General features: G+C 62.7%; 55 protein-coding genes and 2 pseudogenes. 39 read left to right on the top strand and 18 right to left on the bottom strand.

The annotated features are described in order from the left end of the window. Positions 1-199 precede the first annotated feature (199 nt). Together HGO38_RS24140 and HGO38_RS24135 are read right to left on the bottom strand one after the other, a co-directional pair. Entirely contained in the window at positions 200-418 is a 219-nt protein-coding gene (locus tag HGO38_RS24140; protein ID WP_284739539.1) for a CopG family ribbon-helix-helix protein, read from the bottom strand. 105 nt (positions 419-523) lie between these two features. After that, positions 524-1897: a TIGR03808 family TAT-translocated repetitive protein gene (locus HGO38_RS24135; RefSeq protein WP_250958366.1), complete on the bottom strand. Its 1374-nt coding sequence runs from the start codon at positions 1895-1897 to the stop codon at positions 524-526. A gap of 177 nt (positions 1898-2074) precedes the next feature. Here HGO38_RS24135 and HGO38_RS24130 point away from each other — a divergent pair, with 177 nt between their 5' ends. Both HGO38_RS24130 and HGO38_RS24125 read left to right on the top strand, forming a co-directional pair. Continuing rightward, positions 2075-2284 carry a hypothetical protein gene (locus HGO38_RS24130; protein ID WP_250958365.1) on the top strand — a complete coding sequence of 70 codons (210 nt, stop codon included), beginning with the start codon at positions 2075-2077 and terminating at the stop codon, positions 2282-2284. Between the two features lie 410 nt (positions 2285-2694). Next, positions 2695-4308, top strand: coding sequence for an AAA family ATPase (locus tag HGO38_RS24125; protein ID WP_250958364.1), 1614 nt, complete (start codon positions 2695-2697; stop codon positions 4306-4308). A gap of 163 nt (positions 4309-4471) precedes the next feature. Here HGO38_RS24125 and HGO38_RS24120 read toward each other — a convergent pair whose 3' ends face one another. After that, the gene (locus HGO38_RS24120) at positions 4472-5008 is read right to left on the bottom strand and encodes a MarR family winged helix-turn-helix transcriptional regulator (RefSeq protein WP_250958363.1); all 537 of its coding nucleotides are present in this window, start codon (positions 5006-5008) and stop codon (positions 4472-4474) included. Positions 5009-5265: 257 nt separating this feature from the next. On the opposite strand from HGO38_RS24120, the gene HGO38_RS24115 reads away from it, so the two are divergent. From HGO38_RS24115 to HGO38_RS24105, 3 genes are all read left to right on the top strand, one after another. After that, a complete protein-coding gene (locus HGO38_RS24115; RefSeq protein WP_250958453.1) occupies positions 5266-6735 on the top strand; it encodes an MDR family MFS transporter in 1470 nt (489 codons plus the stop codon). A gap of 78 nt (positions 6736-6813) precedes the next feature. Beyond that, on the top strand, positions 6814-7614 hold the full coding sequence (locus HGO38_RS24110; protein ID WP_250958362.1) for a L,D-transpeptidase: 801 nt from the start codon (positions 6814-6816) through the stop codon (positions 7612-7614). Between the two features lie 195 nt (positions 7615-7809). Further along, a complete protein-coding gene (locus tag HGO38_RS24105) occupies positions 7810-8523 on the top strand; it encodes a L,D-transpeptidase (protein WP_250958361.1) in 714 nt (237 codons plus the stop codon). Between the two features lie 10 nt (positions 8524-8533). Here the strand turns inward: HGO38_RS24105 and HGO38_RS24100 are convergent, their stop codons facing one another. Continuing rightward, positions 8534-8986: a MarR family winged helix-turn-helix transcriptional regulator gene (locus HGO38_RS24100; RefSeq protein ID WP_250958452.1), complete on the bottom strand. Its 453-nt coding sequence runs from the start codon at positions 8984-8986 to the stop codon at positions 8534-8536. 189 nt (positions 8987-9175) lie between these two features. Here HGO38_RS24100 and HGO38_RS24095 point away from each other — a divergent pair, with 189 nt between their 5' ends. From HGO38_RS24095 to HGO38_RS24085, 3 genes are all read left to right on the top strand, one after another. Further along, positions 9176-9598 carry an organic hydroperoxide resistance protein gene (locus HGO38_RS24095; RefSeq protein ID WP_250958360.1) on the top strand — a complete coding sequence of 141 codons (423 nt, stop codon included), beginning with the start codon at positions 9176-9178 and terminating at the stop codon, positions 9596-9598. A 313-nt stretch (positions 9599-9911) separates the two neighbouring features. Next, positions 9912-10298, top strand: a complete 387-nt coding sequence (locus HGO38_RS24090) for an MbcA/ParS/Xre antitoxin family protein (RefSeq protein WP_250958359.1) — start codon at positions 9912-9914, stop codon at positions 10296-10298. Continuing rightward, entirely contained in the window at positions 10258-11031 is a 774-nt protein-coding gene (locus HGO38_RS24085; RefSeq protein ID WP_250958358.1) for an RES family NAD+ phosphorylase, read from the top strand. The genes HGO38_RS24090 and HGO38_RS24085 overlap by 41 nt, the downstream gene beginning before the upstream one ends. Positions 11032-11045: 14 nt before the next feature. Here HGO38_RS24085 and HGO38_RS24080 read toward each other — a convergent pair whose 3' ends face one another. Further along, positions 11046-11495 carry a MarR family winged helix-turn-helix transcriptional regulator gene (locus HGO38_RS24080; RefSeq protein WP_250958357.1) on the bottom strand — a complete coding sequence of 150 codons (450 nt, stop codon included), beginning with the start codon at positions 11493-11495 and terminating at the stop codon, positions 11046-11048. Between the two features lie 64 nt (positions 11496-11559). Here HGO38_RS24080 and HGO38_RS24075 point away from each other — a divergent pair, with 64 nt between their 5' ends. From HGO38_RS24075 to HGO38_RS24065, 3 genes are read left to right on the top strand one after another with little or no spacing between them, the layout of a single operon-like run. Further along, a complete protein-coding gene (locus tag HGO38_RS24075; RefSeq protein ID WP_250958356.1) occupies positions 11560-12288 on the top strand; it encodes a DUF899 domain-containing protein in 729 nt (242 codons plus the stop codon). Between the two features lie 21 nt (positions 12289-12309). Then, positions 12310-12795, top strand: a complete 486-nt coding sequence (locus tag HGO38_RS24070) for a DUF1579 domain-containing protein (RefSeq protein ID WP_250958355.1) — start codon at positions 12310-12312, stop codon at positions 12793-12795. Positions 12796-12836: 41 nt separating this feature from the next. Continuing rightward, positions 12837-13613 (top strand): VOC family protein, encoded by a 777-nt coding sequence (locus tag HGO38_RS24065; RefSeq protein WP_250958354.1) that lies wholly within the window; start codon positions 12837-12839, stop codon positions 13611-13613. Here HGO38_RS24065 and HGO38_RS24060 read toward each other — a convergent pair. Further along, positions 13583-14218 carry a hypothetical protein gene (locus tag HGO38_RS24060; protein ID WP_250958353.1) on the bottom strand — a complete coding sequence of 212 codons (636 nt, stop codon included), beginning with the start codon at positions 14216-14218 and terminating at the stop codon, positions 13583-13585. The genes HGO38_RS24065 and HGO38_RS24060 overlap by 31 nt on opposite strands. A 148-nt stretch (positions 14219-14366) precedes the next feature. Next, positions 14367-14774: a peptide-methionine (R)-S-oxide reductase MsrB gene (msrB, locus tag HGO38_RS24055; protein WP_250958352.1), complete on the bottom strand. Its 408-nt coding sequence runs from the start codon at positions 14772-14774 to the stop codon at positions 14367-14369. Positions 14775-15237: 463 nt separating this feature from the next. Here msrB and HGO38_RS24050 point away from each other — a divergent pair, with 463 nt between their 5' ends. From HGO38_RS24050 to HGO38_RS24005, 10 genes are all read left to right on the top strand, one after another. Then, positions 15238-17568 carry a putative monovalent cation/H+ antiporter subunit A gene (locus tag HGO38_RS24050; RefSeq protein WP_250958351.1) on the top strand — a complete coding sequence of 777 codons (2331 nt, stop codon included), beginning with the start codon at positions 15238-15240 and terminating at the stop codon, positions 17566-17568. A gap of 286 nt (positions 17569-17854) precedes the next feature. Further along, entirely contained in the window at positions 17855-18274 is a 420-nt protein-coding gene (locus tag HGO38_RS24045) for a Na+/H+ antiporter subunit B (protein ID WP_250958350.1), read from the top strand. Then, a complete protein-coding gene (locus HGO38_RS24040) occupies positions 18274-18651 on the top strand; it encodes a Na+/H+ antiporter subunit C (RefSeq protein ID WP_250958349.1) in 378 nt (125 codons plus the stop codon). Before HGO38_RS24045 ends, HGO38_RS24040 begins: the two co-directional genes overlap by 1 nt. A 22-nt stretch (positions 18652-18673) precedes the next feature. Next, positions 18674-20269, top strand: a complete 1596-nt coding sequence (locus HGO38_RS24035) for a Na+/H+ antiporter subunit D (RefSeq protein ID WP_502941630.1) — start codon at positions 18674-18676, stop codon at positions 20267-20269. Continuing rightward, positions 20266-20739, top strand: a complete 474-nt coding sequence (locus HGO38_RS24030; RefSeq protein ID WP_250958348.1) for a Na+/H+ antiporter subunit E — start codon at positions 20266-20268, stop codon at positions 20737-20739. The genes HGO38_RS24035 and HGO38_RS24030 overlap by 4 nt, the downstream gene beginning before the upstream one ends. Then, complete coding sequence (locus tag HGO38_RS24025) at positions 20736-21152, top strand: cation:proton antiporter (protein ID WP_250958347.1); 417 nt, start codon at positions 20736-20738, stop codon at positions 21150-21152. Before HGO38_RS24030 ends, HGO38_RS24025 begins: the two co-directional genes overlap by 4 nt. After that, a complete protein-coding gene (gene mnhG / locus HGO38_RS24020; protein ID WP_250958346.1) occupies positions 21152-21508 on the top strand; it encodes a monovalent cation/H(+) antiporter subunit G in 357 nt (118 codons plus the stop codon). The genes HGO38_RS24025 and mnhG overlap by 1 nt, the downstream gene beginning before the upstream one ends. Positions 21509-21944: 436 nt before the next feature. After that, positions 21945-22373, top strand: a complete 429-nt coding sequence (locus tag HGO38_RS24015; RefSeq protein WP_250958345.1) for a Ros/MucR family transcriptional regulator — start codon at positions 21945-21947, stop codon at positions 22371-22373. Positions 22374-22577: 204 nt separating this feature from the next. After that, a complete protein-coding gene (locus tag HGO38_RS24010; protein WP_502941629.1) occupies positions 22578-22982 on the top strand; it encodes a helix-turn-helix domain-containing protein in 405 nt (134 codons plus the stop codon). Next, on the top strand, positions 22979-23866 hold the full coding sequence (locus tag HGO38_RS24005; RefSeq protein ID WP_250958344.1) for a DUF6456 domain-containing protein: 888 nt from the start codon (positions 22979-22981) through the stop codon (positions 23864-23866). The genes HGO38_RS24010 and HGO38_RS24005 overlap by 4 nt, the downstream gene beginning before the upstream one ends. A 65-nt stretch (positions 23867-23931) precedes the next feature. On the opposite strand, the gene HGO38_RS24000 is transcribed toward HGO38_RS24005, so the two are convergent. After that, positions 23932-24348 carry a SufE family protein gene (locus HGO38_RS24000; RefSeq protein WP_250958343.1) on the bottom strand — a complete coding sequence of 139 codons (417 nt, stop codon included), beginning with the start codon at positions 24346-24348 and terminating at the stop codon, positions 23932-23934. Positions 24349-24543: 195 nt separating this feature from the next. Here HGO38_RS24000 and HGO38_RS23995 point away from each other — a divergent pair, with 195 nt between their 5' ends. After that, entirely contained in the window at positions 24544-24882 is a 339-nt protein-coding gene (locus tag HGO38_RS23995) for a YnfA family protein (protein ID WP_250958342.1), read from the top strand. A gap of 468 nt (positions 24883-25350) precedes the next feature. On the opposite strand, the gene HGO38_RS23990 is transcribed toward HGO38_RS23995, so the two are convergent. Then, a complete protein-coding gene (locus HGO38_RS23990) occupies positions 25351-25755 on the bottom strand; it encodes a DUF5330 domain-containing protein (RefSeq protein WP_250958341.1) in 405 nt (134 codons plus the stop codon). A 457-nt stretch (positions 25756-26212) separates the two neighbouring features. On the opposite strand from HGO38_RS23990, the gene HGO38_RS23985 reads away from it, so the two are divergent. The 3 genes from HGO38_RS23985 (at position 26213) to HGO38_RS23975 (ending at position 30290) form a co-directional block, all read left to right on the top strand. Next, complete coding sequence (locus HGO38_RS23985; protein ID WP_250958340.1) at positions 26213-27763, top strand: sensor histidine kinase; 1551 nt, start codon at positions 26213-26215, stop codon at positions 27761-27763. Further along, positions 27735-28742: a peptidoglycan-binding domain-containing protein gene (locus HGO38_RS23980; protein ID WP_250958339.1), complete on the top strand. Its 1008-nt coding sequence runs from the start codon at positions 27735-27737 to the stop codon at positions 28740-28742. Before HGO38_RS23985 ends, HGO38_RS23980 begins: the two co-directional genes overlap by 29 nt. Before the next feature lie 135 nt (positions 28743-28877). Next, positions 28878-30290, top strand: a complete 1413-nt coding sequence (locus HGO38_RS23975; RefSeq protein ID WP_250958449.1) for a methyl-accepting chemotaxis protein — start codon at positions 28878-28880, stop codon at positions 30288-30290. 353 nt (positions 30291-30643) lie between these two features. On the opposite strand, the gene HGO38_RS23970 is transcribed toward HGO38_RS23975, so the two are convergent. The 4 genes and pseudogenes from HGO38_RS23970 to HGO38_RS23955 all read right to left on the bottom strand — a co-directional run bounded on the left by HGO38_RS23970 (position 30644) and on the right by HGO38_RS23955 (position 33438). Next, on the bottom strand, positions 30644-30988 hold the full coding sequence (locus tag HGO38_RS23970) for a DUF1491 family protein (RefSeq protein ID WP_250958338.1): 345 nt from the start codon (positions 30986-30988) through the stop codon (positions 30644-30646). 120 nt (positions 30989-31108) lie between these two features. Next, positions 31109-31364, bottom strand: a pseudogene (locus HGO38_RS23965) (DUF2336 domain-containing protein); the annotation flags it as partial. Positions 31365-31483: 119 nt separating this feature from the next. Continuing rightward, entirely contained in the window at positions 31484-32101 is a 618-nt protein-coding gene (locus tag HGO38_RS23960) for a hypothetical protein (protein WP_250958337.1), read from the bottom strand. 233 nt (positions 32102-32334) lie between these two features. Further along, positions 32335-33438 (bottom strand): DUF2336 domain-containing protein, encoded by a 1104-nt coding sequence (locus HGO38_RS23955; RefSeq protein WP_250958336.1) that lies wholly within the window; start codon positions 33436-33438, stop codon positions 32335-32337. Between the two features lie 342 nt (positions 33439-33780). On the opposite strand from HGO38_RS23955, the gene HGO38_RS23950 reads away from it, so the two are divergent. Continuing rightward, complete coding sequence (locus HGO38_RS23950) at positions 33781-34710, top strand: abortive infection family protein (protein ID WP_250958335.1); 930 nt, start codon at positions 33781-33783, stop codon at positions 34708-34710. 514 nt (positions 34711-35224) lie between these two features. Continuing rightward, positions 35225-35422: a hypothetical protein gene (locus HGO38_RS23945; RefSeq protein WP_250958334.1), complete on the top strand. Its 198-nt coding sequence runs from the start codon at positions 35225-35227 to the stop codon at positions 35420-35422. A gap of 58 nt (positions 35423-35480) precedes the next feature. Here the strand turns inward: HGO38_RS23945 and HGO38_RS23940 are convergent, their stop codons facing one another. The 3 genes from HGO38_RS23940 to HGO38_RS23930 all read right to left on the bottom strand — a co-directional run bounded on the left by HGO38_RS23940 (position 35481) and on the right by HGO38_RS23930 (position 38909). After that, a complete protein-coding gene (locus HGO38_RS23940) occupies positions 35481-36050 on the bottom strand; it encodes a DUF1254 domain-containing protein (RefSeq protein ID WP_250958333.1) in 570 nt (189 codons plus the stop codon). After that, a complete protein-coding gene (locus HGO38_RS23935; protein WP_250958448.1) occupies positions 36043-36630 on the bottom strand; it encodes a DUF1214 domain-containing protein in 588 nt (195 codons plus the stop codon). Before HGO38_RS23935 ends, HGO38_RS23940 begins: the two co-directional genes overlap by 8 nt. Positions 36631-36695: 65 nt before the next feature. Further along, on the bottom strand, positions 36696-38909 hold the full coding sequence (locus HGO38_RS23930; RefSeq protein ID WP_250958447.1) for a transglycosylase domain-containing protein: 2214 nt from the start codon (positions 38907-38909) through the stop codon (positions 36696-36698). A 152-nt stretch (positions 38910-39061) separates the two neighbouring features. On the opposite strand from HGO38_RS23930, the gene HGO38_RS23925 reads away from it, so the two are divergent. After that, entirely contained in the window at positions 39062-39535 is a 474-nt protein-coding gene (locus tag HGO38_RS23925) for a YcgN family cysteine cluster protein (protein WP_250958332.1), read from the top strand. 16 nt (positions 39536-39551) lie between these two features. Here HGO38_RS23925 and HGO38_RS23920 read toward each other — a convergent pair whose 3' ends face one another. Then, a complete protein-coding gene (locus HGO38_RS23920) occupies positions 39552-41276 on the bottom strand; it encodes a tetratricopeptide repeat-containing sulfotransferase family protein (protein ID WP_250958331.1) in 1725 nt (574 codons plus the stop codon). A gap of 227 nt (positions 41277-41503) precedes the next feature. Between HGO38_RS23920 and HGO38_RS23915 the strand changes: the two genes are divergently transcribed. The 10 genes and pseudogenes from HGO38_RS23915 to HGO38_RS23870 all read left to right on the top strand — a co-directional run bounded on the left by HGO38_RS23915 (position 41504) and on the right by HGO38_RS23870 (position 53202). After that, complete coding sequence (locus HGO38_RS23915; RefSeq protein ID WP_250958330.1) at positions 41504-42592, top strand: hypothetical protein; 1089 nt, start codon at positions 41504-41506, stop codon at positions 42590-42592. An 82-nt stretch (positions 42593-42674) separates the two neighbouring features. Next, entirely contained in the window at positions 42675-43721 is a 1047-nt protein-coding gene (locus tag HGO38_RS23910; RefSeq protein ID WP_250958329.1) for a hypothetical protein, read from the top strand. 186 nt (positions 43722-43907) lie between these two features. Further along, the gene (locus tag HGO38_RS23905; RefSeq protein WP_250958328.1) at positions 43908-45785 is read left to right on the top strand and encodes an O-linked N-acetylglucosamine transferase, SPINDLY family protein; all 1878 of its coding nucleotides are present in this window, start codon (positions 43908-43910) and stop codon (positions 45783-45785) included. A 102-nt stretch (positions 45786-45887) separates the two neighbouring features. Continuing rightward, positions 45888-48389, top strand: coding sequence for a heavy metal translocating P-type ATPase (locus HGO38_RS23900; protein ID WP_284739534.1), 2502 nt, complete (start codon positions 45888-45890; stop codon positions 48387-48389). Positions 48390-48419: 30 nt separating this feature from the next. Then, positions 48420-48875 (top strand): Cu(I)-responsive transcriptional regulator, encoded by a 456-nt coding sequence (cueR, locus tag HGO38_RS23895; protein WP_250958327.1) that lies wholly within the window; start codon positions 48420-48422, stop codon positions 48873-48875. Positions 48876-48935: 60 nt separating this feature from the next. Further along, positions 48936-49142 (top strand): heavy-metal-associated domain-containing protein, encoded by a 207-nt coding sequence (locus tag HGO38_RS23890; protein WP_250958326.1) that lies wholly within the window; start codon positions 48936-48938, stop codon positions 49140-49142. Positions 49143-49277: 135 nt separating this feature from the next. After that, a pseudogene (locus HGO38_RS23885) lies at positions 49278-49547 on the top strand (carboxymuconolactone decarboxylase family protein); the annotation flags it as partial. Between the two features lie 260 nt (positions 49548-49807). Continuing rightward, a complete protein-coding gene (locus HGO38_RS23880) occupies positions 49808-50320 on the top strand; it encodes a GrpB family protein (protein WP_250958325.1) in 513 nt (170 codons plus the stop codon). 226 nt (positions 50321-50546) lie between these two features. Then, positions 50547-51149, top strand: coding sequence for a hypothetical protein (locus tag HGO38_RS23875; protein WP_250958324.1), 603 nt, complete (start codon positions 50547-50549; stop codon positions 51147-51149). Between the two features lie 829 nt (positions 51150-51978). After that, complete coding sequence (locus tag HGO38_RS23870) at positions 51979-53202, top strand: DNA-packaging protein (RefSeq protein ID WP_250958445.1); 1224 nt, start codon at positions 51979-51981, stop codon at positions 53200-53202. A 12-nt stretch (positions 53203-53214) separates the two neighbouring features. On the opposite strand, the gene HGO38_RS31070 is transcribed toward HGO38_RS23870, so the two are convergent. Next, positions 53215-53346: a hypothetical protein gene (locus HGO38_RS31070; RefSeq protein WP_284739533.1), complete on the bottom strand. Its 132-nt coding sequence runs from the start codon at positions 53344-53346 to the stop codon at positions 53215-53217. 256 nt (positions 53347-53602) lie between these two features. On the opposite strand from HGO38_RS31070, the gene HGO38_RS23865 reads away from it, so the two are divergent. Then, a complete protein-coding gene (locus HGO38_RS23865; RefSeq protein ID WP_250958323.1) occupies positions 53603-54220 on the top strand; it encodes a glycoside hydrolase family 19 protein in 618 nt (205 codons plus the stop codon). The last annotated feature ends 589 nt before the right edge of the window (positions 54221-54809 follow it).

The following is a 54809-nucleotide window of genomic DNA, read 5'->3' as shown; positions in this document are numbered from 1 at the left end:
TCCCCCCTTGTGGGGGAGATGGCCGGCAGGCCAGAGAGGGCCTTTTTTATATGCGATAACTCTGCCCTAATGCGCGGCCGGGCAGGGCGGGTGTTGTGGCTGCCAGCAGCCGACTGCCTCACACCATCCTGTTACCGCTTATCGTCAGATGGCTGTGGCAGCCGGCGGCGTCCAGCAACTTTTCGGTCGCTTTGTCCCTTTAGCGAAAACCGATCGTCTCGACCTCCTGGATGACGTCGTCCAGATCGAAGGCGCGGCCGGCCTCAACGTCGTCACGGGCCCTGGCGAGGTCAAGGATCTCTCGGCCTTCGCCGGCCAGATAGGATTTGAGCGCGCGCACCATTACCCAGCTGCGCGAGCGCTCGCAGATAGTGGCGATCTGCTCGATCTCGGTCAGCACATCCGATGGCAAACGCAGGGTAATCGGATCGGATAACGCATGTTGTTTCGACACGGTATTTTCCTCCATTTGTAATACAGGATACGCCGCTGTCGCACAGCCGTCAAACGGTGCGCCGAGATTCTACACCCTCCTGTTGCCGCTGATCGTCAAATGGCTGTGGCCGCCGGCACCGTCCAGCAGCTCGCCGGTCGCCTTGTCGTTCCAGCGGTAGCCGATGATCGCCCCGTTCGGCGTGTCGTCGAACAGATTGCCGGTGATCAGCGCCGCGCCGGACTCCTCGACCACCGTCACATAAAGCCCGATCGGCGCTCCGCGGATCACGTTGCCGCTGGCGATCACGTTGCGCAGATAGGGGCCCCAGCCCAGCATCATGCCCCATTTTGGGGCATTCTCGATAACATTGTCGGAGACCACGGTGTCGGCCTCCACGGCGATGCCGAAGCCGAAGCCGGCACCGTCATGCACGTAAGGCCCCGTCAGCGACAGGTTGCGCACGATATTGCCGGTCACCACAGCCAGCCGTCCGCCCTCGTTGAAATTGCACACCACGATGCCGTTGGCGGCGCCGTCGATGACATTGCCCGAGACGATGGCGCCCTCGAAGGAGAATTCCGCATAGATCGCCGTTTCGCCGGAGGACAGGCACTGGTTGCCGGAAATCTGCGCGTTGGAGGAGCTATTGGCGCGGATCGCCGAGAAGGCGCAATCGGAGACATGGTTGTTGATCACCATGGCATTGTCGGCGCGAAACAGGTTGATGCCATTGCCGTGTTCGCCGGTGCCGCCGTCGCGGGCGCCAATGCGGGCGATGCGGTTGCCGGTGATCATCGAATTGTCCGGCCCCTTCGTCCAGCGATGCACAAGGATGCCGCCATTGCCGCAATCCTCGATGCGGTTGCCGGAGATGGAAAGTCTATCGCTTTCAATGGCATAGATCGCCGTATCGGCAGCGCCTGCAATATGGCAGCGCTCGATCCGCCCGCCGCAGCGCTCCAGTTTCACGGCATTCTTGCGGCTGCCGAGGATCTCGCAATTGTCGAGAAACAGATCACCGACGCTGCGCAGCGACAGAAGCGCCTCGGTATAATCGGCCAGCCAGCGGTTGGCGCCGTCGATGGCGATGTCGGAGATGTCGATGCGCGCGGCATTTTCGGCCCGCAGAAGATGGCCGTCGCCGCTATAGATCAGCCGCGATGCGCCGGCCGCCCCCACCAGCCGCGTGCCGTCCGGCAGGTCGATATTCGAGACGCTATAGCTGCCGGGCGGCAGATAGACCGGCATGCCGCGCCGTGCCGCCTTGTCGAGGATTTGTTGGAACCGCTTGCTCTGGTTGTCGCTGGCGCCGGGGATCATGCCCTGCTCGCCGGCGTCGATCGCACCGCGCAGGTCGACCGGCGTGATCAGCGGCGGTGCGGCAAAGGCCGGCCGTCCGGCAGCCGAAAGCCCCAAGGCCGAGCCGGCCAGGAGGTGAAGCGCGGTGCGTCGTGTCAGCATGAACAGATCCTTAATTCACCCTGTCGCAGCAAGAAGCGTGCCACCGAAATCTGTGTCGTTTTGACACACCGGCAAGGGCAGCACGACGGGCCGGATGTGCAGACGGTTTGCGCCAGATCAAGGCCGCTAAACATTTGCAGGTTCATATGTATGGAACAATCCTGATGGGAGGTTTCGATGGTTCGTCTTGCGGCTGTTCTCTACATTCTCGTCGCCACCGTGTGCGCCGGTGCGGCGGTCACGGCACTGCTGTCCTTGAAGATGATGGAAGGCTGGCAGATTGCCGCCGGTTTCGCCGCGGGCTGTCTGCTGGCGGTGCCGATTTCAGCCGTGCTGGGATCGAAGATCTACAAGGCCATCAATCCGACCAAACCGACCCATGCCTGATCGGCCTTGAGAGGGGATCAAAGGAGCGCGCAGGCCCCATCCACTGGCATCCGGCAGGCGGCGGACCCGGACGTCAGGGCAGAATGGATGGGGAGGCGCTTCTTGCAACGGCCGGCCGTGGGGGAACCCGACGGCCGGCCGCTTGGTGGGTGGTGGTCAATGGCTGAAAAAGCGCAGAAAAATGTCGTAGGGTCGTCCCGAAATAACTAGCTGCCGAGTTCCCGACCTCTGATGACGTCACATCAGGTGACCAAGTAACGCTGCTTACAGGCGCGTAACGTAAGTAATATCACCAATCGTATCCGAGCAAATCGACAGCGGCTACTTCCGCTAACGTTACCTCACGTTTACAGATACCTTTGTGCGGAAATTGAGATTCGTTATCAACAGTGTTTAGATCGAAGGCTCGAATGAAGATCAAAAGGGTTAGGTTCGCAAACGGTTACAAGCGTTTCCATGATTTAACGATTGATTTGGGTGACGACCCGAAGCGAATTGTAGCTTTGGTTGGCCCTAACGGGTGCGGAAAAAGCAGCGTATTGGACGGCATGCTTTTTCATGCATCCGCTCATTCGAGCCTCGGTTCATTTCCCGGTGATCGGGACTACCGATATCATTCGATGAAGTCAGAGCGACACTTTACCTACCAAAATGTGACCATCGAGTTAGTTGAGGGTCAGTACGAAACTGTCCATGGTAAAAAGGACAGAGATGGCAAGGGAAACACTATGTTTTCCTTCCGAAGCCCGTATCGGTACAACACTAGCCTCAATGTACAGCAGACAAAAGCAGTTCAACCACTTCGGCTCAACAATTACGGGGCGAGCACCGCGGCAGATATCGACGCGAAAATGGAAGAAAATTATCGGCGTCTCAACGTTAAGTTCAGTCGCTATCGAGACGAGAATAATCTACGCCCAAGTGACGCCAAGGACAAAATCCTTGGGGATCTCAATGCATCCATTAGCAAATGTCTCGATTTGAGCATCGACAATCTCGGGAATATTGAGGCGGGTCAGGGGTCGATATTTTTTAGTAAGCCTGGCCATCCTGCCCTGTTTGATTTTAATGTACTTTCTTCAGGGGAGAAGGAAGTCGTCGACATACTACTCGATCTGTATCTCCGACAGGACGATTACGACGAAACCATATTTCTAATCGACGAGCCAGAACTGCACATAAGTACTTCGATACAGGGTCGTCTGCTACAAGAGATTGATCGATTGGTCGGGCCGAAATGTCAGATTTGGATCGCGACACATAGCATCGGCTTTCTTCGGGTTTTACAGCGCGAGTTGCAGGATCGCTGTCAGATAGTTGCGTTCGACGAGACCATGGAGCTGGCATCCAAAGCGCACACATTAACGCCCATGGTTTCCTCGCGATCTAATTGGAGAAAGATATTTGCGGTTCCCCTCGATGATCTAGCGAGCTTGGTCAGCCCTACTCGCATTGTGTACTGCGAAGGCCGAGCTGAGCCAGGGGCTGGTGGTCGGGAAAGGGGAATGGATGCCCAAGTGTTCAACGCTATTTTCGGCGACGCCTACCCTGATACACTATTCATTTCAAGTGGAGGAAACACGGAGCTCGATCAACGCAGCGATGTTGCAATTGCTATTCTGAGCAAGGTCTATAGCAATGTAGAGATACTGGTCTTGAAAGACCGTGATATGGCCTCAGGAAAGTTCGCAAATGAGAAGGATCGCCAAATATATCTTGCGAATAACGAGCCACATCATCGGGTTTTAAAGAGATGGGAAATTGAGAATTATCTGTATGATATCGAAGTAATCCGCTCTTTTTGTAATAAAAATAGTTATTTATTTAATGATGAAAAATATAAAGCAGTAGTAAGCGATATAGTTAATCAACACGTTAAGGATATAACTTCGACTGTTAAGGGAATTTGTGGGATATTGACTAGCATTAGTCCTGAGGTCTTCAAAATCCGATTGGCTGAATGTTTCGATAAGAATATGGCGGTATACGCGGAACTCGAAGATTGCATTTTTAAGCGCGATTAAGGATCTCGCGCTTTCGCGGGCTGCACAAAAGTGATCAAAACAATTATTTGGGCGGGAAGCTCACGAAAGACCGTGGTCTTTCGGCCGGCAGGCTAAAAGAAAATTCGCCACATCATGATAGTCGCTTCGAGGGCAAAACTTGAAGGGCCGATCGCCCGCCGCTTCACCCGCCCTTGCCCGCACACTCCTTCTCCGGCAGCCGCGCCACCGTCTGGAAACCGCTGACGAAGCGGTCGAACAGCCGGCCGAATTCGGCGATGTCACCGGCCGGCCAGTCGGAGACGATGGTTTCGACGACGGTGCGCTTCACCGCATGGATTTCTTCCAGGATGGAAATGCCAAGCGGCGTCAGCACGACGACGGCGCGCCGCGCGTCGGCCTGCGACACGGCGCGGGCCAGAACGCCGCGGTCCACCATGTCGGCCACCACCCGGCTGCCGCGCGACGGATCGATGCGCATCGCCTCGGCAATGGCGCCGACGGTCGCCTCGCCGTTGAGGCTGACGTGGCGCACCGCGTCGACCACGTCGAGATGCGACAGGTCGAGATCGGGCGCGACATTGCGGATCGCCAGCCGGCCGATGATGCGCCGGCCGATCATCACGCGCATGCGCGTCAGGGTGTCGCCAATCAGTTCGATATCGGCCCGGCTGTCCGGGGAGGGGGAGGCACCAGGCGTCGCGGTTTTGGGATCATTCATCGTTTCTGTCTTTATAAGTTGGCCCGTCTTAACAAAGCCGGCCCGTGCTGCAAAGCCCGCATGTTATGTTACATATATATGACATTGACAGATATATGCCAATAGCACATATATGGGCAAATAGTCGAACATCCGAGATCCCCATGGACAATCGCATTTCCCCTGCCGTGCCGCTCCCCGCCGGCGCCGCTTCCGCTTCCGTCGCTGCTGCCCCGCCCTTGGCCGATGCGCCGCTGGTCACCGACAGCCGCCTGCGCATGGTCATCTTCATTCTTTTGATGACGGCGATGTTCATGGCGACGCTCGACAACCAGATCGTCTCCACGGCGCTACCGACCATCGTTGCCGAATTCGGCCAGCTGGAACGCTTCGGCTGGGTCGGATCGGCCTATCTGCTGGCCTCCAGCGCCGTCATGCCGGTCTATGGCAAGCTCGGCGATCTGTTCGGCCGCAAATATGTCATCATGGCCGCGGTCTTCATCTTCACGGCCGGGTCGCTGGTCTGCGGGCTGACCACCTCGATGAACGGGCTGATCGCGGCGCGCGTGCTGCAGGCGCTCGGCGGCGGCGGCATCATGGTGTCGATCTTCTCGATCAATGCCGATCTGTTCGAGCCGCGTCAGCGGGCCCGCTATCAGAGCTTTTCCAGCCTGGTGCTGATGGCGTCTGGCGCGCTCGGCCCGGTTCTCGGCGGGTTCTTGAGCGACTGGTTCGGCTGGCGTTCCATTTTTCTCGTCAATCTGCCGATCGGCATTCTGGTTCTGGCCGGCCTTGCCTGGCTTCTGCCCTATCGCCGCCCCAGCCGTCGCCCGAAGATCGACTATGCCGGCGCCCTGCTGCTGGCCGGCACGATCGCAAGCATCGTCATATGGGCCGATAGCGCCGAACTGTTCGGCTCACTGATCGCACGGTCAAGCCTCGGGGTTGTGGCCTTCGGCCTCGTCTGCCTGGTTGGCTTCGTGCTGGTCGAGCGCCGGGCGCCGGAGCCCGTCGTGCCGCTCGGCCTGTTCCGCAATCCGACGGTCGGCCTGCTGTTGATCGTCTCGATGACCAGCGGCGCGGTCGGCATCGGCTCGGTCAATTACGTCGCCCTGTTCCTGCAGACCACGACAGGCCTGTCGCCGACCATGGCCGGCCTGCTGTTCATCGCCATGACGGGCGGCATTGCCGCCGGCTCGCTGACGTCGGGCCGGCTGATCGCGCGCGCCGGCCGCTACAAGTGGCTGGCCGCGCTCAGTTCCTTCGGCACCATGACCGCCTTGCTGCTGTTCAGCTTTGCCCATGCCGGCACGCCGATCGTGCTGATCGCCCTGGTCATGCTGATGCAGGGCATCAGTATCGGCATCGGCCAGCAGATCCCGGTCATCGGCGTGCAGAACGCCGCCTCCCATGCCGATGTCGGGGCGGCCACCAGCACCGTGACCCTGACCCGCATGGGCGGCGCCTCGATCGCCATTTCCATCTACGGCGCGGTGATCGCCCATGGCATGACATCCAGGCAGATCACCATTCCGGGTGTCACCAACATCAAGGAACTGTCGCCGAAAATGCTCGCCGCCCTGCCGCCGGAAGCGCAGAGCATGGTCGCCGATGCCTATGCCGCAGCCTTCCACCCCCTGTTCCTGACGGCGGCCGGCATTATCGGCCTGGGCTTCCTCGCCGCGCTGATGCTGAAGAATGTGCAACTGCCCCAGGCAGTCCTGGCAGGAGAGAAGAAAGCCGCCTGATCGACCATAGCGACAGCTTCGCGCCAGCCGCGCCTGAAAGAGTGGCCGATATAGTCCATCGGCACGAAGCGGTAGTCCATGTTTGTGAAAAGCGAGAACGTTCGGCGGATCAGCGCCCTGCTGGCGGCAGCCACCGCCCTGTCGGGCCTGTCCGGCTGTATCCTGGTGACCGACACCAGCCGCATGAACATCGAAGTCTTCCAGGACGAGGTGGCGCCGGTCTATTACGATCCGGCCCGCGTCCAGCCGGCGACGCCCCAGACGGTGCCGCAGAAGCGCGATCTCTACCAGACCCAGTTCCACCAGACCTATGGCCTGCCGGTCAGCAATCCGGTGCACCGCATCATGTATGACGTGATCCGCGACGATGGCCACACCCTTCCGGCCATTCCCTATGGCCGCGTCGACCAGCGTTTCCTGCGCCAGGAGGTCAGCTACCAGACCCCGGAAGCCCCCGGCACCATCGTCGTCGATACAAAAGCCAATTTCCTCTATCTGGTCCAGGCCGAAGGCAAAGCGATCCGCTATGGTGTCGGCCTTGGCAAGCAGGGTTTTGCCTGGTCCGGCCGCGGCACCATCCAGTGGAAGCAGAAATGGCCGCGCTGGACGCCGAGCGACGACATGGTCGCCCGCCAGCCGCAGATCAAATCCTTCTCGGCCGCCAATGGCGGTCTGGAATCCGGCCTCAACAACCCGCTCGGCGCCCGTGCGCTCTACATCTTCCAGGACGGCAAGGACACGCTGTTCCGCGTCCACGGCACGCCGGACTGGCAATCGGTCGGCCGGGCCACGTCGTCCGGCTGCGTGCGCATGTTCAACCAGGATGTCATCGATCTCTATGACCGGGTCGGCAAGAACGCCTCGATCGTGGTGATCTGAATTCCATTTGACCGGGCAACTGTTGCCGAATGGCAGCAGGCGGTCCGCACAATGCCGGAAATTTGACCGCCTGTGGCTTATCGGCAATTGGTTTCTTAACCCATCGGCTTTAAGGTTAACCCGGAGGAACAATCGGGCTGGGGCGGCGTTTGTCAGCGCTGTCAGCCGCATTTTCCACAGGAAGCCGAATTTTTCATGATCCCTAAGACGTCTCTGTCGCGCCGCGCCCTGCTGTCCCTGTCCGGACTTGGCGCTGCGGCCCTTCTGTCCGGCTGCGCGTCCTCCGGCGGGTGGTCCGCTCCCACCATCACCTATCGCAACCCGCCGCAGCCGCTCGGCCCCGCCAGCGGCGGGTCCGCCGAACTCGACGCCATGTATGGCGAGATGATGGACAACGGCTATGTGATCCCGGCCGTTCCGTATGAGAGAATTCCGCCGCGCTTCTATCGCCAGCGGGTCGTCGATCCGACCGGCCAGCCGCCGGGCACCATCGTCGTCGATACGCCGTCGCGCTTCCTCTATCTGGTGGAGCCGGGCGGCACGGCCATGCGCTACGGCGTCGGCATCGGCCGCCAGGGCTTTTCCTGGCAGGGCGAGGGCGTCATCCAGTGGCGTCAGAAATGGCCGAAATGGACGCCGCCGGACGAGATGATCGCCCGCCAGCCGGAGCTTGCGCAATATTCGTCGGCCAATGGCGGCAAGCCGCCGGGTCTCGACAACCCGCTCGGCGCCCGCGCCCTCTATATCTTCCAGGGCGGCAATGACACGCTCTACCGCCTGCACGGCTCGCCGGAATGGAATTCGATCGGCAAGGCCGTGTCGTCGGGCTGCGTGCGCCTGATGAACCAGGATATCGTCGATCTCTACGAGCGCGTGCCGACCAAGGCCCGCATCATCGTCTGGCAGTAAGCTCTTAAACCTATTCTTTCGCGGCCGTCAGATGGCCGCGAAGGGATTTCAGCCGGTCGCGCAGGGTTTCCAGTTCCTGCATCGTGCAGCCGGTCGCCCGGCCGATCGACATCATCACGTCAAGCGCCTGTTCTTTCAGGGCCGCACCAGCCGGCGTCAGCGTCACCGTCACCTGCCGCTCGTCGACGCTGTCGCGTTTGCGCTGGACATAGCCGGCCTGTTCCAGCCGCTTCAGCAGCGGCGACAGCGTGCCGGAATCAAGCCCCAGCATCTCGCCGATTTCCTTGACCTGCTGGCCGTCCTTTTCCCAGAGCGCCATCATCACGAGATATTGCGGGTATGTCAGCCCCAGCGGCTCCAGCAAGGGCTTGTAGGCGCGGTTCAGCGCCAGCGAGGCGCCGTAGACGGCAAAACAGAGCTGCCGATCGAGCGTCAGCTCCTTCTCAAGCACCGGATCCTTCATGGCCTTGCTAATCTCCTTGCGTCCGTGACGTCCGATCGCCGCCGCGACATCGTCAGGTGCGTCCTGCGACGCAGTCGATGCCATTAGTGGCAAGTCTCGGTTCCGTATGCAATGTGCAAAAATGAATTGCGCGCAATTCAATTGTGCGCTATATAGCGTCTCTGACAATCAACCACAAGGAGCAATGAAATGGCTATTCTCTATACCGCCCAAGCCTCTGCCACCGGCGGCCGCGCCGGCCGTGCCGTATCCGACAACGGCGTTCTCGATGTGACGCTGACCGTGCCGAAGGAAATGGGCGGCGATGGCGCCACCGGCACCAATCCCGAGCAGCTGTTTGCCGCCGGCTATTCGGCCTGCTTCCTCGGCGCGCTGAAATTCGTCGCCGGCAAGGAAAAGGTCAAGCTGTCGGAAGACACCACCATCACCACCCGCGTCGGCATCGGCCCGCGCGAAGACGGCACCGGCTTCGGCATCGACGTTGCCATCAGCGCCAACCTGCCGGGCATCGACAAGGATGTCGCCGAAAAGCTGGTCGCCGCCGCCCACATCGTCTGCCCCTACAGCCACGCCATGCGCACCTCCACCGAAGTGCCGGTCACGGTCGCCTGATCAGGCGGGGGGCGTCGGGCAGACGATCCGGCCGGACGATCCACCGCAAGCAAGCCGGCAGCGATCCGGGCTCCACCTCCCCCTTGAGGGGGAGGTCGCGCGGCACGCGCGGGTGGGCGTGACCTTTTGACGTCGGTCGTCGTGGCGATCACCCCACCCCGGAGCTCCGCTCCGACCCTCCCCCTCAAGGGGAGGGTGGAGAGCTGCAACCTTCGGCGTGTCCGGGGCCGCGTTCCTTTTGGGGCGCCGCCACAAAAAATCCTTGTCTACAGAAAAATATCGCCTATATTCTCTCTGCAGAGAGGATCGCGCCATGTTGCACCAACTCGAGCCCAAAACCGCCCCCGTCAGCGCCGAAGCGCTGACCGTGACCAAGGCGACCGTCAATGCGGCCGAGCGGCTGGGGCTATCGGCCCGTCAGCTGTCCGCCGTGCTCGGCCTGTCGGAGGCCAGCGTGTCGCGCATGAAGAAGCTCGAGTTCAAGCTCGAGCGCGGCAGCAAGCCGTTCGAGCTGGCGCTGCTGTTCATCCGGCTGTTCCGCTCGCTCGATGCGATTACCGGCGGCGACGAGACGGTGGCGCGCCACTGGCTGCGCAATGCCAATTCCGTTCTGGCCGGCGTGCCGGTCGACAAGATCGTCACCATTTCCGGATTGACCGATGTCCTTGCCTATCTGGACGCCCGCCGCGCTCTCGTCTGAGGCGCGGAATCTCACCGGCGCCTGGTGGCGGCTGGTCGAGGCGCAGCACCAGGTCTCCACCATGAAGCTGGTCGATACCGTCGACGAGCAGGTTCTGCTCGAAAGCCTGCTGGAAGAGACCAAGCCGGCCTTTCCGCCGGATTGCGCCGGGCTCGATTATCTGCTCGCCACCCCCTTCCGCTATGGCGGCGTCTATCCGAACGGCTCGCGCTTTCGCCGTGCCGGGCGCACGCTCGGCGTCTATTACGCGGCCGAGCGGGTCGAAACGGCGCTGGCCGAAATGGCCTTCTACCGGCTGCTGTTCTACAGCGAATCGCCCGCCACACCGCTGCCGGCCAATGCCGCCGAATACACCGCCTTTTCCGCCTTGATCCAAACATCGGCCGCCCTCGACCTGACGCAGCCGCCGCTGCTCCGTGACGCGGCCGCCTGGACCGATCCGGTAAATTACGAGGCCTGCCAGGCGCTCGCCGACAGCGCCCGGACCGCCGGCCTGGCGGCAATCGTCTACCGCTCGGTGCGCGACCCGGCCGGCGGGCGCAACGTCGCACTCTTGAGCGCCGGCGCATTCGCCGCCCGTGAACCCGTCGAACGCCAGACCTGGCGCATCCGCCTGGCGCCGACAGGCGTGCAGGCCCTGTGCGAGTTCCCCCGCCAGCGCTTAGGCTTTGCCATTGCCGATTTTTCCAGCGACCCGCGCCTCAAAGACTGGGGCAGGGCGGTCAAGCCTTGAGGGCCAGCAACCCCTTAGCGCGAAATCTCCAGCAGATCCTGCCGCAAGCCCTGCGCATTACCGGAGGAGAGCTCGGCTTCGACGGCGGCGTGGGTGGATGCCCAGATCGGCAGGGCGGCCGACAGGATGGCGGTGCCTTCCGCGGTCAGCCGCAGCCGCTTGCCGCGTTTGTCCTTCGGATCCGGCTCGATCGCCACCCAGCCGCGCCGCGTCAGCGGCTTCAGCGCGGCCGTCAGCGTGGTGCGGTCCATGGCGAGCAGATTTGCGACCGGCCCCATCGGCGGCGGCTCCGGCCGGTTCAGCGCCATCATCAGCGAAAACTGGCCATTGGTCAGCCCCAGCGATTTCAGCGCCGTGTCGAAGCGGCGGGCCAGCGCCCGTGCCGCCCGCTGCGCATGCAGGCACAGGCAGGTATCGCGGACATGGAGGGTGGTCGAAAAAGGAATCACAGGCTGGTTTGACATTAGCCATTTATGTTGATATCAACGTAAAAAGTCAAGGAAAACCATCAGGCTTGAGGAGGCGAACATGGATCATCCTGTAGTGACGCGTGAGGAATGGCTTGAGGCCCGCAAGGTGTTGCTGTTGCGGGAAAAGGAGGAGACCCGCCTGCGCGACAAGGTCCGCGCCGAGCGCATGGCGCTTCCCTGGGTCAAATTAGAGACGGATTATGTCTTCGATACCCCGTCGGGCCCAAAGTCGCTGGCCGAGCTGTTCGACGGCCGCAGCCAGCTGATGGTCTATCATTTCATGCTCGGGCCGGATTGGGAGGCGGGTTGCCCCGGCTGTTCCTTCCAGGCAGACCATTTCGACGGCACCCTGCCGCATCTCAATCATCACGACGTGACGCTGGTCTGCGTGTCGCGCGCGCCGCTCGCCAAGATCGACGCCTACAAGCGCCGCATGGGCTGGAAATTCCCCTGGGTCTCGTCCCATGGCAGCAGTTTCAACAGCGACTACCATGTCTCCTTTTCGAAAGAAGAGCTGGCGTCCGGCTCGGTCTTCTACAATTACCGCCAGACGCCGACCGACAAGGCCCATGACGAACTGCCGGGCCTCTCGGCCTTCTACAAGGATGAGACGGGCCAGGTCTTCCACACCTATTCGAGCTATGCCCGCGGCGGCGAGGAACTGATCGCCACGCTGATGATCCTCGACCGGGCGCCCAAGGGCCGCAACGAGGACGAGACGATGAATTTCGTGCGCCGTCACGACGAATACGAGGAGCAGCCCAAGGCCGCCGCCGCCTGCCACTGAGCCGAGATGGGAGGAAACACCGTGGAGTTTCCCAAGCCGCAGGACGAACACCGCGTCCTGGAAAAACTTCTGGGCACTTGGGTGGTGACCGAATCGACCAGCCACGAAGGTTACGACCCGAACGACCCGGCCATGCGCTGGACGGAGGAGGTCCGCTCGATCGGCGGCCTCTGGTATCTCTGCGAGGGCAGGGGTGCCATGTCGGATGGTACGCCGGCCTCGATGGTGATGACGATCGGCTACGATCCGGCCGCCGGCCACTATGTCGGCAGCTGGATCGGCTCGATGATGATGAATATGTGGGTCTACAAGGGCTGGGTCGCGCCGGATGGTCTGACCCTGACGCTGGAGGCCGAAGGTCCGGATTTTGAGGACCCGTCGAAAGCAAACCTTTATCGCGATGTCATCACCTTCATCGATGCTGACCATCGCCGCCTGACCGGCAGCGTGCGGCAGCCGGACGGCACGTTCAAGACATTCATGCGCAGCGAATTCAAGCGCGCCTGAGACAGGCGCCCCAGCCATAATCAAGAGGGAAGATTTTCATCATGCAGGGAAGTTTCGTCTGGTACGAACTGATGACCACCGACATGGCGGCGGCGGCAAAATTCTATGGCGACGTCGCCGGCTGGCAATGCAAGGACAGCGGCATGCAGGGCATGTCCTACAGCCTGTTCAACATTCCGGGCTATGACATGGGCACCGCCGGCCTGATGGAGCTGACGGCGGAGATGCGAGCCCGCCAGATCCCGCCCAACTGGACCGGCTATGTCGCCGTCGACGATGTCGATGCCAAGGCCGGCGCGTTTGCAGAAGAAGGCGGCACCGTGCACATGGCGCCGCACGATATCCCCGGCATCGGCAGGTTTGCCGTGGTTGGCGATCCGCAAGGCGCCGTCATCTGCCTGTTCAAGCCCAATATGCCCGATGGCCCGCTGCCGCCGGAGCCGGACGCAAGCACTCCGGGCACCTTCGGCTGGAGCGAACTGATGGCCGAAAACGGCGAGGAGGCCTTTGCCTTCTACGCCAAGATGTTCGGCTGGCAGAAGGACACCGCCGTCGATATGGGGCCGTTGGGCATCTACCAGCTGTTCGGCCTGGGCGGCCCGGCCATCGGCGGCATGATGACCAAGCCGGCGGATGTGCCCATGCCGTTTTGGGGCTATTATATCAATGTCGAAGCGATCGATGCCGCCGTCGAGCGGGTCAAGGCGGGCGGCGGCCAGGTGATCAACGGGCCGATGGAAGTGCCGGGCTCCGCCTGGATCGTCCAGTGCCTCGATCCGCAGGGCGCCTATTTCGCTTTGGTGTCGATGGAGCGCTGAGGTTTCGCCCGTTTGCCTGCCGGCGCGTATCGGGTTGCCGTCAGCCGGTCCGATACGGCGCTGGTCTTGCTGTCGATATAGCCGCTGGCCCGCAGAAAGCTGCGGATCAGACTGTCGCTTACCGTCTTGAACGGACCCTTGCCATAGACGCACCAGATTGGCAGGCCGCCATGGGTCTGCGACACCAGCAGGGCCTCGCCAAGATCCGCCTCCTCACGCAGGACGGCTATCAGCATGGCCGCCTCGCCGGCCGATGGCACGACCGCCCCGGCAAGCGCCTCGCAAAGCGCCGCATCGTCGAGAGGTCCCAGCACATGGGCCGGGGTGTCAGGGCCGACGCCGAGCTTGTGGGAAAGGGTCGGCAGCGGCTTCTGCAGGACGCTGGCCCATTTGACGGCTTCGGCATGGCCGAGATCCAGTTCCAGCGGCTCGCCACCGGCCATCATCGACAGGGTATCGCCATGGGCGCGGATATCCGACAGGGTCGATCGGGGAAATCTGGCGCGCACCGCGCCGTGCAGGATGAGGCAATCGCTTTCGAGCAGGGCCTTCACCGTGCCCGATTGCCCCTTCCAACGGCCGTTCCCCAGCGCTTCCCGTCCCATCGCCCTTGCTCTTCCAGCATGTCGCCACCCCGGCAGCCTCGGCGATCTGCGCAAAAATTGCAAGGCTCCGCGCCGGCACAGGCCGGGACGGACAGACGCGGCAAACGTCAGAGCATCCGCTGGCGCTGTCTACTGCGCCAGACCGGCGTCACACCGGCTCGAACACCATCGAGTGGCCGTTGATGCAGTAGCGCAGGCCGGTCGGCTTCGGGCCGTCGGGAAAGACGTGGCCGAGATGCCCGCCGCAGCTGGCGCAGCGGATTTCGGTGCGCACCATGCCAAAGGCCGTGTCCTTGTGCTCGGTCACCGCCCCCGGCGTCACCGGCTCGAAATAGCTCGGCCAGCCGCAGCCGGCATCGAACTTGGTGTCGGAATAGAAGAGTGCCGTATCGCAGGCCGCACAGCGATAGAGCCCCTTGTCGAACTGGTCCCAATAGGGTCCGCTGAAGGCCCGCTCCGTGCCGTGCTCGCGCAGGATGCGATACTGGTCCGCCGTCAACTGCTCGCGCCATTCGGCATCGGATTTTTCGATTTTTGGTGTTGTGGTGTCGTTCATGGCAATGCCTCCGTCTGTTGGCAGATAGATAGGTCGTGAGACGGGCGGCGGCAATGTTTGTCTTTTGAAACAGGATCATTCTGTGTGGACCTGATTGGCATCCATTTTCAGGTCCTTGCCCCTCACCCCTGGAGCAACAAGTTGCTCCGACCTCTCCCCGCAAGCGGGGAGAGGGGACGTGCCTTGAATTAGGCACCGCATCTATCGGCGTCTGGTGGCAACGCCGTCTGCGAAGGCTCGGCCTTCTCCCCGCCTGCGGGGAGAAGGTGGCGGCAGCTCAGGCGCAACGCGTTGCGCCGGGGATGAGGGGCAGGCCCCACCTGACTTCCTCGTGATCACTGCCGTAAAAACCGGCAAAACGCCGCAAAGGCCTTGAGGCAGTGGCACCTTTGGCCTAACAGGGACACTCGCGGTTCTGCCGGGCTTTTGCCTGGCGCGGGATGTACGCCAACAGGGAGACACCATGTTTGCTGACAACGCTGGTCTGACATTGCTGGCTCTGCTGCTGCCATTTGCGGCAGCCCTTGCCGCTCCCCTGCTCACCAGACGTCTCGGCCACAATGCCGCCTGGGTACTGGCTCTGGTGCCGGCCTTCGCCTTCCTGCATTTCCTGAAATTCCTGCCAGAAATCGCCGCCGGCGAGGTGGTGACCGGCGGTTATGCCTGGGTGCCGAGCTATAATTTGAGCTTTTCCTGGTATCTCGACGGCCTGTCGCTGACCTTCGCTTTGCTGATCACCGGCATCGGCGCGCTGATCGTGCTTTATTCCGGCGGCTACATGAAGGGCCATGCCCATCAGGGGCGGTTCTTCTCGTTTCTGCTGCTGTTCATGGGCGCCATGCTCGGCGTCGTGGTCTCCGACAGTTTCCTGATGCTGTTCATCTATTGGGAGCTGACCTCGATCACCTCCTTCCTGCTGATCGGCTTCGATCATCATCGCGAGCGCTCGCGCCGCGCCGCGCTGCAGGCGCTGGTGGTGACCGGCGGCGGTGGATTGGCGCTGTTGGCCGGGCTGATCCTGCTGTGGAACATCTCCGGCGTCACGCAGCTGTCGCTGCTGCTGCACACCGGCGATATCGTCCGCGCCAGCCCGTTCTACCTCGCTGCGCTTTTCCTGGTGCTGGGCGGCGCCTTTACCAAATCGGCGCAGTTTCCGTTCCATTTCTGGCTGCCCAATGCCATGGAAGCGCCGACCCCGGTCTCGGCTTATCTGCATTCCGCCACCATGGTCAAGGCCGGCGTCTATCTGCTGATGCGGCTGAACCCTGTGATGGGCGAAACGCCGGCCTGGGAAATCCTGCTGCCCTTCTTCGGCAGCATCACGCTGATCGTCGGCGCGGTCATGGCCATCCGCCAGACCGATCTGAAGCTCATGCTGGCCTATACCACCGTCGCCTCGCTCGGGCTCTTGGTCATGCTGACCGGCTTCGGCTCCGAACATGCGATTGCCGCAGCCGTGCTCTATCTGGTTGCCCATTCGCTGTTCAAGGGCGCCCTGTTCATGGTCGCCGGCCTGATCGACCATGAGACGGGCACCCGCGACGTGACGAAACTCGGCGGCCTGCGAAAAGCCATGCCGATCACCTTTATAGCGGCTCTCTTTGCCGCGATCTCGATGGGCGGCCTGCCGCCCTTCTTCGGTTTCCTGGCAAAAGAGGAGATCTATGCGGCCCTTGCCCATGGCGATCCGCGCTCGGTGGTCTTCACCGTGGTCGCCATATCAGGCAATGCGCTGATGCTGGCGATCGGTTTCGCCGTGGCGCTGAAACCGTTCTTGGGCGCGAAGGTCGAGACGCCGAAACACGCCCATGAAGGCCCGGTTCTGCTCTGGCTCGGGCCCCTGGTGCTGGCGCTCACAGGTCTTGCCGCCGCCCTGTTCTCCGGTCTTGCCCATACCTATATCTCGTCGCCGATGGCCAGTGCCGTCTCGGGCGTGGCAACCGTCATCGACATCAGCCTGGCGCCGCATATCGGCCTGCCGCTGGCCTTGTCGGTGCTGACAGTGGTGATCGGCGCCGTGCTGTTCCTGCTGATCGACCGGGTGCGCGCCGCCGTCGCCCATCTGCTGGAGGCGATCGGCGCCGGCCCCGACAAGGGCTTCGACATCTGCATCGAGGCGCTGGTGCGCTTCTCGTTCAAGGTGACGCGCCTCGTCCACAACGGCCGGCTGGAATTCTACGTCACCTTCACCTTTGCCCTGGTGGCGCTGGTGCTGATCCTGCCGCCGATCCTCTATGGCGAACTGCCCGACCTGCCGGTCTGGCCGGCCGATGTGCGGTTTCACGAGCTGACCTTCTTTGCCATCGCCATTGTCGGCCTGTTTGCCGTGCTGGCCGCCAAGGACCGCCTGACCGCCATCGTCTCGCTCGGCATCCAGGGTTTTGCCGTGGCGATGATCTTCCTGCTGTTCGGCGCGCCGGATCTGTCGTTCACCCAGTTCATGGTCGAAACCCTGTCGGTGGTGATCCTCGCTTTGGTCATGACCCGCCTGCGCCTGTCGCCGTCCGATCACCGGCCGCTGCATCAGGTCCTGCTCGACAGCACCATCGCCATTGCCTGCGGCCTCGGCTTTGCCATGCTGCTCTTGAAAGCCACCCAGCTGCCCTTCGACCCGACCCTGACCACCTTCTTCAACACCTATTCCAAGGTCATCGCCCACGGCGCCAATGTCGTCAACGTCATCATCGTCGACTTCCGCGGCGTCGACACGCTGGGCGAAATCTCCGTGGTGATGATCACCGGCCTTGCCATCCTGGCGCTGATCCGCATCCGTGTGACGGGGGGCAAGGCATGATGGTGGTCATGCTCTGGCACCCCCCTCTGCCCTGCCGGGCATCTCCCCCTCAAGGGGGGAGATCGACTCGCGGCGATGCCCCCACGTCATTCGCTGACCTGAAGGACCTCGGCATTCAGGATCTGACGATGCGAAATGGTTCAGGGCTAGATTCGAGGCAGACCGTGTCCGCAAACCGATCTCCCCCCTTGAGGGGGAGATGGCCGGCAGGCCAGAGGGGGGTACTCCGCCCGCTGCCATGGTCAGTCCGGATTTTCGACCTGCCATCGCCCCAGGGAGACCGCCCATGAACACCCTGATCTTCCGCACCGTCGCGCCCTATCTGACGGCCCTGATGGTGCTGTTTTCGGTCTTCGTGCTGCTGCGCGGCCATAACGAGCCGGGCGGCGGGTTTATCGGCGGGCTGATTGCCGCTTCGGCGCTGGCGATCTACGGCATCGCTTACGGCGTGCAGGCCGTGCGCCGCGCCATCGTCGTCCATCCCCTGTCGATTGCCGGCGCCGGCCTGCTGATGGCCTGCCTCTCGGGCCTGCTCTCGGCCCTGTTCGGCGTGCCCTTCATGACCGGCCTCTGGGTCTATCCTGAACTCTTCGGGGTCGAGGTGCCGCTCGCCACCGTGATGTCCTTCGATGTCGGCGTCTATCTCGTCGTGGTCGGCGCCATCACCTCCATTGCGCTGGCACTGGAAGAAAGGGATCACGACTGATGGAAGCCCTGTTTGCCGGTCTGGTCGGCATCTTCTTCGCCGCGGCGATCTATCTCATGCTGTCGCGCCATATCGTGCGGGTGCTGCTCGGCATCGCCATTCTCGGCAATGCGGTCAACCTGCTGCTGTTCACCTCGGGCCGGCTGACCCGCGAAGTGCCGCCGATCATCGGCGCCGGCCGCGATGTGCTCGGGCCGGAGGCTGCCAATCCGCTGCCGCAGGCGCTGATCCTGACTGCCATCGTCATTTCCTTCTCCTTCTTCGCCTTCCTGCTGGTGCTGTCCTATCGCGCCTATCAGGAGCTGAAGACCGACGACACCGACGAAATGCGCCTGGCCGAGCCTGAAGACCAGCCACTTCCGCCGCTGGGCTACTGACATGGGGATACCGGAATAAGTCATGGCTGCAACGCAAACGAACATCGCCGACCTCACGGTCGCCCTGGTCATGGAGCCGGCCCGCTTCGAGCAATGGCTGACCATCGCGCCCGTCGCCCTCTGCCTGACTGTCGGTGCCGTGCTGATGATGATCCGCCATAATATCAGGCTGCATGGGATGATTGCCGTGCCGGCCCTCGTCGCCCTGGTGCTGATCGATGCGCTGCTGCTCGCCCATGTCGCGGCGCAAGGGCCGATCACCTTCATGATGGGCCGCTGGCTGCCGCCCTTCGGCATCGCCTTCACCGTCGACCTGACCGGGGCGCTTTTGGCGCTGACCGCCGCCATCGTCGCCTTGGCCGGCGGCATCTATGCGCTGTCCGATATCAGCGACAGCGGCCGGCGCTATGGCTTCTATCCCTTGCTGCTGGTGCTGATGGCCGGCGTCTCCGGCGCGTTTCTGACCGGCGATATCTTCAACCTCTATGTCTGGTTCGAAGTGCTGCTGATCTCTTCCTTCGGCCTGCTGATCTTAGGCTCCGAGCGCCAGCAGATCGACGGCGCGCTGAAGTATGCCGTGCTCAACCTGATCGCCACCACCCTGTTCCTGATCACGGTCGGCTATATCTATGCGGTGTTCGGCACGCTCAACATGGCCGATATCGCCGAAAATGCCGACGGCTTGCGCGAAACGGCGCCGCTGGTGACGATCGCCGCCCTGTTCACGCTCGCCTTCGGCATGAAGGCGGCGGCCTTCCCGGTCAATTTCTGGCTGCCGGCCTCCTATCACACGCCGCGCGTCGTGGTCTCGGCGCTGTTTGCCGGGCTTTTGACCAAGGTCGGCATCTATGCGCTGCTGCGCACCATGATCATGCTATTTCCGGTCGAGCGCGAGGCGCTGAGCCTGGTGATCGCCATTGCGGCTGCCGCCACCATGATCCTCGGGGCACTGGGGGCGCTGGCCCAGAGCGATCTCCGGCGGTTCTTGGGCTTCATCGTCGTCTCCGGCATCGGCTACATGCTGGCCGGCGTGTCGATCGGCGCGCAGGCCGGCGTCAGTGCGACGATCTTTTACGCCGTGCACTCGATCGTGCTGATGATGGCGCTTTATCTGGTGGCCGGAGTGGCGGCCCGGCTCGGCGGCACCTTCGACCTGCACGGCCTGGCCGGGCTCTATCGCCGGGCGCCGGCCTTTGCCTATCTGTCGCTGGCGCTGTTTTTTGCCGGCAGCGGCCTGCCGCCGTTCTCCGGCTTCTGGCCGAAAGCCATGCTGGTCAAGGCCTCGCTCGATATCGGCGCCTGGTGGCTGACGGCGTCGATCCTGATCTCCGGCTTCGTCACCACCATCGCCTTCGGCCGGCTGTTTCTGCTCGCCTATTGGCGCCCGGCACTGGGTCCCGCCACGGCTGAAGGCCCGGATGCCGCGGCAGAAACCGACGATGCGAGCTTTGCCATCGGCTGGACATCCGGCCTGCCGATCCTGATGCTGACGGTGCTGGTGGTCTGGTTCGGGCTCTTTCCCGAACAGCTTATGCAACTGACCCAAGGGGCGGCGGCAAGCCTTGCCGATCCGCGCGCCTACCTGCGATCCGTCTTTCCGACAGGAGGCGCGCTATGATCCTCTATGCCGTCAATCTGCTCATGGCGATGATCTGGGCCGCCATCACCGGCAGCGCCTCCCTGCACAACCTGATCTTCGGCTTCTGCCTGTCGGCGCTGATCCTCGGGCTGATCCGCGAGCAGGTCAACGGTGTCGGCTACATCACCCGCTCGCTGCGCTTCCTGTCGCTGCTGGGGATGTTCTTCATCGAGCTTGCCAAATCGGCCTGGAAGGTGACGGTCATGGTCCTGTCGCCGAAGATGGACCTGAAGCCCGGCATCTTCGCCTTTCCGCTGACGGTGACGCGCGACTTCGAGATCACGCTTCTCGCCAATCTCATCACGCTGACACCCGGCACCCTGTCGGTCGACGTCTCCGAGGATGGCAAGACGCTGTTCGTCCATGCGCTCGACTGTGCCGATCCGGATGGCGCAAGACGCGATATCGCCGATGGTTTCGAGCGCAAGATCCGGGAGACTTTTGAATGATCGAGCCGCAAGCCATCATTTCGCTCGCCTGCAATATCGCCCTGGTCGTGCTCGGCATCTCCTTCTTCCTGACCGTGTTCCGCGTCGTGCGCGGCCCGACCTTGCCCGATCGCGTCCTGGCGCTCGACATGCTGGTCGGCATTGCCATCGGCTTCATCGCGGTGATGGCCATCAAGACCGGCTACACGCTCTATATCGACATTGCCATCTCGCTCTGCCTGGTCGGCTTCCTGGCAACCGTTGCCTTTGCCCGCTTCATTCTGGCGCGCGGCGTGGTCGGCGAGAAGCAAGCTGTGGATAACTCGACACCGGCTGCAAGTGCAAAACCGGCCGGCAAGGGCAAGTCCACGAGTAAATCCCGTGCCAAGTCGAAACGGCCGGCATCAACACCGTCCCGCAAAGGAGCAAAATAATGGCTTTGGCTTTCGCTCTTTTGACCGGTCTGCTGATTCTGGGCGGCGCCTTCTTCGCCCTTGTTGCCTCCATTGGCATCAATCGCCTGCCGGATCTCTATACCCGCATGCATGCCGCCTCCAAGGCCGGCACCGTCGGCTCCGGCCTGCTGCTTTTGGCCGTTGGGGTGCATGCCGGCGATATGGCGACGCTGGTTAGGGCCTTGGTCGGCTTCTTCTTCGTCATCCTGACGGCGCCCGTCTCGGCCCATCTGCTGGCCAAGGCCGCCCATCAGGTCGGTTATCCCCTGGATGCATCGTCGGTGCGCGACGAGATGAAAAATCGCCAGGGCAAACCGCCGCGCGCTCGTGGTTAATGAAACCTTAACCTCTTTCGAAGCTTAGTTTCCGGAGTGCGGCGGAAATTCTGTCCCCAGTTTAATTACAGCATCTAATACGCAAAAATTTGGGAGGCCAGCAACTGGACTTTTTTTGAAATACTGTTATCGATTTTAACGCGTTATGACCGAACGTTCCGCATTTTCAAGCTGTAGTTGCCGATTTTCTAGACGAATTGTTGTAGAGGTCGGAGTTCCATCTTTGCAAGAGAACTGTAACATACCGGAAAACTAGGATACCTGAGCACCATCAGGGCGTAACTTGACATGAATCGCTGGAGATCTAGGGGTAGGTCTCTTGTCGAGTAAAACGGGGCGATACGTGAGGCGGCAAAGGCCGACCTTTGAATTGACAGGTGCAATTCGCAATATGGTTGCGGTTGCACCGGCAGGCAGAATTGAACAGGAGAATAAAATGAGTGAAGCAGCTTATGGCGTGGAGCATGATTTGCTCGTCGAACTGACGGCGGATATCGTTGCGGCCTATGTCAGCAATCACGTCGTCCCGGTTGGCGAAATTGCCCATCTGATTTCAGACGTCCATTCGGCGCTGAGCAACACATCGTCGCCGGTACCCGTTGTGTCCGTGGTCGAAAAGCAGAAACCTGCCGTGGCCGTGCGCAAGTCCGTGCAGGGCGATCAGATCATCTGCCTGGAATGCGGCGGATCCTTCAAGTCGCTGAAGCGGCATCTGATGACCCATCATACCCTGTCCCCCGAAGAATACCGGGACAAGTGGGAACTGACCGCCGATTACCCGATGGTCGCCCCCGCCTATGCCGAAGCGCGTTCGCGCCTGGCCAAGGAAATGGGCCTCGGCCAGCGTCGCAAGCGCACCAAGTAAGCGCGATCGTCGGTCTACAGAGGAATGGCCGGGTCCTGGACCCGGCTTTTCTGTGTCGTAAACGAGGAAAATAATCCCAGAAATCGGCATCGTGATGGCGAATAACGCAATATAAACAAGGGTGGTTCCGAATGTTTATGATGTGTTCTTCCTCGCTGCCTTGCGAAGGTGTATGAATAAAATCCTATAATAGGGAGTTGTCATATGTCTTTCGAACCATCGGAATTTCACGCCGCGCCAATGGGCGCACCCCTCCCGGCCCCGGTCATGACCGCGGTCCTTTCGCCTGAGGCACGGGCCTTGTGCCTGGCCGTGCAGCAATTGACCGACGACATGCTGGGGCTGATCAGCGACCGGGTGCTGGTGCGCCGCGATCGCCGCCGCACCGCCTGCCATGTCCGCCAGATCGCCATGTATCTCTGCCATGTCGTGCTGCAGCTGTCGCTGAGCGAGATTGGCCTGGCCTTTGGCCGCGACCGCAGTACGGTCGGCCATGCCTGCGCCGTGGTCGAGGACCGCCGCGACAATCCCGCCATGGACGAACTGCTGTCGGCACTCGAACGGGTGACCGTCGCCTTCCTGAAGGCCAGGGCGGGGGAGGCGGCATGACAAAGCGGTCCCCGTTGGCGCCAGCACCGGTTGTGGCCCCGCCGGCCGAATCCGGATCGGCCAAGTCGAAACCGTCGCCGGGCGCGCTGGCGCCCGCCGATCGCAAGGCGCTGCTCCGCCTGCTGCGGCTGGCCCGCAAACCCCTGCTGGTCGACGAGGCCGACGGCGCGCAGGTCGATCTGCGCATCGCAGAAGACGATCCGCCGCACCGCTTGGCAACCCGCGTGCTGCACTTGGCGCTGAGATCAGGCCTGCTGCGCCAAACGGGCGACCGAGTCGTGGCGGGCGAGGAGGCTCTGGCCTATCTGCGGCGGGCGCTGGCCGCGCCCGGCGACGAAAGTTTCCAGGAGCAGCACCGCATGACGGTCGCTGATATGTTGCTGGATCAGGGCGAGCGCCTCGCCGTGCGCCGCAATCTCGACGAATCGCCGCTTGGCATGCTGGCCCGCCTGCGCGAAAAATCCGGCGGGTCTTACTTTCCAGCCGAGGCGATGGAGGCCGGCGAGCGGCTGGCCGCCGATTTTCACCGCGGCGGCCTGCAGCCGCGCATCACCGCCTGCTGGGAACCGCGCCTGTCGCAGAAAGCCCGCGGCCAGCGCGGCGGCCAGGCGGATCTCGCCGACAGCGCAATGGCCGCCCGCGACCGGGTGACGGCGGCCCTCAGGGCGCTCGGACCCGATCTCTCCGGCGTGGCGCTCGACATCTGCTGTTTTCAAAAAGGGCTGGAAACCGTCGAGCGCGAACGCCAATGGCCGGCCCGCTCCGCCAAGCTGATGCTGCGCACCGCGCTTATGGCACTCGCCCGCCACTACGCCCCGCCGCCGGTCCACCGGCATGGCAAACCGCACCACTGGGGCGCCGAGGATTATCGGCCGTTGCTTTAATGTTCCCTCTCCCCGCTTGGCGGGGAGAGGGCTAGGGTGAGGGGCAGGGCCACAGGATGGTCCAGTCACACCAGCCGTCGCGCCGCCTCTTCCCGAATGCGCTGGATCATCGAGCGCAAGCCGTTGGCGCGCTGGGCGGAGAGATGTTCGAGAAGGCGCAACTGTTTGAACAGGTCGAGCGCATCGAAGGTCACCACCTCCGAGGCCTTCTTGCCCGAATAGGCCGACAGCACGATGGCCACCAGTCCGCGGACGATGAAGGCGTCGCTATCGCCGTGATAGGTCATTTGAGGATCGGCGCCGTCGCCGGCCGTCGTTGCCAGCCAGACCTGGCTGGCGCAGCCCTGCACCTTGTTGTCGGCCGTCTTGTCGGCCTCGGGCAGATCCGACAGCGCCTTGCCCAGCTCGATGACAAAGCGCATGCGGTCCTCCCAATCGTCGAGATAGGCAAAATCGTCGATGATCTGCTGGATCGCTGTCATGATGGCTCGGGCTCGCTGAAAATCTCTGGAATGCTTCTAAACTAACTCTTGCGGGATGAGAACCGCAATGCGGTGCAAAAAGATGGACTGGTGGTCGCAGCCAACCTCCGGCCATCGCAGATCAGATCACGTCTGGCCATCGGCGCCGCGCTATGGAAACAATCGGTCTTTGCAGTGCACCTTCAGGGATAGACCATGCCGACCACGTTTTCCACGCTGCTGATCTTCGCCGCCGCCGCATTTTGCGAGATTGCCGGCTGCTTTGCCTTCTGGGCCTGGCTGCGCCTGTCGAAATCCGCCCTCTGGCTGCTGCCCGGCAGCGTCTCGCTGCTGCTGTTTGCCCTGCTGTTGACGCTGGCGCCAAGCGACCTGGCCGGCCGCGCCTATGCCGCTTACGGCGGCCTCTACATCACCGCCTCGCTGGTCTGGCTCTGGGCGATCGAAGGCCACCCGCCCGACCGCTGGGACCTGTCCGGTTCGGCGCTGGCGCTGGCTGGCGCGCTGGTCATCCTGTTTGCACCGCGGGCGGCGTGAGGGGGCGGGGTGCCTGGCTCCCGTTCATGACGCGTCTCAGTCTGCCGTTTACCCCCCTCTGCCCTGCCGGGCATCTCCCCCTCAAGGGGGGAGATCGGATTGAGGACACGCCTTGCCCCTTCTGAGCCCTTGTCTTCTTGACCCCGGCGTTGTCCGATTTGAGATCGAGAGGGCGGCCACTCTGCCGATCTCCCCCCTTGAGGGGGAGATGTCCGGCAGGACAGAGGGGGGTAACTCCACGCGCAGAGGCCGGCATCGACACACCGAATCGCCGATAGCCAGACAAGAAAAAACCGCGAGGTGTTTTCACACCCCGCGGTACCAGCAAAACGCTGGAGGCGACAGTTAGGACAGGCACGACAGGCAGCGGATCAGGCTCTCCGTGAAACAAAACGGGGAGGGGCCGCTGCAAGGGGTGGAGCGGGCAAGCGATCTTGCCCGGAAAAAGAATGGCTAAGGAAACGGGTATCAGATTGCGGGTTTCGGCCGCGGGGTTGGTATGGTCGGCATGACGGTGCCGGTGACGATCACGTCGGAGGAGGCCTCCGGGCGGCTGGTGTCGGACGCAGCCACGGCCTGGTTCTCGCCCGGCGCATCGGCAAAGTGCTCGCCGAGCATCTGATAGGCGACGAAGGCGCCTTCACGGGCCCGGAGCCCCAGCGCATTGAAGGTCTCGATGCCCTTCACGCAGACATCGGGCTTCTCCATGCACAACCCGCTGACATAATCATAGGCGCCGGTGGCCGCCGCAATCGCCGAGCCGATCTCGAGCTGCGGACCTTTTGCCTCTTCGCCGGGCTGCTGGCCGTTGAAATAGGACAGCGCCACCAGAACCATCGAAAACCAGAACGTTCCCTTGATCAGAAACCACATTGTCGTCACCTGTTTCCTGTTGCGACAGCAAGATCCGTGTCGCGCCGGTATTGTCTCCGGCTCTTGGAAGGCGACCCTAGCGACGGGTCGCAAAGATCGCTTTTCAAAACTCGTTCGGCTTTTCGTCGATTTTATCTCAAATGCCGGTTTTCGGCATTTGAACCGTGTTTGTCTCAAATTGTAACGACCGGCGTTAAGCATAATTGCGGCAGCCCTCCGATGTTCCACAGGCTTTCGCGGCCACCCCCTGCCACAGGTCTTAACACGGGAAGAAAACAGAAGATAAATCCAACGCTTACGGGCTGTTAACCACGAAACCGAAAGCCTTGGCCATTTGTCCCATAATGGGCATTCCGCGGCTTTTGAGCGGGTTTCGAGCCCTTGCTTTTATCGTTTCCTTAAACCCGCAAGGCCTATGGTTCGGGCCTGAAAAGGGACCGCTCTGCGGAATTTTGGCGTGCAGGTATTGAGTAAAATCGCTGATCGAGCCTTCGCTGTCGTGGACCGTGCAGCCCATGGCTGCCTGGTGCGCATGGGCGATACGCCGGTGGCCCGCACGGCGGAGATCGCCATCCTGCGCAGCCTGTTTCTGGCCTTCCTGGCCCCGCTTATTGCAGCCCCCCTGGCGCTCTCGATGATTCTGAGCCCGGCTGTCGCCTTGCCGCTCGGCGTCTCGGTGGTCGTCGCCGTGCTGCTGATTTCGGCCGTGTCGGCGCTCGCCGTCCTGCGGCTGCGCAGCCCGGACGGCGTCAGCGATATGACCGACCTTTCCGGCCCCGGCCTGCCGCTGGAGGCCTGCCCCGGCCTCGTGCTGTTGCTCGATCAGAACGCCACCCTGCAATCGGCCGGCGGCCGCGACGCGGCTCATTATATCCCCTATCTGCGCGAGCCCCTGGAGCGCGCCTTTGCCGAGCAGGTGCATGTCACCGACCGCATAGCCTTTGTGAGCGCCTTCGACCGGCTGCGCCAGGGCGACGATGCGGCCATGGTCGAGCTTCGTCTTGGCCGTCCTGTCAGCGGCAGCGATGCCGGCCGTTTCATGAATGTGCGCATCGATCTGTCGGCCCGCCGCGATGGGCGCGGACAGTTTGCCGGCGTCGTCGGCGTGATGCGCGATATCACCGCGGATGTTGCCGCCCGCGCCGAACTGGCCCGCATGGCCGGCGAAGTCGATCAGGCCAATGATGCCAAGTCGCGGTTCCTCGCCGCCGTCAGCCATGAAATGCGCACGCCGCTCAATGCCATCCTCGGCTTTTCCGATATCCTGGTCGGCGAATATTTCGGCCGGCTGGAAAATGACCGCCAGCGCGAATATGTCCATCTGATCCGCCAGTCGGGCGGCCATCTGCTGTCTGTGGTCAATGCCATGCTCGACATGAGCAAGATCGAGGCCGGCCGCTACGAACTGATGCTGGAACCCTTCCCGGTCGCCGAAGCGATCAACGAGTGCGAAAGCATGCTCGGCCTGCAGGCCCGCGAAAAGGGCCTGACGCTGACCAGCCGGCTTGGCCGCGACCTCGGCGAGGTGACCGCTGACCAGCGCGCGCTGCGCCAGATCCTCATCAACCTGGTCGGCAATGCCATCAAGTTCACCGAACCCGGCGGCGCCGTCACCGTCGATGCGGTGATCGAGGGCGGCGACCTGAAACTGTCGATCAGCGATACCGGCATCGGCATCGCCCCCGACAAGATCAAATTGCTCGGCCAGCCTTTCGTGCAGATTCAAAATGACTATAACCGCTGCTACGAGGGCTCCGGCCTCGGCCTGTCGCTGGTCAAGGGCCTGGTCGCCCTGCATGGCGGACGGCTGACCATGACCAGCCGGGTCGGCGAGGGCACCGTCGTCAGCGTCACGGTGCCGGCCGATGGTTCGGGGGCGGGCCGCGACAATGGCACCGAGGATGGCAACATGATCGAATTTCCGCCACGGTTGAAGGCGACCGTCGACCGGGCCGAAAGGCCGCAAGAGGAAAGACTGTATGACGACGCGAAAGCGAAAATCGCCTGAGAAGAAGAAGCCGGCTCGCCCAGAGCCGGGCGTCTTTTTTGTCGGCGCCGCCGCAGTCGGTCGGCTGATCCGGCGCCATCCGACCTTTGTCGGCGGCGCTGTGAGCTTCGTCGTGGTCTTCGGCTTCATCGCCGCCAATGCGCTGTGGTACCAGCCCGGCGGCCACCCGTCACCGTTTCTGCGCACCCGTGATTCCAGCGACCTCAACGCCATGGCCGGTGTCCGGCGCGCCTCGGCCGATCCCGACCCGGCCGATGTCACGACCTTCAAGATCGAACGGGCCGATCCCGACGCTCCGGCCGAGACCGCACCCGCCGCCCAGGCCCCGGCCCAGGCCCCGGTGACACCGGCAGCGCCCATGCCGGCCACTGCCGCCGCGCCGCAGGCTGACCCGGCGGTGCTGATCCAGCAGGTCCAGCAGGAACTGGCCAATCGCAAGCTCTATGACGGCCCGGTCGACGGTCGCCGGGGACCGAAGACGGCGGCCGCCATTTCCGCCTTCCAGGCCTCTATCGACATGCCGGTGAGCGGCGAGCCGAGCGCCGAGCTGCTGGCCGCCCTGTCGATCGACCGCGGCGCCACGGCGGCCGTGCCGCGCGAGCGCCCCGTCGATCTCGCCTCGGAAAAAGCCGCCATCGACCCGGTGGCCGCCGCCATCCGCAATGCCGAGAAGACCATCGTCACGGCGCCCACGGCCAAGGCTCCGGCCGCGCGCACCACGCCGCAGCCCGCTCCGCCGGCAGAACTCGCCTCGGCAAAACCCGGCCAGACCATCAATGGCGCCGAGGCCGCCGGCCTGATCATGGAAATCCAGCGCGGCCTCAGCAATATCGCCTATGCCGATATCACCGTCGACGGCGTCGCCGGCGACCAGACCCGCGCCGCGATCCGCCATTTCGAGCGCCATTACCGCCTGCCGGAAACCGGCCAGCCGAACGAGGCCGTGCTGAAGAAGCTGAAGTCGATCGGCGCACTCTGAGGCGCCTTGCGTGCAAGACTTGTACTTTAGTGCAAGACGGCAATTCGTCCTTTTTTAACCATGACGCGCCATACTCGCCTTCCGATGGAGGGCGGCGGGATGAACACGCATAGCAGGCTGGCGCAGGCCGAGGACATGACGCAAGACGGTGGACAATCCGCCGACGCGGGAGCGCTACGCCAGATCATCGGCAGGATGGCCCAGGAGGCCTCGACGCTCGGCATCGACCTGGTCGACATTGCCGGCGCCATCCAGGACATGGCCGCCATGTCGAAGCGCCATGCCGGCACGTTTGACAATGTCACCCGCACGGCGCTGGCCATTGCCGAAACCAACAACCGCGTGGCGCAGGCGCTGCGCGAGACCGACGAGACCGCCGGCCAGGCCCGGCAGATGCTGAGCGATTCGGCGACAAGGCTGTCGGGCGCGGTCGGCAAGATCGAGCTGATGGTCAGCGCATCGCAGGAAATCACCACCGAGATCGGCAGCTTCTCCAATTCCCTGACCGATGTCGACAAGGTGGCCGAGGAGATCGGCATGATCGCTCGGCAGACCAATCTTCTGGCGCTGAATGCCGCCATCGAGGCGGCACGGGCCGGCGAGACCGGCAAGGGCTTTGCCGTGGTCGCCGCCGAAATCCGCGCCCTGGCCCTGCAGACCACGCAGGCAACCGGCTCCATCCAGGCGATCCTCAACGAGATCCGCGGCAAGATCGGTCGCCTGTCGGAAGCCGGCCGCGGCGCCAGCAGCAGCGCCGAAGACGTCAAGCAGACCTCGCAGGCCATGAACCGCTCGTTCGGCACCATGGAAGGCGTCATCACCCGCATTCTCGACGGTTCCTCGGTGATGGCCGAGACCACCGAGACGGTCGACCGGCAATGCGCCACCTTCGTCACCACGCTGGGCGAAATGTCGGCCGATGTGCTGAAATCCGATACCGCTTTGCAGCAGGCCGCAGTCCGTGTCGAGCGGGTGGTCAACCTGTCGGAAACCCTGATCCAGCTGACCGCCAGCGCCGGCATCGAGACCGCCGACAGCGAATGGATCGATCATGCCCAACAGGTCGCCGCCCGCATTTCGGAATCCTTCGAGCAGGCCGTCGACGGCGGGCGCATCAGTCTGCAGGATCTGTTCGATCGCAGCTACCGGCCGATCCCCGGCACCGACCCGCTGCAGGTCATGGCAAAATTCACCGAGCTGACCGACCGCCTGCTGCCGCCCATCCAGGAACCGGTTCTGGCTCTGAGCGACCGTATCGGCTTTTGCGCGGCCATCGACACCAATGGCTATCTGCCGACCCACAACAGGAAATTCGCCGCCCCGCAGCGTCCGGGCGATACCGTGTGGAACACCGCCAACTGCCGCAACCGCCGCATCTTCAACGATCGCGTCGGCCTGGCCGCCGGCCGCAGCACGGCCCCCTTCCTGGTCCAGACCTATCGCCGCGACATGGGCGGCGGCGTGCATGTCGTGATGAAGGACATCTCCGCCCCCATCACCGTCCACGGCCGCCACTGGGGCGGACTGCGGTTAGCGGTGCGGGTTTGAGGATATCAGATAAGTCTTCTGGGTAGGCATGGACGAGGGTTAGGCGGTGTGCGCCGTGATACCCCCTCTGGCTTGCCTGCGATCTCCCCTGATACGGAAGGGTTATCCCCTATGAAAAAAGTCCCCTCCCAAACCCTCCCCACAAGGGGAGGGCTTAACCCAGTCGCACTCCCGGCGGTTGGAGCCGAGCGGTGTCCACGAGTCTTCTCCCCCCTTGTGGGGGAGATGGCCGGCAGGCCAGAGAGGGAATTTTTTTGATATGTAAGTCCTTGCCCATACGGGAGATGCCCGGCAGGGCAGAGGGGGTAGCGGCATGTCAAGGTAATACTCGTAACACTGGCGGAGACAAAACCCTACCCGCCGGCCACCGTTACCAGCGAGCCGATCTCGTCCGTTTCGATCTCCACCACCCAGAGATCCGCATCGAAGCGGGCCTCCCGCTCGATCAGCGCGTCGAGCGCTTCCGGCTCAGTGCGGGCCAGGCGGATTTCGAAGATCCGGTCGCCGTCGCTGTCGTCGTCCGTGACAAAACTCTGCGGCGCCGGGCCGTAGAGGGTTTCCAGCCCGTCGCGAAAGCGCTGCCGCACGAAGATCGCGCCGGCGGCATCCGAGCCTTTGCGGGCCACCGCGGCAAAGCCGCCCTGGCTGAAAACCCGGCGGATCAGGGCAGAGATGACGATGTCGGAGCGAAGGCGCATGGCATGGCTTTAGCGCAGCCGGCGTGATTGCGCAAATCGATCGGCAAGGCGCCATGCCGGGCAGACGATCCCGCCGGAGCGGCGAAACGACGATCCGGGCCTATCGACCCCGTGCCCGAAGGCCGGGGCCTCGCCATGGCTACGGGCGACCATGATCAGCAGGTCGTCGGTCAGGCAGGGAGACAAGGCCAGGAACGGCGCGGCGATCGAGATCGGCTGGCTTGCGACGAACAGGGCGACGGCCGGCGGCACGTAATCCCATTGCTACAGGGCCGACACCGCCTGGCGGCGCGCCTCGTCGCTGGAGGCTCTGGAAGAGCGGTGTAAACAATTCGGCGAATTCCAACTCCTCCGCATCGACTAAGAGCCCTCCCAATCAGCCTGTAATACTCGTCGGGACTCGGTTGACCCTAACTTGAGGCGTACCCGTCTGCCCATAATGTAGGAATATCCAAGAGGCCGGCCCCATCCTTCAAACGTTGGCCGCCGAAGCGCCTACTTTTTCAAGGCGCTGGTGGTAACCATCGACACGTCGATCTGATGCTCTTCCGCTCCAGTCGGTCCCAGGCTGCCATTATTGATTAACGAATGGTATATAGAGCCCCCACGATCAACGCTTACAAAAAGATCACTAGCGCCGCTCTCGTTGAGCAGCGTTTCAAGCTTATTGAAATGCCGATCTGCCATTCGAGTGCGAATGGTAGTGTGCCCGGTATCGATAAGGTAGTTGATCCGATCATCCACGGAGTCAAAGAGGCTTCTGACCCGTTGTTTAAGTGACTTATCCTCGGCGTAAACGTGGATATCGCCTGTGTGATTAACTCCTCCGCTCTGATTGATAGTCGTAATGTTTCTGCTTCCAGCGGGTGTGTTTTCATTTTTAGTCATCGATGTTGGCATCCTCTGTGAGATTTCCACTCGTTTCCACCTAATGGTGAAAAACGCATAGACCGCGACAAAAAGAAAAATTACGCATCCGACTAAAAGCGGATGCCGTATAGCGAAACCGGGCACATAGCTGCTGAAATTTTTGGCGAACGTCTCGCGATCGATACTGCCAAATAGAAAGACAGTGGCGACCAATGACACGACTATCTCAAACGGCTTGATCAAGTTTCTGCGCTCCAGCGTTTCTGCTAGCGGATATTGATGTGATGTTGTTGCAAGATAATCAAGTTCGCTTTTTTACGGGCCTGCCTGTCGTCCAATGAGGTAGGATCGATGCGTAGGAGGAGGAACCGCAGAACTAGGGGCCGTCGCATAGCTTTCTGATAAGTCAGAAATTTCTCTGTCCGGAAGGTGGTCTATTTCTGTCCAGAAGCCCGCCGTGGCACGAAAATCCGGCCTTACCGTCCGCGTGCCCGAAGGCCGGCGCGCTCGCGCGGACGGGGCCGGCCGGCCGATGTCGTGGCCGGGCTGGCATTGGCGGCGGCCGGACGGTGGCCCGCCTGGCTCTCTTCGCCGTGACCGTAGGTATAGCTGTCGGCCCGAAGCCAGGCCTCGATGCGGTCTTCGCATTCGACCGGGTCGAGCGAGGCCAGCAGCATGTCGGCGCGGGAAAGGGTACCGGCCTCGGTGCCGCTCTCGCTCTTCGCCAGATGGGGATAGAGACGGGTCAGCACATAGGCGGCATCCAGGCCGTTCATGCCAAGCCCGGTCAGCGTCGCGCCGAGCTGCCGGCCCGATATGTCGAGCATGATGCGCTCGGCAAGCCAGCGGCTCGAGGTCAAAACGTCGCTGAGCGTCGAGGCGAAATGGCTGGATTCGCGGGTGCGGGCAAAGCGCACCAGCAGCGCTTCCTGCATCGCCGTCAGGCTGCGCAGGCCGAGGCGGTCGTGGCTGGGACGGTTGAGATGGCCGGACAGCTGCTTGATCTGCTGGCGCAGCAGCTCTTCGCGCTCCGACAGGCTGGGGGCGGCCACATCCGGCCGCGGCGCCGGTGCTGGGGCCTGGACCTGGGCCGCTGCAGCCGACGACAGGTTGGCGGATTGCGCCTTGGGGCGGTCGGCAGGCCGGGTGGTGGCGTCGGGCCGCTGCTTGACATGGCGAAGCCCGACCAGTGCATCGATCACCCCAGGCGACAGCGCCTCGCGCCGCACGATGGCGCGCGCATGGGCCTCGCCCTGGCTGCGGGCGATCATGATCAGGAGGTCGTCGGTCAGACAAGGGGACGAGGCGAGGAAGGGCGCGGCAATCGAAATCGGTTGGCTGGCGACGAACAGCGCCACGGCCGGCGGCACATATTCGCATTGCGACAGGGCCGACACCGCCTGGCGGCGCGCCTCCTCGCTGGAGGCCTGGAACAGCGGTGTAAACAGTTCGGCAAATTGCCGCAGTTCGGACTTCATCGGATGCCGCAGGCTTTCAAAACTGGTCACGGTTGCCATCAGCACCACATCCCGCTTCCGGCTGGCCAATGGCTTCTCGAGTTCCCGAAACTGATCGTTCACGACGCTTTACCCAACATGACGCTATACAGACTTGCCTCATATTAGACCGAATTCGTTAGAAAGCTGTTAACCATCGCGGGTCCGACAGGCGGCGGAACGGCCGACAGGCCGTGCACAACCGCCGTTTCCGGCAAAAAGGCGGACACCTGGCCAGGTAGTCCGGGTGCTTTGCAGGCTAGGTTAGGGATAGGGCTCCATATACCTTCGAGACCAAATTTTGATAGGAGCAAATATTCGGGGATGGTGAGGATAAATGACGAGAAGCACACCACAGTCGTTTGCTGTCCTCTCGGGAAAGTGTGAGAATAATCGCAGCGAACGTTATGTCGAATGGATTGTCTTATGGCCGTGACTGAGTTGTTCTCAAAACGTCGTGATGCTTTGAATTCTGAACCCACAGATGTCTTTCAGTATGATCGTCTACCTGAGCCGTGCCGGGTCCAAATCCTTTACATCTTTGCCGACGCATTGGGTGACGCAAGAGAATATCGGGACTACGCTTCAGTTAAAAGCGCATACGACTTCGTAGTGAAGACGTTGCGTCGTGAGTATGGTGTCTTCAAACTTATCAACGACGTGAGAGTTATAGACCCCTTTGCTGAACTGCACGGTTTTATCATGTCCGCAAGTGTCGAGAAGGTACTTGACGCGATTGAACTTGCTAGCCGTCTTATCGAGCGAACGACAGTTGAGTGGGATTACCTTAATCGTACGCGACCCGATGAAATAGCGAAGCGCGCTATCGCAGAACTGAACCAGCGTTTTAGAGAGCATGCCGTTGGCTACCAGTACGCCAACGGCGAAATTGTTCGGGTCGACTCCGAATTAGTACATGCCGAGGTCGTCAAACCAGCCATTGCCCTTCTACGGGGGCCGGGCTTTGCAGGGCCGCAAGAAGAGTTCATGGGCGCGTTCGAGCACTATCGGCATGGACGAAACAAGGAGGCACTGGTCGATTGCCTCAAGGCATTCGAGAGTACGATGAAAGCGATAATCCAGCAGCGCGGATGGACAGTTGATCCGAAAGCGACTGCAAAGGATCTCATAAGAGAGTGTTTGGACAAGGAACTCGTGCCACAGTTCTGGCAGAACCATTTCTCATCGTTACGCAGTGGTCTGGAAAGTGCGATTCCCACAGGCCGGAACAAACTTGCAGGGCATGGACAAGGAGACAGCCCTACTGAGGTGCCTAACAGCCTCACAGGATACATGCTCCACATGACTGCAGCGACGATTGTCTTTCTCGTAACCGCAAATTCGGAAATTGAGTAACCGGGCGTGCGACGAGACAGCTAGATCTTAGCGTGCCCTGGTTATTCAAAGGCTACCTTGCTTCTAGCTCCCCCAGACTAAATGTGAGAACAGTTAGCCCTTTTGGCTTCAATTTTGCCCGAACGGTTTCGAGCTGTGGCCATACTGTCACGCTGGCGTATCGAAACGGCACCTGAACTGCCCCATAGGGGTGCTCGCAGCCCTTGCGCGGCCATGCGTTAGCACTCTGTTAACCAACCTATGTCTCTATCTATGTTCAAGCCGTCTAATATGCCTTTTGATGCAAGGGGCACCGGACGGGGCTTGAAGTGTGGTGCGTATCCCGGACAGCGAGGATGCTAGAGATCCCGTTCTCCAGGAACGTTTGTAGAGAAAGGCGCAGATGCTCCTTGTGACTGATCTCCTTGCGGCAAGAGGCAGGGGAGGGAACCAGGGAGATGCGTTGGCCCTTTTATCGAGGAAGGGCAGGGTGAAATCACGTGTCTCATCCGTCTCGATTAACATGGAGACGAGCATGGCTGAAATTGTGAAGATCAAGGACCGTCAGGACCGGCGGTTGACCCCGAAACCCGCTCCGGGCTGGCAGGCTAAGATCCTGCTGTTTACCGGCGTGCGCTATATGCGCGAAGAGACATTGTCGCGCGGCCATCCGGCTCTGCCGGGGACAAGCGGCCATCTGCTGCGCCACGATCCGCATCCCTTCGAAGGCTGAGCGACCGCCACGTTTGAAGGCTCGGCAAGGACGACCGTGATCGGCGTGACGGCAAAGCTCATTGTCCGGCGGCAGCCGAAAGCGGCAGACGGAACGGCTGGCAGCCGGCTTCCTTCAGGAATTGCGCGGCCGGCTCCTGATAGCTTGCCTGCGGCGCCATGACCCTGAGCACCGCGTATCCGGCCGGCCGTGTCAGTTCCACGAAAATGGTCTGCGTCAACCCTTGCGGCAGCGCCTTGCGCACCAGCGCCAGCTGGCCGGCCGTGGCTGCCATCACATCCAGCGTGCCATCGACCGAGGTATGGTCGTTCATGCTGAAGATCTCGTTGGAATCCTGATCGAACAGCGCCAGCGACCAGAACCGCGCCTGTCCCTGCGAGGTCAACCGGATCGGGCTTTCGGAAATATCGAAATGGCAGACCGCCACTTTCAGGAACGGGTCGATATTGGCGAGCCGCGGTCCGTGCGGATCGCTGCCCAGACTCCAGAAGCGGTTGGCGCGCCCTTCCGCCAGCACCCGCGTATAGGCATCCTTGCCGGTAAACTGCGGCAGGGCGAGAATGATGACGATATGCAGGAGAGCCGCGCCGATCAGGCCGGTGAGGATGGCATAGGCCAGTCTAGACATTGCCGCACCCGATATTCTCGATCGTCGGCATGGCGAGATCGACCAGACCCGAACTGCCGGCAGCCGGCGTGTCGAGCAGGGTGAGCGTCAGGACGAAAGCGCCGGTATCGGGCAGCGCCAGCCAGTTGCCCGGCCGCGCCGTGGCCGAAATCTCGATGTCGAAACTGCCGTCGGGCGCGCGCAGCACCGTCAGCGAATTGAGCGCGCCGGGCCGGTCGGGCGTCGGCTTCAGCGGCAGGCCGTCGAGCCCGGCGGCATAGAGCGTCCAGAACCGCGACAGCGGCGGCAGGCCGGACATGCGGTAGCGGCAGGTGCCGTTGAGCCGCCGGTTCTGCCCGTCTAAGGCCGCCGTGAACACCAGGCCCTCGGCACTGCCATAGAGCAGCCGCCCGGCCTTGGCGCGGTGCGATTTGGCATAAGGATCGGCATCGCCGGTCTGCGCCATCGGAAAGGCGCGCCAGCCGCCAAGCTCGATCGCCCCGAAACCGGCCGAGGCATTGAGCGCCGACAGGGTCGACAGGATGCCGCCGCCAAAGGCGATGATCAGCGTGACAGCGACAAGGAGAGGAACCCGGAACACGTTTTCGTCTGAAGCCTTCTGGTTCTGGCGGAGCGCCGGCGGCAAGAGCTACCACCGTTTGCCGGTCAGGGAAATGGGCGGGCGGTGCGCAGGCCCATGGCGTCGGTGGCAGCCACCTTCTGGGCAGGGGCGATCAGCGGTACGGCATCGTTCAGCTCCTGGCCGAGCTGCCGCAACAGCCGTGTCGTGTCATGGGACAGGGTGCGCGGTCGCACGAAGGCCGGTACGACGGCCGCACCGGTCGAGCCGGTTTTCGCAGCCGTTTCAGCCGGCTTCGGGAAGGCGCCGTTCGGCAGCGGATTGTCGATGCCGGGGATCGGCTTCAGCTCGATGCCCTGGTGGGCATAGTCCATCAGTGTCTTGAAGGTCATCGCCGGCAGCGATCCGCCGGTCATGTTGTTGGTCGAGGTATAATCGTCATTGCCGAACCACACGGCGGTGGTGAAATTGCCGGTATAGCCGACGAACCAGGCATCGCGGTAGGCCTGGGTCGTGCCGGTTTTGCCGGCGGTGATGATGCCGTTGTCGAGGGCTGCCCGCCGCGCCGTACCGCTATAGGGGATCTTGCTCAGCATCTGGTTCATGTAATCGGCGGCGGTCTTGCTGAGCACCGGGGCGGCCGGCGGCTCGTCGCGATCGAAATCGTAGAGCACCTCGCCTTTGTAGCTGAGGATCTGGCTGATGCCGTGGCGGCGCGACTGCACGCCGCCGGCCGGAAACACCGCATAGGCCGTCGCCTGGTCGAGCACCGTCAGCTCGGATGTGCCGAGCGGAATGGTGACGTCCTTGCGGATCGGCGTCTCGACGCCCATGGCCTTGGTCATGGCGATCACCGCGTTCAGTCCCAGCTTGTCCTTCACCAGCTTGACCGGAATGGTGTTGATCGACTTGGCGATGGCGGTTGCAAGCGTCACCCGGCCGGCATAGCTGTTGCCGTAATTGTGCGGGCTCCAATTGCCCCAGGAGACCGGGCCGTCGACGATCGTCGTGTCCGGCGTCATGCCGTTCTCCATGGCCACCGCATAGGTATAGACCTTGAAGGACGAGCCCGGCTGGCGCAGCGCCCGCGTGGCGCGGTTGAACTGGCTTTCGCCATAGTCGCGGCCGCCGACCATGGCCCTGACCGCGCCGCCATTCTCGACCGTCACAAGGGCTGCCTGCTTGACATGATAGCTCTCGCCATATTCGCGCAGGCTGGCCGCAACGGCAGCATCCGCCACCTTTTGCAGGCCGGGATCGATGGTGGTGCGCACGATCAGCGAATGCTGCGGGAAGCGGGCGGCGATGCGCTGCACCTCCTCGAATGCCCAGTCGAGGAAGAAATCGGGCGCTTCGGCCTCTTCCCGGTCGACCACCACGGCGGGATTGCGCCGCGCCGCGATGACCTGGCCCTCGGTCATGATGCCGCTCTGCACCATGTTGGTTAGCACCTCGTTGGCCCGGGCGCGTGCCGCCGGCAGGTTGACATGCGGGGCATATTTGGCCGGCGCCTTGAACAGGCCGGCCAGCATCGCCGATTCCGCCAGGTTGATGTCGGTGATCGCCTTGCCGAAATAGAATTGCGAGGCCGCCGCCGCCCCGAACGTGCCGCCGCCCATATAGGCGCGGTCGAGATAGAGCGACAGGATCTCCTTCTTCGACAGGTTGGCCTCCAGCCAGACCGCCAGGAAGGCCTCCTTGATCTTTCGCTCCAGCGACCGCTCATTGGTCAAAAACAGGTTCTTGGCCAGCTGCTGGGTGAGGGTCGAGCCGCCCTGCACGACGCCGCCGGCTCTGGCATTCTCGCTCATGGCGCGCGCCAGACCGAGAAAATCGATGCCGAAATGGTCGAAGAAGCGCCGGTCCTCGGTCGCCAGCACCGCCTTGATCAGGTGATCGGGCAGATCGTCGATCGGTGCGGAATTTTCATGGATGATGCCGCGATGGCCGATCAGGTTGCCGTAGCGGTCGAGGAAGGTGATGGCGAAATCGCCGTGATTGCGCCAGTCCTTGCCGGTCTCCTCGAAGGCCGGGATGGCCAGCGCCAAGAGCAGCACGGAACCGGCCGTACCAAGCGTCATGCCTTCGCCGAGAATCTCGAAAACCCAGCGTTTCCAGCCGCGCACCCGAAAACGGCGGAAGAAGATGGTGATCTCCTCCCAGATCTCGCCCACGCGAAAACCGGCATTCCAAAGGGTCGAATCGATCCACGAATCGATCTGCAGAAGGATATGGCGTTTCCTGCGGGGTCTGTTGTCTGGCGAAGGGGAATCCGGCACCGCTTGACGACGTCCTGAAATTTAAGATCTGGCCAATGCTTGACAGGAGCGGCTTGCGCCGACCATGTCACATCGGTTCGCACCTATAAGATCTAACTGATAAGATATGGTTTGCGAAACAAATTTTAGCGATGCGACATGAGGCGCGGCAAAGCCGCGATGGACAAGCGATAATGACCGGCCTGCCCTATTGGAAGACCAAGACCCTTGCTGAAATGACGGACGCCGAATGGGAGGGCCTGTGCGACGGCTGCGGCCTGTGCTGTCTGAACAAGCTGGAGGATTGGGAAACCGGCGCCATCGCCTTCACCTCGGTGGCCTGTACGCTGCTCGACGGAGAGAGCTGTCGATGCAAGGACTATGACAACCGCCAGGCGATCGTGCCGGACTGCATCCGCCTGACACTGGAGAGCATCGAGGAGATTTCCTGGCTGCCGCCGACCTGCGCCTATCAGCTGGTGGCCGATGGCGACGATCTCTACTGGTGGCATCCGCTGGTCTCTGGCGATCCGGAAACGGTCCATCAGGCCGGCATTTCGGTGCGCGGCCGCACGGTCAGCGAAGACGACGTGCCGCTCGAGGATTTCGAGGACTATCTGGTCGAATGGCCGCTGACCGTCGGCCAGGACAGCAACGAAGGCCCTTAACCGGGCAAGCCGAGTGTCACGCCGCCGGCGCAGGCGCCGGCATCAGGCCTGCCTCGGTGAGGATGGCGATCAGGGGTGCGAGTTCGTCCAGATAGCGCGCCGTCTTTTTATCGACGCCGCTATACATCGGCTGGCGGACCTGCATGGCGCTCATGGTGCGCACCGCGCCGTCAGATTTGTGGAAATCGAGGCAGGCCTCGTCCCAGGACAGGTCGCAATAGTCCAGCAGCCGGCGCGTCTCGGCCTCCTGGTCGGTGGTCAGCTGCTCGTAACTGAGCTCAAGGATCTCGCCGGGAAACAACCGGTGCCAATGGTCCATCATCGCTCGGTAATCGACGAAGAAATGACCGAGGTCTTCCAGGTCGCAGGTGAATTCCAGCCCCGGTTCCGCCAGGAACGAGGAATAGCAGGCGAGACCATTGGCGAGCGGCGACCGCCGGCAGTCGATGATTTTTGCCGCAGGCAGGACCGCCTTGATCAGGCCAATCCAGGCAAAGTTGAACAATTGCTTATCCACCGTGCGCGGCGCGCCGGCGGCCAGCGTCTCCAGGCTCCGGCAATAGTCCCGGCCGAGCGTGTGAAGCGCGTCGGGCGTGATCAGGCCGGCATCTGGCAAGCGCACGCCGGATCTGTCGGCCATGATGCGCCTCTGGGCAAGGCCGACCAGCGTGCCGATCTCGCCGACCCCGGTCACGTCCGGGTGGCTCGCCAAAATGCGCTCCGTCAGCGTCGAACCGGAGCGCGGCATGCCGACGATGAAGATCGGGCTTTTGCCGGCATAACCCGCTGAGCGGGTGCGATCGCGGAAGTCTGTGTCGAAGAACTGGCGTAGCGCTGTGTAATAGTCGCTGATGGCCTGGTGCGAATAGGAAAGCGCAGCCCGGCGCAGGTCATTGGCTTGCCGCAGCGCTGCGAAGGCTTCTCGGGAACGGCCTGTCGCGTGATAGGCCTTGAACAGCGCATGGCCGAGATTGACCCGGTCATTGGAGCCAACGGGACTGTCGCGGTAGAGCGCTTCCATGGTGGCGATATGCGGATGGCCGTCCTCGTAGCGGGTCAGCGCGCTCAGCCGCAGATGGGCGTCGCTGTCGCCGGGGCTGATGGCGATCAGCTGTTCGAGGTAATGGCGCGAAAGGTCTTCCCGTCCCAGATATTCCGAGACATTGTGCAGGTTGAGAAGGATTTCCCGCGACGCTGGCGCTGCCGCGTGGCCGCGCAGCAGGAGGTCGAGCGCCTTCTGGTAATCGCTGAGCGAGCAGGCCAGGCTCGAATAGTTGTTGAGGGTTGCCAGGTGGTGGGGATCGAGCCGCAGGGCGGCGTCATAGGCGGCGGCCGCATCCGCCAGCTTGCCGATCCGCACCAGACTGTCGCCGAACATCGACCACACCTCGCAATCGTCCGCATTGAGCCGCAGCGCCGCGGAAAAGGCGGTACAGGCCAGATCGGGCCGCTGTCGCAAGGCCTCCAGGCGGCCGATTGCCACCTGGATGGCCGGTTTGCGCGGATCGAGGGCCAGCGCATCGGTGAGCAGCGCCCGGCTCCCGTCCATGTCGCCGGATTGTTGCAGCAGGCGGGAGAGATCCAGCATCGCCTTGATGGTATGGTCGCGCAGGCGGCGGACGGGATCCTCCGGCGACTGGCGCAGCTGGGGTGGTAGCCGCAGCAATGCGGCGCGGCCCTTGTCCACCACCTGTTCCAAGGCCTGTCGGGGAGGAGAGGCGACCTGCGCGGCTGACGTCATTTCGGCATCCTGTCGGCAGCCCTCGGCGCTCAACAGCGTGCGGGCAGATTTTGCGATGCTGGCATCATAGCGGCAAAGCCTGCGTGGGGCTTTCCTCGGGCGACGGCAGGGCGGCTTCAAAGGGGGGCAACCGGCCGGCGACAACGTTCGCGCAAGCTTGTTCCATCATGGTTTAGCGGAAATCCAACTTGTCGGCCGGCGGTCGGCTGTCAGGAGTGATTGCCCCCATGAGTTTAGCCGTCCAGAAAGAGCCACCGGCCGCAGATGAGGCCCTGGACCTCGATGGTCTTATCCAGCAGCTCATGCTGGCCATCTCCGTCAATCCCGATACGGCCGAGGTGCGCCGTAAAGCCGACGAATTCCTCATGACGGTTCCGCCGCAGCGGGCGTTGTCGGCGGCGAAGGCACTGTCCCATGCCTATCCCTTTTACGTACCGACCATGGACGATGCCAGCGCCGGCCGGCTGGCGTTGTCGCTCAGCCAGTTGAGCGAGCTGGTGCTGCGCGCCCGGCTGACGGCATCAAGGGCTCGCCAGCCCAATATTCTGCTGGCCTGTGCGCCGAAATCGGCCTCGACCTTCATTGCTGCGGCGCTCTGCAAGGCCCTTGGTGTCGGGCAGGTATCGCTGGCTCTGCCGACCTACACGCCCTATTCAAGCTCCATGCTCGGCGCCAATCTGCGCAATCAGGAAACCGACGAATTGGCGCTGATGCGCCACGGCCTGAACGGCGCCGGCTATGTCGCCCAGCATCACGTGCGCTGCACGCCCTATCTGTGCCGGCAGATCGAACTCTACAACATCAGGCCGATCGTCACGATCCGCAATTATTTCGACACGCTGATGAGTCTGGACGACATGTTCATGGAGTGGCGGCAGGCAAAACAGAGCGGCAATCCTCATTATTTCGACGATGGTTTGCCGGCAGATTATACCGCCATGGATCCCGTCGACCGCTATCATCTGCTCGTCGATGCCAATTGCATCTGGTATGTGCAGTTCCTGCTGAACTGGCGCAAATGCGAGGCGGCCGGCCTGGTGAAGCCGCTGTGGGTTTCCTATGAGAAGGATTTTCTGGGCGACAAAGCGGGCCTTGGCGAGCGTATCGCTGACTTCGTCGGACGGGAATTCGTCAATCCGCAGCGCATTGCCGAGACGTTTGGCGATACCAGTAACGGAAAGAAGCTGCGGCTCAACAAGGGCGTGTCCGGACGCGGCTCGGACATCCCCTCGGTCATCCGCGACAAGGTGCACGGCATCATGAGCCGCTACCGCAGCGAAGGCGACCTGTCGCCGCTGCTGGGCGAGGACGACTGACCACACCCGCTGACGACGCGAACGGCCGTCGCCGGCGTGGCGATGTCCTTACCCATTTTGAGATGATGGAAAGGTCATCGACTTGACACCTGAAACGCTAACACTGCTGCAAACCTTCATCAAGGCCATCTCTTCTGCCAGCGATCTCTCCTGGGTGAAGGCAAAGTTTGACGAATTCCTGCTCAAGACCGATCCCCAGGATGCGTTGTTCGTGGCCGGGGCGTTCGCCCTAGCCAATCCCTTTTATCTGCCAACGATGGAGGCGCAATCGGCGGAACGGCTGAAGATCGGCTTTAGCGAGTTCGCTGCGACGATCCTGCGCGCCAAGCTGACGGCATCGCGCGCGCACCAGACCAATATCCTCGTGGCGTGTTCTCCGAAATCGGCATCGACCTTCATCAGCGGCAGCCTGCGCCGCTCGCTCAACCTGCCCGATGCCAAGCTGATGGCGCCGAGCCTGCATGCCCAGACCATCTATTCCATGGGCATCACGCTGCGCGAGCAGGAGACCGACGAGTTGGCGCTGATCCAGCATGGCACCAATGGCATCGGCTATGTCGCGCAGCATCATGTGCGTTGCACGCCCTATCTCTGCCGGCAGCTGGACCTCTACAAGATCCGGCCGATCGTCACCTATCGCAATGTCTTTGATTCCATCCGCAGCCTCGACGACATGATTCTCAGCCAACGTATGAAACAGGACGTCGACCGGCCGGTCGAACAGGTCTATTTCGCCGATTCGCTGCCACTCAAATATCCCGACCTCGACGAGGAGACCCGGCTCGGCATGCTGGTCGAGCGTTATGGCGCCTGGTATCTGCATTTCTATCTGAGCTGGAAACGCTGCGAGGCGATGGGGCTGGTCAAGCCGTTCTGGATTTCCTACGAGCGCGACTTCCTCGGCGACAAGGAGGTTTTGGCCCGCAGGCTTGCCGCCTTCCTCGGCGAGGACATCGTCAGCGGCGACACGCTCGCCACCTGCTTCTCCGATATGGATTCGGCCAAGAAGGAGAGGCTCAACAAGGGCGTTGCCGGTCGCGGTTCGCAAATGCCCGACAGCATCCGCGCCCGCGTTCTGGCGGCGTTCGAACCCTATTTCGACGAGGCGGATTTCTCGGAAATTCTGTGAGACAGTCTTGAATGTCAGGCGGCGCCCCAATCCCAGCCATGGGCATCCCGCCGCCTCGTCAAGCTCGAAAGTTTGCGACAGCCGTCCTAGTCTGGCCCAGGGAGCGGAAGCTAAAAATACCCCAGCCTTGCGCAAGTGTAGGGGTCCAATAAGGCTGGTTATAGGGTGATATAAAAAGGCGAGTATATGGCGATGGTTGGTTTCGCTCTGGCGAAGCAAAAATTGGATCAGGGCGACTATTTGGAAACCCTGCAGATCCTCAATCATTGTACCGATCTTACCAATGATCCATGCATGATGGACCTGCTCGGTGCAACTTTCGAAAAACTCGGCATGGAAGCCGATGCGGCGTCGATTTTCGAGCAGGCGGCCCAACATTTCAGCGACAACAAACTGGCCCTTCTGAAAAAGGCCGCCCGCTTGTTTCTGGCCTCCGGAGATAAAAAGAAGGCCGAATTTCACGCGCTGCAGATTCTACAACTCAAGCCCGATGATCCCGATGCTGCCTTCATGCTGATCAACCTGCTGAAGACGCACAAGGATCAGGCCATTGTCGGACATCTGAAATACAACTTGATCGGCAGCGACGAGCCCGCGCATCTCGAACTCGCCCACAGGTTATGTGGTGAGGATCGGTCTGACGATCGTTTGTTACCACTGTTTCGCAAACTTGCGTTCCTGGCCCCTGAAAATCTGGAGATTGTCTCGGTCCTCGCAAGTTTCGCCCGGGAGTATGCCGATTACGATACGCTTGACGCACTGGCGCTTGCGGACCGCTCGACTCCCCCACCGGAATTGCCCATGGAAAGGCTTCTCTGGTGCGGGAACGACGCCCTAAACCGCATATCCGGGAGGATAACGCCGTCCGTTCCGTTTGATCCGGCCGCGCGCAAAAGGAGACGAAGCGCACCTCACAGATGGGGTGCGAAGCTTAAAATCGGCTATATATCCTCCGACTTGCGCCCCGATCATGTCGTGATGCGCCAGTTGGGCGCCGTTCTGCGCAGCCATAACCGGGATCGGTTCGATATCACCTTGTTCTGCAACGCCGCGGATCCGGCGGCGGACAAAAGGCGTTTCTTGTCGGCGTTTGGGCGCCCGGTCGATATCGCTGGCCTGTCGGACGGGAAAGCTGCGAAACAGATAAGGCGTCAGGAGTTAGATATATTGGTCGATCTGGGAGGCCATACGGGCAATTCGCGTGCGGCACTTCTCAATTACGGGCTTTCCCCGGTCCAGGTGTCCTGGCTTGGATTTCCCGATAGCGTCACAGGCATTGATGCCGACTATATCATCGGCGACGCCGTGGTGACGCCCGACACATCAGCACCTTTTTATGGCGAGAAATTCTGCAGGCTTCCGGAAACCTACATGCCGAACGATCCATCGGTGCGTCCGATGCCGACAGACGCTGGACGCGCCGCCTACGGATTGCCGGAGGATGCCTTCGTATTCGCCTCTTTCAATGCGCCGAAAAAGGTAACGCCGAGCGTGGCAGCCGTCTGGGCGCGAATCCTGAACGGCACGCAAGGAAGCCTTTTGTGGATGACCGGCCGAACGCGAACCGCTGAAGAGAATATCCGGCAGCGCTTTGCAAAGCTGGGCGTCGATCCCATGCGGATCGTTTTTGCCCCGGCTGTCCGCTCTTATGAAGAGCATATCGATCGAATGCGGGTCGCCGACCTCGGGCTCGATCCCTTTCCCTACAACGGCCATGCCACGACATCGGATTGCCTGTGGGCAGGGCTTCCTATCGTCGCACTGAAGGGCACGAACTTCGCGTCTCGCGCCTCCGAAAGTCAGCTCAGGGCCATGGGCATTGCGGATCTCGTGGCCAAGTCCGAGGACGACTATTGCGCGTTGGCAATAAAGCTCTTCGGGGACAGGGCGCGAGTTCGACATTACAAGGACAAGCTCGACGCTGCCCGCCTTGTTGCCCCGCTGTTTGATTCGGAACGCTTTTGCCGACATCTCGAAACGGCCTATGAAATGATGGCGTTGCGGGCAAAGAGCGGTCTGGAGCCCGACCATCTCGACGTCCCGGCCTTGCCGGCGCGCGGTTAGCCGGTGCCACCTGCGGATTAATTCTCTCAGACGGATTAATTTCGCGCCGGCCCTTGACCTTCCCATAGTGGGAAGCACCACATAGGCATCAGAGGTGATGCCATGAACGAGATAGCCAAGACGATTTCGCCGATATCCGCGATTGCCGTGCCGGTGGGTTCTATAGCCCTGCCGGTGGCCGGCATGACCTGTGCGTCCTGCGTGCGGCGGGTGGAAAAGGCGGCGGCCGGTGTGCCGGGTGTTGCGGCCGGTGCGGTCAATTTTGCGACTGAGACCCTGACCGTGACGCCGGCAGAGGGTTTTTCAGCCGAGGCGCTGCTGCGCGCCATCGATTCCGCCGGCTATGAGGCCAAGGCGGACCGGCTGGACCTCGACATCGAGGACATGACCTGCGCCTCCTGTGTGTCGCGGGTCGAAAAGGCCTTGCGCAAAGTGCCGGCCGTCGAAACGGCCTCGGTCAACCTCGCCACCAACACGGCGACCGTGACGGTGCTGGGCGGCCGCAGCCAGCTGCCGGCGCTGATCAGGGCCGTGCAGAAGGCCGGTTACAAGGCCCGCCTCGCCAAGTCCGATGGCGATGACGAGGATACAGGCCAGCTTGCCCGCGACCGCGAGATTGCCAGGCTGACCCGCGACGTGTGGATCGCCGGCCTGCTGACGCTGCCGCTGTTCGTGCTCGAAATGGGCAGTCATGTCTATGCGCCGATGCACCATTGGCTGATGGACGCTGTGCCGGGCAACACGCTGAATTATCTCTATTTTGTGCTGGCGAGTGCGGTGCTGCTCGGCCCCGGCCGGCGCTTCTTTGAGCAAGGTGTGCCGGCCCTGTTGCGCTTCGGGCCGGACATGAATTCGCTGGTCGCGGTTGGAACGGCGGCGGCCTATTGCTATTCGCTGGTGACGACCTTTGCGCCGGACGTGCTGCCGGCCGAGGCGCGATATGTCTACTATGAAGCGGCAACGGTGATCGTCACGCTGGTGCTGCTCGGCCGCCTGATGGAGGCGCGCGCCAAGGGCCGCACCGGCCAGGCGATCCGAAGGCTGGCCGGCCTGCAGGTCAAGACCGCCCGCGTCGAGCGGAACGGCGTGGAAGCCGACATTGCCAGCGGCGACGTGGTTTCGGGCGATATCCTCGTCATCCGGCCGGGCGAGCGCATTGCGGTCGACGGCGAGGTGATCGACGGCCAGTCCTATGTCGACGAGGCGATGATCTCGGGCGAACCGGTGCCGGTCGAAAAGCAGGCCGGCGCGATCGTCATCGGCGGCACGATCAACAAATCCGGCAGCTTCCGCTTTCGCGCCACCAAGGTCGGCGCCGACATGATGCTCTCGCAGATCATCCGCATGGTCGGCGAGGCGCAAGGCTCGAAACTGCCGATCCAGATGATGGTCGACCGCATCACCGCCTGGTTCGTGCCGGCGGTGATGGGCGCCGCAGTGCTGACCTTCGTCGTCTGGATGATCTTCGGACCGGAGCCGGCCTATACCTATGCGCTGGTCAGTGCGGTCGCCGTGCTGATCATCGCCTGCCCCTGCGCCATGGGGCTCGCCACCCCGACCTCGATCATGGTGGGCACCGGACGGGCCGCCGAACTCGGCGTGCTGTTTCGCAAGGGCGAGGCGCTGCAGACCTTGAGCGAGGTCGATACCGTCGTGCTCGACAAGACGGGCACGATCACCCGCGGCGAGCCTGAACTGACCGATCTCATTGTGGCCGACGGCTTTGACGAGGCAGAGGTTCTGGCGCTGGTGGCAAGCCTCGAAAGCCGCTCCGAACACCCGCTGGCTGAGGCGATCGTCGCGGCGGCGAAAGCGCGGGCCCTGCAGCTGCAGCCGGTCGAGGGGTTCGAGGCGTCTGTCGGTTTCGGCGTGTCGGGCACGGTGTCCGGCCGGCGCGTGGAGGCGGGGGCGGATCGCTACATGGTGCAGATTGGTCTTGCCGTGGACGGCTTTGCGGCGGATGCCGAACGGCTGGGCGACGAGGGCAAGACGCCGCTCTATGCGGCGATCGACGGCAAGCTTGCGGCGATCATTGCCGTCGCCGACCCGATCAAGCCGACCAGCATCGCGGCGGTGGCGGGGCTGAAGGCGCTCGGGCTCACCGTCATCATGGTGACCGGCGACAACCGCCGCACGGCGGACGCCGTGGCAAAGGCGGCCGGGATCGATGAGGTGGTGGCCGAAGCCCTGCCGCAGACCAAGGTCGAGACCGTCAAGGCGCTGAAGGCGAAGGGGCAGAAAGTGGCCTTTGTCGGCGACGGCATCAACGATGCGCCGGCGCTGGCCGAGGCCGACACGGGGATCGCGATCGGCACCGGCACCGACGTGGCGATCGAGAGCGCCGACATCGTGCTGGTGGCCGGCGATCTGACGGCCGCAGTGCGGGCCGTGACCATTGCCCGCGCCGTGATCCGCAACATCGGACAGAACCTTTTCTGGGCATTCGGCTACAATGTCTTGCTGATCCCGGTGGCCGCCGGTATCCTTTACCCATCCTTCGGCATCCTGCTTTCGCCGATGATCGGCGCGGCTGCGATGGGGCTTTCGAGCGTGTTCGTGGTGACCAATGCCCTGCGCCTGAAGCGGGCGGGGCAGGGGCAATGACTGCCGCTGCGTGAGGAAAGGGATGAGGACATGAACATCGGACAGGCCGCCGCAGCCTCCGGCGTTTCCGCCAAGATGATCCGCTATTACGAGGAAATCGGCCTGGTTCTGCCGGAAAGCCGCACGTCGAGCAATTACCGGCTCTATGGCGAGGACGAGGTGCATCGGCTGCGCTTCGTGCGCCGCGCCCGCAGCCTCGGCTTTTCGCTGGAGGAGACGCAGAAACTGCTGACGCTCTGGGCCGACAAGGACCGCGAAAGCGGCGAGGTCAAGAAGGTGGCGCTCGGCCATATCGCCGAGCTCGAAGACAAGATCGCCGCCATGCGCTCGATGGTCGAGACCCTGAAGGACCTGGCCGACTGCTGCCACGGGGATAATCGGCCGAATTGTCCGATCCTCAACGATCTGGCCGGCAGCGCGCCGGCCCTGCGCCGCGATGTCGCAGGCGACCGGAAAGCGGCCGGAATCGGCCGTTCAGCCTCTTGACCTTACCCCGGTGGTAAGGTGCACAAGCGGTGGACAGTCGATTTCAGGAAGGACAAGACCATGAGCGGCACAACGGTATTTTATGTGGACGACATGACCTGCAGCCATTGCGAAAGCACGGTCAAGCAGGCGCTGGGCGAGGCCCTGCCGGGCGCGCCGGTTGTCATCGACCTTGACGCCCATACGGTGACGGTGCAGGGCGACGCGGACCTGGCCGAAACCGCCATTCGCGACGCCGGCTATACGCCCGAAAAACGCGCCGCCTGAGACAAGAAGATACACCGAACCCTGGGGGTAGGGGGTAGGTGGTGACGGCCGGTTCCTGGAAAACGGGGACCGGCCGTTTTTTGTTGTTGGCCCCATCTTGTGCAAGGCCGCCCGCTAATGCATATAATAAAACATATGTATTTTGCGAAAGTTCTCCCGATGAGCAGCAAGCACTATCCCGACAGCACCCGCGACATGCCCGATGTCATGCAGGGCTTTTCGGCGCTGGCGTCAGCGGCGGCCAAGGACGGCGCGCTGGACAAGAAGACCAAAGAATTCGTGGCGCTCGGCATTGCCATCGGCTGCGACGGCTGCATCGGCTTCCACACCGAAGCCCTGATCAAGCTCGGCGCCAGCAAGGCGGAATTCGAAGAGGTGCTCGGCATGGCCATCACCATGGGCGGCGATGGCGGGGTGTGATGGGTTTTTTATCCTAATGGGAAAATAATCCTTGACGGCGTGACGGTGGTCTGGTAGGGTTCAGGCATAGTCGGAGAGTTGCGGGTTGAGCGGGGTACTTTAGCGCTTGCCCCTCATCCGCCTGCCGGCACCTTCTCCCCGCGAGCGGGGTGAAGGGGTGGTGCCGCAGGCGTCGTGCGGGCCTTTCGCCGGTCGTTTGAAATCGGCACCGTGCTGGTCAAAAGCCGAGTCGGAGGGGTGCGGAGATGAGTGCGATCAAAGTGGTTGACTATGATCCGGCATGGCCCGCGTTGTTTGATGAGCAGAAGCGTCGGATTTCGGCGTTGATCGGCACAATGATGGACCAGATCTGCCATGTCGGGAGCACCGCGGTCGTCGGTCTGGCGGCAAAGGCTAAGATCGACATTGATGCCGTTCTCCGCGATGACGGGCTGCTGGCCGAGGCCATCGACCGCATCGCGACGCTGGAGGAATTCACCTTTCATGGCGATCGCTATGGGGATGGAATGTGGGTCTTTACCTCGGGGCACGGATCCTACGGAACGCGCCTCTACCTCTGCGGGCCGGGGAACGCCACCCATGCCAGACGCATCCTTTTTCGCGACTGGCTCCGCAGCCATCCGGAAGACGCTGACCATTATGCCGCGCTGAAACGAAGGCTGGTGGTTGAGGCCAATGGCGACTGGTCCGTTTACACGGGCGGTAAGGCGGACTTCGTGGCCGAGATCTTGGCCAAGGCATCCGCTGCATCGGTTTGATCCGCGCTGTGGCTCGGCGACGACGGTGTGGTCGGCGGGCAGGGAGCCGGCCGTCTGTGTTCTCCCCGTTGGGGAGAAGAGACCCAGATCCTTGGCCTTGCGGGTTTTGTCGGTGGTGACAGTCTGAATGCAGGTTTTATTTGTCAATCAATGGCTGGCAGTCGGCACTTTTCACGCCCGGGTTTCCCGGGCTTTTTTGTGCCCGGGCAACGGGCGGGAGCGGGGCATGCTGAACCTTGACGAGGTCGATCTGGGGCTGTTCGGGCTTTGGCCGGAAGCGGTCGGGCAAAGGGTTTTTGCGGCGGCCGGGCGGGTGGTGCTGGAGATCAAGTCGGCCGAAGAGCCCACGGCGGCCGAGCGCTATTGCCGGCTGCTGAACGACCTGACGCTGGAAATGCGGGCGCAGTTCGAGCTGTTTCGTAACCTTCGGCAAAGCGCCGACGGGCTGATCGGCGGCGAAGACGAGGCGGCGGCCAAGCTGGCGCGCGCCGATGCCAAGGCTGCCAGCGACGCCATGTCGCTGATCGTGCGCACGCTGGAAAAGGTCGACAGCCTGCAGAGGCAACTGGCCCGCGACCGGCAGGACGAGCTGGAGCGCGGCGGCGACGGGGAGAGCTATGAACAGACGCGGACCCGGTTGCTCGTCCTCATCGAACGGCGCGCCGAAGAACGCGCCGAAGCGCTTTATCGCGCCCGCTGCGCCGCGCTTGAGCGCGACGGCCTTGGGTGTCTTGGTCCCGGTGGGGCCGGTCCTGGCCCGCCCGGTGCGCCTGGACGAGCTGAAGCCGCGACCGAGCCGCGCGCTGCGCCAGAAGCAGAAACGGGCTGAACGGTTTGCCGTCAAGAATGCCGACCGGCAGATCAAGCTGCAGGCCTGGAGGCACGAAGCGGATATGCGGACCATTTCGCAAAACCGGACCGCCAAGCGGCGGCTGGCGGCGCTGGACACGGTAGCCGCGAGCGCGCGGCAGATGACCGGTACGACGGACGATCTGGCGCAGAGCATAGCGCGGCAGGACGTAAATGGCTCGGGTATAGCGGGACGGGACATCAAGGGCCCGGGCATTGCGGGGCCGGGCAGCGAAACTTTGCGAAGCCCGACCCGTGAAGGATCCGGCGACGCGCCCGACACGGCGGAAGCGCCGACAGGCTCCGGCGCCCGGACAGCGCCGAACCAGCATGTGCCGGCGGTCGATCCGGCGTCGATGGTCCGCCAAACGGTCTACGGTGCGCTTGGCGGTGAGGATATGGCCGCGGGTGATGGTGACGACGGCATGGATGCGCCATTGCCCGATGCCGCCGCCGGACGGATCTGCCGCGAAACGCACGGTGGCGCTGATGCCACGACGATCGGTGTCGGCCTTGCCATGGGCGACGGTCCCGCACAACACGATCCGCCAGACCGGGCATCCGCTCCGGCGTTAGCGCAGCCCGGAGCGGCTGGCCGTGAAGACGGCGGCGGCCAGGCGCTTGCGGCAGGTGGCAGACCGGTGACGGTTGCTGCGGACCGGCGGGAGGGCGGCCGGCCGGATCTGCCGGACGGAGACGCACGTGACGGGGACGGACGGGAAGGGGACGAGGTGCCGGTCGGAGGCTTGGTGGACAAGGACTGGCTCGCGAAAGCGCTGGATGCGCTGGCCGACGAGCGCGGCGCCCGGATGGTCCGGGCCGGGGCGGCGGACTGGGCGGTGATCGGGCGGCGGGATCAAAAGCCGCCGGACGGGGCCTGGCGCAATTGGCTGCTGATGGGCGGGCGCGGCTCCGGCAAGACGCGGGCCGGTGCCGAATGGGTGCAGGCGCTGGCGAGTGCCGGGACGCGTTCCGATCTGCGCATCGCGCTGGTGGCCGAGACGCTGGGCGACGCCCGCGAGGTGATGATCGACGGGCTGTCGGGCATTGCCAGCATTGCCAGAACGCCGCGGCCGGAGGTGGAGATCTCGCGGCGCCGGCTGATCTGGCCGAATGGCGCGGTGGCGCAGATCTTTTCCTCCGAAGATCCGGAAAGCCTGCGCGGTCCGCAGTTTCATTATGCCTGGTGCGACGAACTGGCCAAATGGAAATATGCCGAAGAGACCTATGACATGCTGCAGTTCGGCCTGCGGCTGGGACACGATCCGCGCCAGCTGATCACCACCACGCCGCGGCCGGTACCGCTGCTGAAACGGCTGATCGCCGATCCCGGCACGCGGCTGACGCGGCTGTCGACGCTCTCCAATGCCGCCAACCTGGCGCCGGGTTTCATCGCTGAGCTGGAGAGCCGTTATGGCGGCACGCGGCTGGGGCGGCAGGAGCTGGGCGGCGAACTGATCGAGGACCGCGACGACGCGCTATGGAAACGCGAGCAGATCGACGCGCTGACCGTTCGACAGATCGCGCCGCTGACCCGCATCGTCGTGGCGGTCGATCCGCCGTCCGGCTCAGGCGCCAAATCCTGCTGCGGCATTGTCGTCGCCGGCCTGCTGGGCGAGGGCCGGGCCCTGGTGCTGGCCGATTGTTCGGTGGAGGGGCAAAGCCCCGCCGGCTGGGCGGCGGCCGTGCTGAAGGCCTATCGGCGCTTCGAGGCCGACCGGGTGGTGGCCGAGATCAACCAGGGCGGCGACATGGTGACGGCGGTGCTGAAAAGCGTCGACGCGCAGGTCCCGGTGAAAACGGTGCGGGCGATGCGCGGCAAGTTTCTGCGCGCCGAACCGGTGGCCGCTCTTTACGAACAGGGCCGCGTTTTGCACGCGGCCCGGTTCAGTGATCTGGAGGATCAGATGTGCGATTTCGGCCCGGACGGTCTGTCGTCGGGCCGCTCGCCCGACCGGCTGGATGCGCTGGTCTGGGCGTTGACGGCGCTGCTCCTGGAAGGTGCCGGCGAGCCGCGTGTCCGGGGCGTGTGAGCGCTTAGGGCGTTACTTCGACGGGCTGGCCGGCTGGGCGGAACCCTGGCGCATCTGGCGCCATTCGCTCTCCAGCCGCTCGACGATATGCGGCGGAATGGTGGCCGGGGCTGCCTTGACCTGATTGCTGTTGTTCGTGTCCATCCTGGCTTCTCCACGGGTTGGGCACGGGCGGATCCGTGCTGGTTTTTGAATGTTTGCGTCACCGAAACGTCTGCTGGAGCGGAAAGTTCCACAGAGTTAAATCATTGTAAATACGGCGCTCACGCACTCTAACCGATTGAATTCATTTCAAACGATTGAAAGCTGTGGGTGTTTTCGACCGTGGTTAAGGGCCTGGCTGTCGCCTGGCGCCTGCCGCTTCATTTTTGTCCGACCCTTAGAGATCGAAGAGGATTCCATGACCCTGGATGAGCAGCGATTCTATGCCCGATGCCGCACCGAGCTTTATGGTGGTCGGCTGAAACAGGCCCAGGTTTCGGGCCTGTCGGCCATCCTCGACAGCTTTCAAAAACGCCAGCCGGACGGCGACCTGCGGCTGCTCGCCTATATCCTGGCGACCGCCCATCACGAGACGGCGCGCACCCTGCTGCCGGTGCGCGAGACGCTGGCCGCAACCGATGCGCTGGCGATCCGCCGGCTGGACACGGCGTTTGCGGCCGGGCGCTTGCCGCAGGTGAAACAGCCTTACTGGCGGTGCGACGCGGAGGGCAAGAGCTGGCTCGGCCGCGGTTTTGTGCAGCTGACCCACAGGCGCAATTACCAGCGGCTGGGGGAACTGCTGGGTGTCGATCTCGTCAGCGATCCCGACCGGGCCATGCAGCTCGACGTGGCCGCCGACGTGCTGGTGGCCGGCATGCTGGCCGGCGCCTTTACCGGAAGACGGCTGGGAGAGTTTTTTGATGCGGATCATGCCGACTGGACCAGCGCACGCCGGGTGGTCAACGGCACCGACCGGGCAGCGCTGATCGGCGGCTATGGCCGGGTGTTTTTCGCGGCCCTGCAGCCGGCAGCGTGAGCAGGATGCCCGGCGCCTGGAGATCGGCACCAAAATGAAGACAGACCGGTTTGACCGGGACATCGACCGGGTGAAGCCGCTGCGCGAGCCGCGTTTTGCGCGGATTACCGGATGGACGAGGCGGTGACGGCGGCGATGGGATCTCCACCTCCCCCTTGAGGGGGGAGGTCGCGCGGAACGCGCGGGTGGGGGTGACCCTTTGTCCTCACTGACTTTGGCGGTCACCCCACCCCGGAGCTTCGCTCCGACCCTCCCCCTCAAGGGGAGGGTGGCGGCGTTCGCCTGCCCCATGACGGATCGCCACGAGATATGGCTCCGGACGAGATATGCGCAGGCTGACGGCTGGGCTCCCCCTCCCCCTTGAGGGGGGAGGTCGACGCGAAGCGGCGGGTGGGGGTGATCTCTGGCGCCGGCGGTTTTGGCCGGTCACCCCACCCCGGAGCTTCGCTCCGACCCTCCCCCTCAAGGGGAGGGTGGCGGCATGCGCCTGTCCCATGACGGATCGCCACGAGATACGGCTCCGGACGAGATATGCGCAGGCTGACATTTGGGCTCCACCTCCCCCTTGAGGGGGGAGGTCGACGCGAAG

Origin of the sequence: Rhizobium sp. CG5, from assembly GCF_023701945.1 — a bacterium.
In the GTDB taxonomy this organism is placed as follows: Bacteria; Pseudomonadota; Alphaproteobacteria; order Rhizobiales; family Rhizobiaceae; genus Allorhizobium.
Note: the sequence above shows the minus strand (reverse complement) of the source record. Positions and strands in the feature narration are given on the sequence as shown.

Excerpts from the sequence above, each read along its gene's own strand:
- HGO38_RS24090 (WP_250958359.1), top strand. The coding sequence starts at position 9,912 with ATGTTGCACCAACTCGAGCCCAAAACCGCCCCCGTCAGCGCCGAAGCG.
- HGO38_RS23880 (WP_250958325.1), top strand. The coding sequence starts at position 49,808 with ATGAGTGCGATCAAAGTGGTTGACTATGATCCGGCATGGCCCGCGTTG.
- HGO38_RS23990 (WP_250958341.1), bottom strand. The coding sequence starts at position 25,755 with ATGTGGTTTCTGATCAAGGGAACGTTCTGGTTTTCGATGGTTCTGGTG.
- HGO38_RS24040 (WP_250958349.1), top strand. The coding sequence starts at position 18,274 with ATGGAAGCCCTGTTTGCCGGTCTGGTCGGCATCTTCTTCGCCGCGGCG.
- HGO38_RS23925 (WP_250958332.1), top strand. The coding sequence starts at position 39,062 with ATGACCGGCCTGCCCTATTGGAAGACCAAGACCCTTGCTGAAATGACG.
- HGO38_RS24125 (WP_250958364.1), top strand. The coding sequence starts at position 2,695 with ATGAAGATCAAAAGGGTTAGGTTCGCAAACGGTTACAAGCGTTTCCAT.
- HGO38_RS23940 (WP_250958333.1), bottom strand. The coding sequence starts at position 36,050 with ATGTCTAGACTGGCCTATGCCATCCTCACCGGCCTGATCGGCGCGGCT.
- HGO38_RS23970 (WP_250958338.1), bottom strand. The coding sequence starts at position 30,988 with ATGCGCCTTCGCTCCGACATCGTCATCTCTGCCCTGATCCGCCGGGTT.
- HGO38_RS24130 (WP_250958365.1), top strand. The coding sequence starts at position 2,075 with ATGGTTCGTCTTGCGGCTGTTCTCTACATTCTCGTCGCCACCGTGTGC.
- HGO38_RS23870 (WP_250958445.1), top strand. The coding sequence starts at position 51,979 with ATGGTCCGGGCCGGGGCGGCGGACTGGGCGGTGATCGGGCGGCGGGAT.
- HGO38_RS23995 (WP_250958342.1), top strand. The coding sequence starts at position 24,544 with ATGCCGACCACGTTTTCCACGCTGCTGATCTTCGCCGCCGCCGCATTT.
- HGO38_RS24085 (WP_250958358.1), top strand. The coding sequence starts at position 10,258 with ATGTCCTTGCCTATCTGGACGCCCGCCGCGCTCTCGTCTGAGGCGCGG.
- HGO38_RS24115 (WP_250958453.1), top strand. The coding sequence starts at position 5,266 with ATGGTCATCTTCATTCTTTTGATGACGGCGATGTTCATGGCGACGCTC.
- HGO38_RS23905 (WP_250958328.1), top strand. The coding sequence starts at position 43,908 with ATGGCGATGGTTGGTTTCGCTCTGGCGAAGCAAAAATTGGATCAGGGC.
- HGO38_RS31070 (WP_284739533.1), bottom strand. The coding sequence starts at position 53,346 with ATGGACACGAACAACAGCAATCAGGTCAAGGCAGCCCCGGCCACCATT.
- HGO38_RS24110 (WP_250958362.1), top strand. The coding sequence starts at position 6,814 with ATGTTTGTGAAAAGCGAGAACGTTCGGCGGATCAGCGCCCTGCTGGCG.
- HGO38_RS24010 (WP_502941629.1), top strand. The coding sequence starts at position 22,578 with ATGTCTTTCGAACCATCGGAATTTCACGCCGCGCCAATGGGCGCACCC.
- HGO38_RS23945 (WP_250958334.1), top strand. The coding sequence starts at position 35,225 with ATGGCTGAAATTGTGAAGATCAAGGACCGTCAGGACCGGCGGTTGACC.
- HGO38_RS24015 (WP_250958345.1), top strand. The coding sequence starts at position 21,945 with ATGAGTGAAGCAGCTTATGGCGTGGAGCATGATTTGCTCGTCGAACTG.
- HGO38_RS23920 (WP_250958331.1), bottom strand. The coding sequence starts at position 41,276 with ATGACGTCAGCCGCGCAGGTCGCCTCTCCTCCCCGACAGGCCTTGGAA.
- HGO38_RS24065 (WP_250958354.1), top strand. The coding sequence starts at position 12,837 with ATGCAGGGAAGTTTCGTCTGGTACGAACTGATGACCACCGACATGGCG.
- HGO38_RS24135 (WP_250958366.1), bottom strand. The coding sequence starts at position 1,897 with ATGCTGACACGACGCACCGCGCTTCACCTCCTGGCCGGCTCGGCCTTG.
- HGO38_RS24035 (WP_502941630.1), top strand. The coding sequence starts at position 18,674 with ATGGCTGCAACGCAAACGAACATCGCCGACCTCACGGTCGCCCTGGTC.
- HGO38_RS23975 (WP_250958449.1), top strand. The coding sequence starts at position 28,878 with ATGACGCAAGACGGTGGACAATCCGCCGACGCGGGAGCGCTACGCCAG.
- mnhG (WP_250958346.1), top strand. The coding sequence starts at position 21,152 with ATGGCTTTGGCTTTCGCTCTTTTGACCGGTCTGCTGATTCTGGGCGGC.
- HGO38_RS24050 (WP_250958351.1), top strand. The coding sequence starts at position 15,238 with ATGTTTGCTGACAACGCTGGTCTGACATTGCTGGCTCTGCTGCTGCCA.
- HGO38_RS24045 (WP_250958350.1), top strand. The coding sequence starts at position 17,855 with ATGAACACCCTGATCTTCCGCACCGTCGCGCCCTATCTGACGGCCCTG.
- HGO38_RS24075 (WP_250958356.1), top strand. The coding sequence starts at position 11,560 with ATGGATCATCCTGTAGTGACGCGTGAGGAATGGCTTGAGGCCCGCAAG.
- HGO38_RS24030 (WP_250958348.1), top strand. The coding sequence starts at position 20,266 with ATGATCCTCTATGCCGTCAATCTGCTCATGGCGATGATCTGGGCCGCC.
- HGO38_RS24080 (WP_250958357.1), bottom strand. The coding sequence starts at position 11,495 with ATGTCAAACCAGCCTGTGATTCCTTTTTCGACCACCCTCCATGTCCGC.
- HGO38_RS23915 (WP_250958330.1), top strand. The coding sequence starts at position 41,504 with ATGAGTTTAGCCGTCCAGAAAGAGCCACCGGCCGCAGATGAGGCCCTG.
- HGO38_RS23890 (WP_250958326.1), top strand. The coding sequence starts at position 48,936 with ATGAGCGGCACAACGGTATTTTATGTGGACGACATGACCTGCAGCCAT.
- HGO38_RS24060 (WP_250958353.1), bottom strand. The coding sequence starts at position 14,218 with ATGGGACGGGAAGCGCTGGGGAACGGCCGTTGGAAGGGGCAATCGGGC.
- HGO38_RS24120 (WP_250958363.1), bottom strand. The coding sequence starts at position 5,008 with ATGAATGATCCCAAAACCGCGACGCCTGGTGCCTCCCCCTCCCCGGAC.
- HGO38_RS23980 (WP_250958339.1), top strand. The coding sequence starts at position 27,735 with ATGACGACGCGAAAGCGAAAATCGCCTGAGAAGAAGAAGCCGGCTCGC.
- HGO38_RS24000 (WP_250958343.1), bottom strand. The coding sequence starts at position 24,348 with ATGACAGCGATCCAGCAGATCATCGACGATTTTGCCTATCTCGACGAT.
- HGO38_RS24095 (WP_250958360.1), top strand. The coding sequence starts at position 9,176 with ATGGCTATTCTCTATACCGCCCAAGCCTCTGCCACCGGCGGCCGCGCC.
- HGO38_RS24005 (WP_250958344.1), top strand. The coding sequence starts at position 22,979 with ATGACAAAGCGGTCCCCGTTGGCGCCAGCACCGGTTGTGGCCCCGCCG.
- HGO38_RS24100 (WP_250958452.1), bottom strand. The coding sequence starts at position 8,986 with ATGAAGGATCCGGTGCTTGAGAAGGAGCTGACGCTCGATCGGCAGCTC.
- HGO38_RS24105 (WP_250958361.1), top strand. The coding sequence starts at position 7,810 with ATGATCCCTAAGACGTCTCTGTCGCGCCGCGCCCTGCTGTCCCTGTCC.
- HGO38_RS24025 (WP_250958347.1), top strand. The coding sequence starts at position 20,736 with ATGATCGAGCCGCAAGCCATCATTTCGCTCGCCTGCAATATCGCCCTG.
- HGO38_RS23865 (WP_250958323.1), top strand. The coding sequence starts at position 53,603 with ATGACCCTGGATGAGCAGCGATTCTATGCCCGATGCCGCACCGAGCTT.
- HGO38_RS23875 (WP_250958324.1), top strand. The coding sequence starts at position 50,547 with ATGCTGAACCTTGACGAGGTCGATCTGGGGCTGTTCGGGCTTTGGCCG.
- HGO38_RS23900 (WP_284739534.1), top strand. The coding sequence starts at position 45,888 with ATGAACGAGATAGCCAAGACGATTTCGCCGATATCCGCGATTGCCGTG.
- HGO38_RS23950 (WP_250958335.1), top strand. The coding sequence starts at position 33,781 with ATGGCCGTGACTGAGTTGTTCTCAAAACGTCGTGATGCTTTGAATTCT.
- cueR (WP_250958327.1), top strand. The coding sequence starts at position 48,420 with ATGAACATCGGACAGGCCGCCGCAGCCTCCGGCGTTTCCGCCAAGATG.
- msrB (WP_250958352.1), bottom strand. The coding sequence starts at position 14,774 with ATGAACGACACCACAACACCAAAAATCGAAAAATCCGATGCCGAATGG.